This window comes from Aeromonas sp. QDB17, assembly GCF_027705305.1.
GTDB lineage: Bacteria > Pseudomonadota > Gammaproteobacteria > Enterobacterales > Aeromonadaceae > Aeromonas > Aeromonas caviae.
Genome location: NZ_JAPDBP010000004.1, coordinates 111,954 through 168,079 on the forward strand (window position 1 = coordinate 111,954; position 56,126 = coordinate 168,079).

Below are 56,126 nucleotides of genomic sequence, written 5' to 3' on the forward strand. Positions count from 1 at the left end.
TCTCTCTCTTTGGTCAGGGAATGGCGGCAATGTATCGCCAAAACCGGATAGATTCACGTTGGTATCTATCGCTAAAATAGATAGATGTGACGACACAACAGCACGGCGGAGCAGGCTCATGACCCCTTCACTGGAACACTTCAAGGCATTGCTGGCGACGGCCGAGACCGGGTCGTTCTCGGCGGCGGCGCGCAGGCTGGGCAAGGCTCAGTCGGTGGTGAGTGCCGCCATCGCCAACCTGGAGATCGATCTCGGCCTTGCGCTGTTCGATCGCAGCGGCCGCTATCCCGTGCTGACCGAGGCGGGGGCCCGCATCTGTCAGGAGGCGGGGGTGCTGCTGGCCCAGAGCGAGCGACTGCAGGCCATCGCCGGCGAGCTGGCCAACGGTGTCGAGTCGCGCCTCACCCTGGCCATCGACGATGACTCCCACCTGCCCTGGCTTGGTTCCCTGCTGGAGGAGTTCGCCAGCCGTTACCCGGCGGTGGAGCTGGAGCTGCTGTTTCCGCTGATGGAAGACGTGACCGAGCTGCTCAAGAGCGGCCGTGCCCAGCTCGGCATCAGCTACCAGAAGGCGCACCCCGAGCGGGAGCTGGTCTCCCGCTCCCTGGGGACGGTCACCATGCCCCTGGTGGTCTCTCCGGATCACCCCCTGGCCCACAAGACGCCGTTGAAGGAGAGCGACCTGCAAGGGGCTCGCCAGTTGATGGTGACCGGACGGCGGGAGGGGACGGAGCGCCATCGCTTCCGCCTCTCGGCGCAAGTGTGGTGGGTGGAGGGGGATCTCGGGATCCTGGAGCTGGTGAAACTGGGGCTGGGATGGGCGGCGGTGCCCGAGTTTCTGCTGCACCGGCCCCTGGCGCGGGGGGAGCTGGTGGTGCTCAAGCCGGACTTCATCGCCGAGGCAGAACTGGCGCTGGAGTTGCAGTGGTATCGCGCCCGCCCGCTCGGGCAGGCGGGGCGCTGGTTGCAGGAGGCACTGCTGGCGCGGGTGCCTCGCTAGGGGGGATTCAGTCGATCAACGCATAGGGCAGGGGTTGCAGACCGAGGCTGGAGCCCTCTTCCAGCTTGAGGCGGAAGCGGGCGTCGGCCTCGGTGTCCTTGGGCAGCACGGCGGTGAGCCACACCTGACCTTGCTGCTGCCAGGCGTTGAGCACCAGACCGCTGCGGCGCCAGTTGTCACCGAGCTGGATCTCCAGGGTGTCACCGCTGGCCACCTGCGTTGCGGCAGTGCCGCTCAGCACGAAGAGGGCGCGGTTGTTGGCGCCGCGATACTTGGCGCGCGCCACTGTCTCTTGCCCCATGTAGCAGCCCTTGTTGAAGCTGATGCCATCAAGGGCTTGCAGGTTCAGCATCTGGGGGATGTATTCCCCCTGATGGACCGCTTCCAGATGGGGGAGACCGGCTTTGATTTCCAGCCCCCACCAGAGTTCTTCGTCGCCCACCGGCAGGTTCAGGGCCTGCGGGGATGTGCTCGCCAGCAGCCAGCGGTCCGCCTCCACCCTGACTGCCATGCCGCCCTCCACCAGACCGGTGCCGGTCAGCGCGAAGTGCTGTGCCATCCAGTCGTCCGTCCCCTGACCGGCCAGTCCGGTCAGGCTGCCCTGAAACTCGCCGATCTCGACCTTGGCAAAGATCGCAAACTTCTTGAGCTCCGGCAGCTGGCGGGCCAGCACCGAGGGCTTGGTCAGCATCAGCAGGCTGTCTTCCAGGCAGAGCAGGCGAAAATCGCTCCACAGCTTGCCCTTGGGATCGCAGTGGCCGCCGAGGGTGCTCTGGCCCGGTTGAAGGGCGTTGACGTCGCAGGTGACCTGACCTTGCAGATACTTGGCGCGATCCGGGCCGCCGAGGCGGGTGATGGCCAGATTGGTCAGGGAAAACAGGGTCGGCTCGGCAGGAAGAAGAGGGGTCGGCAGGCTCACGATGGGATTCCAGAGACAGAAAGTATGTGACCTGCATGGTAAAGACGTAAGGAATGTTTGTCAGCCGGAAAATCCTGCTGCTACCATTCCCCGGTCTTTGTAAGGAGAGTTCCATGTTGAACCCAAGTGAGAAGTCCCGCCTGAAGTGGGCCTGCCGTCGCGGCATGCTCGAGCTGGATGTGATCTTTATGCCCTTCTTTGAGCACGAGTTCGATGGCCTCGGCGAGGCCGAACAGCGCACCTTCATCCGCCTGCTGGAGTGCGAGGATCCCGAGCTGTTCCGCTGGTGCATGGGTCACGGCGTGCCCGAGGATCCCGCTTTTGCCGCCATGATCCCCCTGATCCTCGAGCGCAACCAGGCCCGTCACGACAGCCTGCGCTGAGCCCGACTCGCGACCGCCACCCCTCATGGCCAGCCTCGCGTCTTCCCAGCGGGTAGTGATGCCCGTGATCGCCTCCCGCCAGCAGCGTCTGCTGCTGTGCATCCTGTTTCTGTTGCTGCTCTTGCCCGTCGCCAGCCTGATCCAGGGCTGGCAATGGGGGCTGTTCCTCCCTGTCTGGGGGCTGAGTCTGTGGCGCGCGTTGCGCCGCCATCCGGCGGCGAGCGGCGTGCTCGTCTGGGATGGGGAGTGGCTCGAGTGGCAAGGGGCGCGCCATCGGCTGGATCCTCGCAGCCGCATCCTGCCCGGGGTGCTCTGGTTGCGGCTGAAGACGGTGGAGGGCTCCGAGGGGCAGCTCTGGCTCTTCTCCGATGCCCTGGCCCCTGCACACTACCGCGCCCTGGCCCGCGCCATCCACCTCGCTGTCCGCTAGGGGCGTCTCTCTCTACCTGCTACATCTGCCGCTCATAGCAGATGACCCCGCCTGGGCGGGGTCATCTGGGGGAGGGCATACGCCCGAATCGAACGCAACGGCCTTATTCCCGATCCGGGGTCAGCACGGTCGGCTTGGAGTCCGGCTGCATGTCCGGATAATCCAGGTTGTAGTGCAGACCGCGAGACTCCTTGCGCTCCAGGGCGCAGTTGACGATGAGCTCGGCCACCTGCAACAGGTTGCGCAGCTCCAGCAGGTTGTTGGAGACCCGGAAGTTGGCGTAGTACTCCTGCACCTCCTGCTTGAGCAGATCGATGCGACGCTTGGCCCGGGCCAGGCGCTTGTTGGTGCGCACTATGCCCACGTAGTCCCACATCATCAGCCGCAGTTCGTGCCAGTTGTGCTGGATCACCACCTGCTCGTCCGAGTCATCCACCTGGCTCTCGTCCCAGGCCGGCAGGCTGGGGGGCGCCACGCTGGTGGGCAGCTTGGCCAGGATGTCGGCTCCCGCCTGGTGGGCATAGACCACGCATTCCAGCAGGGAGTTGGAGGCCATGCGATTGGCGCCGTGCAACCCGGTGTAGGTCACCTCGCCGATGGCGTAGAGGCCGGGGATGTCGGTCTGACCGTTGTTGTCGATCATCACGCCGCCACAGGTGTAGTGGGCCGCCGGGACGATGGGCATCGCCTCCTTGGTGATGTCGATACCGACCGCGAGGCAGCGCTCATAAATGGTCGGGAAGTGCTTGATGATGAAATCCGCCGGCTTGTGGCTGATGTCCAGATACATGCAATCCGCCCCGAGGCGCTTCATCTCGTGGTCGATGGCGCGGGCGACGATGTCCCGCGGGGCCAGCTCGGCCCGCTCGTCAAACTCCGGCATGAAGCGGCTGCCGTCGGGACGGCGCAGGTAGGCCCCTTCGCCGCGCAGGGCCTCGGTCAGCAGGAAGTTGGGGTCGTCCGGGTGGAACAGGCTGGTGGGGTGGAACTGGTTGAACTCCAGATTTGCCACCCGGCAGCCGGCCCGCCATGCCATGGCGATGCCGTCGCCAGAGCTCACGTCCGGGTTGGAGGTGTACTGGTACACCTTGGAGGCCCCGCCGGTGGCCAGCGCCACGAAGCGGGCGCGGATCACCTCGACCTGCTCGGCGTTGCGATTCCAGACATAGGCTCCCAGTACCTTGTTGCCCGGCAGACCCAACTTGCGGGTGGTGATGAGATCGACCGCGTTGAAGCGCTCCATCAGCTGGATGTTGGGGTGGGCGCGCACCTGGTCGATCAGGGTGAGCTGCACCGCCTTGCCGGTGGCGTCGGCCGCGTGGAAGATGCGGCGATGGCTGTGGCCCCCTTCCCGGGTCAGGTGATAGTGGGATTCCCCCTCGGCATCCTCTTCCTGATCGAAGGGGACCCCTTGCTGAATGAGCCACTGGATGGAGTCGCGGGCGTTGCGGGCGGTGAACTCCACCACCGCCGGGTCGCACAACCCGGCGCCGGCGTTGAGCGTGTCGCTCACGTGGGATTCGATGCTGTCGGTCTCGTCGAACACGGCAGCGATGCCTCCTTGCGCATAGAGAGTGGCCCCCTCACTGATGGGCCCCTTGCTCAGAACCAGGACTTTGGCCTGGTCTGCCAATCGCAACGCGAGGGACAGACCGGCGGCACCGCTGCCAATGATGAGTACGTCGCAAAGGTATTCAACACTTGCTTTCATAAGTATCATTGGCCTGGATTAAGAACTGGCCCCATGGTAGCCCAAGGGGGGTTGTGATGCAGCCCGCATCACATTTTTTTCAATGCAAGCGAACTTTCCCTGATTCCTCCTGTCTGAACTTGTGCGCTTAGAAGGGGCCGGAAAAGAAAAACGATAACCTGATGGGGGTTTTACGGCTCTGATGAGCGACCAGAATCTACTGGACGAACAGCTGGTTGAACGGGTCCAGCGTGGCGATAAAAATGCATTCAACCTGTTGGTACGCAAGTACCAGCACAAGGTGGTCAACCTGGTGGCCAGGTATGTCAACAATCCGGGCGATGTACCGGATGTGGCGCAGGAGGCATTCATCAAGGCCTACCGTGCGTTGCCGACATTCCGTGGCGAGAGCGCGTTTTATACCTGGTTGTACCGGATCGCCGTCAACACGGCCAAAAACTACCTGACGTCACAGGGGCGCAGACCGCCCAGCAGTGATGTCGAAGCGGACGAGGCTGAATATTATGGTGGTGGTGAAGCCCTGCAAGAGGTGGCCACCCCGGAAAACCTGGCGCTGACCGACGAGATCAAGCGCACCGTGTTTACCGCCATAGAAGCCTTGCCAGAAGATTTGAGAACGGCGATCACCCTTCGTGAAATGGAAGGGCTGAGCTACGAGGAGATTGCGGAGATCATGGATTGCCCGGTGGGTACGGTGAGATCCCGCATCTTCCGGGCGAGGGAAGCAATCGATAAAAAGCTGCAACCTCTGATCGAGCATTAACTGGGGAAAGACAGGCAAACTTATGGCAAATAAAGAGCAACTTTCAGCCCTGATGGATGGCGACCTCAGCGAAATCGAGGTACTGAACGAGCTGGGAACGGATCCCGCTCTGCAGGATACCTGGTCGCGTTACCATCTGATCGGTGATGCCATGCGGGGTGACCTGCCGGTCAATCTGCAACTGGATCTCAGCGACAGCATCATGCTGGCGCTGGAGGATGAACCCGCCATACTGGCGCCCAAGCCGGCACAGCCTGCTGCGCCCCAGGTGCAGCCCGCCGGCAAGGTGATCCCCTTCGTTCGCCGCTTTGGCCAGCAAGTGGGGCAGTATGCCATTGCCGCCTCCGTGGCTGCCGCCGTCATCTTCGGCGTGCAGCAGTACCAGGGCAAGGATGGTGTGCCGACCAGCCCGGTGCTCAATACCATACCCGTGGGTGGCAGTGCTGCACCGGTGAGCGTGCACTATCCCCAGGATGGCAGCCGGACCGGTGTGCGTCAGCAAGGTCTGAGCGAGCAGCAGATGCAGGAGCAGCGCGAGCGCATCAATGCCTTCCTGCGCGACCATCAACTGCAACAGCGTCTGCTGCAAGACAAGCAGATTCAGGAATAACGCATTTTTAGGGATCAGATCGTGCGCCAGTCCAGCCGTATCCTGCTGGCCTCTCTCCTGTTGATTTGTGCCAAGGCCTCGGCCGACGATCTGTCGGCCGAGGCCTTGTTGCAGCAGATGCAGAGTGCCGTTTCGCAACAAAACTTCGAATTGTCCATGGTCAAGGCCCGCCAGGGGCGCCTCGAGCCTATCCGTTTCAGCCACGGGATCATCGATGGCAAGGAGGTGGCTCACCTGAGCTATCTCGACGGCAAGGCGGTGGAGTTCCTGCAACGCCAGAACGAATACACCTTCTTCGAAAACACCCATGAACCCTACACCCTCAAGGGGGCGCGTTTCCCCGGGGTCTGGTCGAGCCTGGTGAGGATGCCGCTGCCCCGGGTGATGGAGAGTTATGACCCCGTGCTGGCGGGCCGCAGCCGGGTGGCCGGCCTGGTGGCACAAGTGGTACGGCTGGTGCCCAAGGAGGCGGACAAGTACGGCTTCGTGCTCTGGATTGACGAACAGAGCCATCTGCTGCTGCGGGTGGACATGGTGGATCGAGAAGGCAATCTGGTGGAGCAGGTGCTGGGGGTGGATCTGGACAGGCAATCTGCGCCGGCCCCCTGGCTGGTCACCCTGGCACGCAGCAAGCTGCCGGATGCGCTGGCGCTGGAAGATGCCTATCCCGCTCCCCAGCAGACCCTCAACTGGCACTTGACCTGGTTGCCCGATGGCTTCAAGGTGCTCTCTCAGGATCGGCATCAGCTGGTCAGCACCAGTCTGCCGGTGGATTACATGATGCTCTCCGACGGGCTGGTGGATCTCTCCGTCTACGTCTCCCGGGTCGATCCCAAGCAGGCGGTGCGCCAGCAGTTGATTCGCCAGGGGGCTACCTCGCTGGTGAGCTTCGTCAACGAGGTCGGGGTGGAGATCACCGTGGTGGGCGAGGTGCCCGCCGAAACCGCCAAGCGCATCGCCGAGGCAGTGCAGCCCCTGGCCCGCAACGAGGCGGTGCAGTGAGTCTTTGCCGTGAGACTTGCCCTGAGGGTGCCGCCGTGTTGAGATCCGGAGCATCCACCGCCCCCTGTGAGGAGTCATCAGGTGAGTAACATGAGTGAAGAGCTGGCCACAGTAGTGGCCATCGACGGCAATCACGCCTGGGTGGAGTGCGAGCGGCGATCCGCCTGCAGCGGTTGCCACCAACAATCCAGCTGCGGGACCGGCACCGTCGCCAAGGCCTTTCCCATGAAGGCGCAGCGGCTGCGGGTCGCCCTCACCGGCGATGTGGCGGTGGGCCAGCAGATCCGCCTGGGCATCCCTCAGGCCAGCATCCTGCGCGGTGCGGCTCTGGTGTACGTGCTGCCGCTCTTCTGTCTGCTGCTGGGCGCCCTGCTCGGCCAGCTCTGGCTGGTGCCGCTCTTGTCGGCGGGAGAGGGGGTGACCATCCTCTGCTGTCTGCTGGGCGGCGCCATCGGATTTTTACTGGTTCGTTACTTTTCTGACCGGCTCGAGCAGGGGGAATACGGTCCCCGCATGCTCGGGGTGGTGCTCAATACCCGTCATCTCTCTTGAGGAGCCGGGTCTGGCGGAGGGCATCCAGGTGCCCAACGCCCGCCAGACAAGGCGCTATTTGTGGGGCCCGCCGACTAAAGATTGGCCGTCGACCGGGTTATCCAGTAAAATCCTGCCCTCATATCCGACCCTAACTTAATTTTGAGTGATTCTTGCTCGATGAAACACATTCGTAACTTTTCGATTATTGCGCACATCGACCACGGTAAGTCGACCCTGTCGGACCGTTTGATCCAGACTTGCGGCGGCCTGTCCGATCGCGAGATGCAGGCCCAGGTGCTGGACTCCATGGATCTGGAGCGCGAGCGCGGCATTACCATCAAGGCACAGAGTGTGACCCTGAACTACCAGGCACAAGACGGTAACACCTATCAGCTGAACTTTATCGACACCCCGGGCCACGTGGATTTCTCCTACGAGGTTTCTCGCTCCCTGGCTGCCTGTGAAGGGGCACTGCTGGTGGTGGATGCCGGTCAGGGGGTTGAGGCACAGACTCTGGCCAACTGCTACACCGCCATGGAAATGGATCTGGAAGTGGTGCCGGTGCTGAACAAGATTGACCTGCCGGCCGCAGAGCCCGAGCGGGTTGCCGAGGAGATCGAGGATATCGTCGGCATCGATGCGGTGGACGCGGTGCGCTGCTCCGCCAAGACCGGCCTCGGTGTCGATCTGGTGCTGGAAGAGATCGTCGCCAAGATCCCGTCCCCGGAAGGGGATCCGGAGGCGCCGCTGCAGGCGCTGATCATCGACTCCTGGTTCGACTCCTACCTCGGGGTCGTGTCGCTCGTGCGGATCAAGAACGGTTCCCTGAAGAAGAACGACAAGATCAAGGTGATGAGCACCGGTCAGGTGTGGGGTGTGGATCGCATCGGTATCTTCACGCCGAAGCAGGTGGACACCGACGGCCTGGGTTGTGGCGAGGTAGGTTGGGTCGTTTGCGGCATCAAGGACATCCACGGTGCGCCGGTGGGGGATACCCTGACCCTGGCCAAGCACGGTGCCGAGAAGGCGCTGGCCGGCTTCAAGAAGGTGAAGCCCCAGGTCTATGCGGGCCTGTTCCCCATCTCCAGCGATGACTACGAGTCCTTCCGCGATGCGCTGGAGAAGCTCTCCCTCAACGACGCCTCCCTGTTCTACGAACCGGAGAGCTCCACGGCGCTGGGCTTCGGCTTCCGCTGCGGCTTCCTCGGGATGCTGCACATGGAGATCATCCAGGAGCGTCTGGAGCGTGAATACGATCTGGATCTCATCACCACCGCACCGACCGTGGTCTACGAGATCGAGCTGAACGATGGCTCCACCATCCACATCGACAGCCCGGCCCAGATGCCCGCCATCAACAACATCAAGGAGATGCGCGAGCCCATCGCCGAGTGTCACATCCTGCTGCCGCAGGAGTACATGGGCAACGTCATCACCCTCTGCATCGAGAAGCGCGGCGTACAGACCAACATGGTCTACCACGGCAAGCAGGTGGCGCTGACCTACGAGATCCCGATGGCGGAAGTGGTGCTCGACTTCTTCGACCGTCTGAAGTCCACCAGTCGCGGCTACGCCTCCCTGGACTACGGCTTCAAGCGTTTCGAAACCTCCGACATGGTCCGTCTGGACATCATGATCAACGGCGAGCGGGTCGACGCCCTGGCCATCATCACCCACAAGGAGAACGCCCAGTATCGCGGTCGCCAGGTGGTGGAGAAGATGCGCGAGCTGATCCCGCGCCAGATGTTCGACATCGCCATCCAGGCCGCCATCGGCAACCAGATCATCGCCCGCAGCACCGTCAAGGCATTGCGTAAAGACGTCACCGCCAAGTGCTACGGTGGTGACGTGAGCCGGAAGAAGAAGCTGTTGAACAAGCAGAAAGAAGGCAAGAAGCGGATGAAGTCTCTGGGCCGTGTGGACGTGCCGCAAGAGGCCTTCCTCGCCATTCTCCACGTCGGAAAGGATTAATCGATGGCAAGCACCTTTTCCCTGATCCTCGTCGTCGTCACCCTGCTGACCGGCATCATATGGACGCTCGACAAGCTGGTCTGGGCCAAGCAGCGGGCGGCCAAGATTGCCGCCGCCCGTGCCAATGCCGGTCCGGATGTGGACGAGAAGACACTGGCCAAGGTGGCCCCCATGCCGGTCTGGATCGAACAGACCGGCGGGGTTTTCCCGGTGATCGCGCTGGTGCTGATCCTGCGCTCCTTCATCTTCGAGCCGTTCCAGATCCCGTCCGGCTCCATGATGCCGACCCTGCTGGTGGGCGACTTCATCCTGGTGGAGAAGTTTGCCTACGGCCTCAAGGACCCGGTGACCAACACCAAGTTCCTCGAGACCGGTGAGCCGAAGCGCGGTGATGTGGTGGTCTTCAAGTATCCGCTGGATACCCGGGTGGACTACATCAAGCGGGTGGTCGGCATGCCCGGCGATCGGGTCATCTATCGCAACAAGGAGCTGATGATCCGGCCAAAGTGCGATGAGCTGGAAGGGAAAACGTGCCCCGGCTTCCAGAAGCTGGACGTCAAGTTCGAGCAGCGCGGCGAGTTCAGCCAGATGGGGATCCCGCTGGATCGCTACACCGAACAGCTGGGCGATGTCTCCCACGAGACCTTGCGCAACCCGCTGATGCCGGACCTGGTGGACCGCTACTATCGCCAGCCCGGCACCTACCCCGACGAGTGGGTGGTGCCGGAAGGCCACTATTTCGTGATGGGTGACAACCGCGACAACAGCACCGACAGCCGTTTCTGGGGCTTCGTGCCCGAGCAGAACCTGGTGGGCAAGGCGGTCGCCATCTGGATCAGTTTCGAATTCGAGCGCGAGGAAGGGTCCAGCTTGCCGAGCTGGGTGCCGACCGGTGTGCGCTTCAACCGCATTGGCGGAATCAAGTAAATGAATATCAAGATGAACAGACTGCAGTCCCGTCTCGGGCATGTCTTTCAGGATCCTGAGCTGCTGACCCGGGCACTGACCCATCGCAGCGCAGGGTCCCGTCACAACGAGCGCCTGGAATTTCTGGGGGACTCCATCCTGAGTCTGGTGATTGCCGATGACCTCTTCCACCGCTTCCCGCAGGCGGCGGAAGGGGATCTCAGCCGGATGCGCGCCACCCTGGTGCGCGAGAAGACGCTGGCCGAGCTGGGCCGGGAGTTCGACCTCGGGGATCACCTGATCCTGGGGCCGGGGGAGCTGAAAAGCGGCGGTTTTCGCCGCGAGTCCATCCTGGCCGACACCGTCGAGGCGGTGATCGGCGCCATCTATCTGGACACGGATCTGGAGCGGGTGCGCAGCCTCCTGCTCGGCTGGTATGCCAGCCGCCTTGGCGAGATCAAGCCCGGGATCGAACAGAAGGATCCCAAGACCCGTCTGCAAGAGATCCTGCAGGGCAGCCGCAAATCCCTGCCGACCTACACGGTGACCAACGTCAAGGGCGAGGCCCACAACCAGGAGTTCACCGTCCAGTGCGAAGTGGATGGGCTGGATGGCCCCCTGGTCGGGATCGGCTCCAGCCGCCGCAAGGCCGAACAGGCCGCGGCGCAGCAAGCACTGGAACGGCTGTCATGAGCACCATGACGGATCCGGCACAGTGCGCTCTTTTCACTCCATCAGCATTGGGAACGCGGTCATGACAGATACCACCTATTGCGGCTTTGTCGCCATCGTGGGCCGCCCCAACGTGGGCAAGTCCACCCTGCTCAACAAGTTGCTCGGCCAGAAGGTCAGCATCACCTCGAAGAAGCCCCAGACTACCCGTCACCGGATCCTGGGGATCGACACCGAGGAGAACCATCAGACCATCTATGTGGATACCCCGGGTCTGCACATCGAGGAGAAGCGGGCCATCAACCGCCTGATGAACCGCGCCGCCACCAGTTCCCTGGGGGACGTGGCCATGGTGGTGTTCGTGGTGGACGGCACCCACTGGACCAAGGATGACGAGATGGTGCTGGGCAAGCTGCGCCACCTCAAGTGCCCCGTGGTGCTGGCGGTCAACAAGATCGACAACGTCAAGGAGAAAGAGGATCTGCTGCCGCACCTCGAGTGGCTGGGTCAGCAGATGAACTTTGCCCACATCCTGCCCATCAGTGCCGAGAAGGGCACCAACGTGGAGAAGATCCGCGAGTGGGCCAAGGATCTGCTGCCGGAGAACGTCCATTTCTTCCCGGAAGATTACGTGACCGACCGCTCTTCCCGCTTCATGGCCTCCGAGATCATCCGCGAGAAGCTGATGCGCTTCACCGGCGAGGAGCTGCCCTATTCGGTGACAGTGGAGATCGAGCGCTTCAAGGTCGAGGAAAACGGTCTCTACCACATCCACGGGCTCATCCTGGTGGAGCGCGAAGGCCAGAAAAAGATGGTCATCGGTAACAAGGGCGAGAAGATCAAGACCATCGGCACAGAGGCGCGCATCGACATGGAACGGCTGTTCCAGAACAAGGTGCATCTCGAGCTGTGGGTCAAGGTCAAGTCCGGCTGGGCCGACGACGAGCGGGCCCTGCGCAGCCTCGGGTATGGCGACGACTGATTGCTGACCCCGGCTTTCGTCATCCACAGTCGGCCCTATCGGGAGACCAGCCAGCTGGTCGAGGTCTTCACCCAGGATAGCGGTCGATTCACCCTGGTGGCTCGCGGTTCCCGCGGGCCACGCTCCTCTCTGAAGGGGCTGCTTCAGCCCTTCACCCTGCTCACCATTGCCTGGCGCGGCAAGGGGGATCTCAAGAACCTCACCCAGGTGGAGTGCCCGGATCACTCGTTGCGCCTCGGCGGGGATCGTCTCTTCTACGGCCTCTATCTCAACGAGCTGGTCTACTACCTGCTGGAAGCGCACACCCCCTTCCCCGAGGTGTTCGACGCCTATGCCCGTGCCATCATGGCCCTGGCGGACGGCGAGACCCCGGAGCTGCCCCTGCGCCGCTTCGAGTTCCTGCTGCTGCAGGCCCTGGGCTACGCGGTGGACTTCGAATATGCCGCGGACGACGACTCCCCCATCGACCCTACCCTGCTCTACGGCTTCGAGCGGGAGCTCGGCTTTGTCGCTTGCGAGCGGGCGCCGGATCCCCGTACCCTGTTCCTCGGCGCCCACCTGCTGGCCTTCGCCGAAGGGCGTTTCGACACGCCTCCCTTGCTGCAGGCGGCCAAGCGTTTCAGCCGGCTGGCGCTGCAGCCCTATCTCGGCAAGCGTCAACTGAAGAGCAGGGAGCTCTTTTTGAAGCGAAAAGGCAGTGTTTCAAGCTGATTTTTATTATCTGGTGATGTTTTGTGTTTATGACATCGCCTTTCATGAACAATAATGCTGTCGCCGTGGCCAGAACCGGCCTGCGGCGGCACATGGACAGAGGAGTGGGCACCACCCGCTCCGGCATTCACAGATGACCTGTATCAAGGAGTAAGCAATGAGCGAGATCTACCTGGGTGTGAACATCGACCATATCGCCACCCTGCGCAACGCCCGCGGCACCCAGTATCCGGATCCGGTACAGGCCGCCTTCGTGGCCGAGCAGGCCGGTGCCGATGGCATCACGGTCCACCTGCGGGAAGATCGCCGCCACATCACCGACCGGGACGTGGAGATCCTGCGCCAGACCATCCAGACCAGGATGAACCTGGAGATGGCGGTGACCGAGGAGATGATCGGCATCGCCTGCCGCATCAAGCCCCACTTCGTCTGCCTGGTGCCGGAGAAGCGCACCGAGGTGACCACCGAGGGTGGCCTGGACGTGGCGGGCCAGCTGGACAAGGTGACCGATGCGGTGACCCGCCTGGCCGCCGTGGGCGCCCAGGTGTCGCTCTTCATCGATGCGGATCCGCTGCAGATCGATGCGGCCGCCGCGAGCGGTGCTCCCTTCATCGAGATCCACACCGGCCGCTACGCCGATGCCACCACGGATGCCGAGCGCAACGCCGAGTTCAAGCGCATCGCCGCCGGTGCTTCCTACGCCGCTGGCAAGGGCTTGAAGGTCAATGCGGGCCACGGCCTGCACTACCACAACGTCAAGGCCATCGCCGCCATCCCCGAGCTCTATGAGCTCAACATCGGTCACGCCATCATCGGTCGCGCTGCCTTCGACGGTCTGGCCAAGGCGGTCAGCGACATGCGTGCGCTGATGCAGGAAGCCCGTCAGGGGATCTGATGCCGCTTCGCTGGTATGAAAACCACAAGGGACGCTTCGGCGTCCCTTGTGGTTTTCAGGAGTGGAAGGCGGGGTGAACCCCGTGCTCATCTGGCATGGGGCCGGGCATCCGTGTGCAGAGGGGGAAAGGGAAGGGGCGTCTCAGTCTGGTTCCGGGAAGTAGCGCTCCAGCAGGGCGGTGAGGATGGCCTGGCACTCGGCATCCGGCTCGCCGGTGACCAGGGCGGGGCGAAAGTGAAGCTGGAAGGCGCGCAGGACGGCGCGGCTCTGCTCATCCCAGGTGCCGTGCTGGGGGAGGCCGTAGCCGTAACGGGCAAGCTGCTGCTGCCATTGCAGCGCATCCCAGGGGATGAGCTGCGTCTGGCGCAGCTCGGCCACCCGGGCCTCGTCGGGCCAGGCGCCGACACCGTAGCGCAGGGCGAGCTCGCGCCAGGGGAACCGGGGGCCGGGATCCTGCTTGCGCTCGGGGGCGACATCGCTGTGGGCCAGCACCTGGGTGGGGGGGATCTGGTAGCGTTCGACCAGATCCCGGGCGAGGGCGCCGAGGGCGGCGATCTGAGCAGGGGGATAGGGTTGCCAGTGTCTCAGATGGGCTGGCAGGGCCGCGTCTTTCTCTTCATACCCGAGATTCACTATCTCGATGCCGAGCGAACTGGCGTTGAGCCCGGCGTAGTGATGCCAGCGACTGCGTCCGGCGTGCCAGGCCCGCTGGCTGTCGGGCACCAGCTGGTAGACCGGAAACGGTTGCTCGTCGGTGTCGCGGGGGATCAGGTAGTGGGCGCTCACCTTGTGCTCCGGTTCGGTCAGCAGGCGCAGGGAGCGGGCATCCTCTTCATCCGTGTAGTGCAGGATGAGAAAGGCGATGCGTTCGTTCTGGCTGGCGCTCTGATGATCCTGGTTGAGACGATAGGGCGCAGGCTGGCAGGCGCCGAGCAGCAGGATGAGGGGCAGTGACCAGCGCCAGCGCGCCGCGAACCGGCACGCGCCGCCGCTCGCCGACGGGCGTGGAGTCAGCAGGCGGCGCCAGCCCATGGTCTAGCCTCGCACCTGGCCGGAGGTGGTCATCAGGGCCCGGGCCTGTATTTGGCGGTGAGGCCAATCAGGAAGTTGCGCAGGATCTGATCCCCGCAATCCTGATAGTGCTTGTGATCCCTGGCACGGAACAGGGCGCTCAGCTCGGACTTGGAGAGGTTGAAGTTCGCGAGCTTGAGGGTGCCCAGCATCTCCTCTTCCTTGTAGTTGAGGCCGATGCGCAGCTTGCGCAGGATCAGGTTGTTGTTGATCCGGTTCGGGATCACCTGGGGCGGGGCATCTTCCCGCACACCGCGGCGCAGGGCGATGAAGCCGTCGAGGAACTGGCTCAGTGCCGAGTCCGGGCAGGCGGCGAAGCCCGCTTCCTGTGCCTCGCCCTCTTCGGCCTCTTTCATCAGCCAGCCGTGCAACTGGGCATGGGTGATGGCCAGATTGCCCTTGGCAAAGATCTCGACCATCTGGTCGTTGCTGATGCTGAGGGCATAGCGCAGGCGGCGCAGAATATCGTTGTTGGTCATGTTGACTCCTGTGGAAACGGCGCAGATGTTACCACCTGCCGCCTGTCCAGTCAGAAAAAGCGCCTCAGTCGGTCAGGGCCAGGTAGCGGGGGGCCTCTTGCCTCACCTGCTCCAGGGCATCCTGCAGCTCCAGCAATTCGGGTTCCAGATCGCTCACGGCGACCCCGTCGCGCAGCTGCTGCTCGAGCTGGGAGAGCAGGCGTTGCAGACCCGGCACCCCGGAGTAGGCGCAGCCACCGTTGAGGCGGTGGAGCTGGGCCAGCACGTCTGCATCGTCGGCACTCCCTTCCAGCGCCGCCGCCAGAATGGGCTCCACCTCGTCGAAGCTGGCCAGCAACATGGTCAGCATCTCCCGGGCGAGGGCTGGCTTGCCGGCGGCCTGACGCACGGCGAGGGGCCAGTCTATCTGCTGATCCCCGTGATTCTGGTGCCGCCGGTGGGCGAAGTCGGTGATGAGCTGCGCCAGCATCCCCTCGTCGATGGGTTTGGCCAGGTAGTCGTCCATGCCCTGGCGAATGAGGCGCTCCCGCTCACCGGGAATGGCATGGGCGGTGACCGCGACGATGGGGGTCTCGGTATTGAGGGAGTGATGGCGGATCGCCTGGGTGGCGCTGATGCCGTCCATGACGGGCATCTGGATATCCATGAAGATGATGTCGAACGGCTGGCTCTGGGCCAGGTTGACCGCCTCCTTGCCGTTCTTGCACACCACCACCTCGGTCACCATCTCCTTGAGCATGGCGGCGATGAGCTTGAGGTTGGCGGCGTTGTCATCCACCGCCAGCACCTTGACCGCCTGCACGCTGCGCGGCGTCGGCGCGGGCAGGGGGGCACGGCGTACCGCCTCGGGGGAGAGCAGAGCGTGCAGCAACTTGCGATGGTTGATGGGCTTGGAGAGGCAGTGGACGGCGCCGTGGGCCAGCATGGCGTCATAGAGGGCCGGCTCGTGGCTGCTGAGCAGCACTATGGTGTTCTGCTGGCCGTCCAGTCCGTCGAGACGGGCAATCACCTGCTGCGGGCTGTGCAGGGTGCTGCTGCCGATGAGCACCATGTCCTGGCTGCTCATCGGGGGCCACTCCTCGTCCACCGTCAGGGAGTGCACATCCAGGTGCCACTCTCCCAGCAGGGCGAGCAGGGAGGCGTGAGTGAAGGGATCCGGCTCCAGCAGCCAGACCCGCTTGCCCTGGATGCGATCCAGCGGAAGCCGCTCGCTCTGGGGCAGGGGCGAGACATCCAGATCCAGGTGGAACGAGAAGACCGACCCCTTGCCGAGTTCGGATTCGAAGCGGATCTGGCCCCCCATCTGCTGCACCAGCTTCTGGGTGATGACGAGCCCGAGCCCGGTGCCCCCATAGCGGCGGGAGATGGAGGAGTCTGCCTGGTTGAAGGCCTGGAACAACTGGCGCTGCTGCTCTTCCGAGATGCCGATGCCGGTATCGCGAATCAGTACCCGCAGGCGCACCTTGTTGCCGCTGGATTCCCCGGTCTGCTCGACACGCACGTCCACGTTGCCTCGCTCGGTGAACTTGATGGCGTTGCCGGTGAGGTTGGTGAGCACCTGCTGCAGACGCATGGGGTCGCCGGTGAGGTAGTCCGGCACGGCGGCATCCACCTGGAGGGAGAGTTCGAGCTGCTTGTCGTGGGCGCTCGGCCCCAGCAGGTGCATGGTCTCGTTGAGGGTGTCCCGCAGGCTGAAGGGGATGTGCTCGAGCTGCAGCTTGCCCGCCTCCAGCTTGGAGAAGTCGAGGATGTCGTTGATGATCCCAAGGAGGTTGCGCGCCGACTTCTCGATGGTCTGCATGTAGTCGGTCTGGCTCGGGGTCAGACTGGTCTTGAGCAACTGGCGGGTGAAGCCGATGACCCCGTTGAGAGGGGTGCGCAGCTCGTGGGACATGTTGGCGAGGAACTCGGACTTGACCCTGGCCGCCTCCTGGGCGCGCTTCTTCGCCATGTCGAGCTCGACGTTCTGGATCTCGATCTGCTCGAGGGTCTCCCGCAGATCCGACGTCGCCTGATCGATGTTCTGCTGCATCTCCTCGTGATATTCGGAGAGCGCCTTGGCCATGGCGTTGATGCCGTTCTTGAGCATGTCCAGCTCGCCGGTGAGCTGGCCGCTGACCCGGGTATCGAGCCGCCCCTCCCTGATCCGGTGCACCGCCTGCACCATGTCGGTGATGGGCTGGGTCACGCTCTTGACCAGACGGAAGCCGAACAGGGCGCTGATGGCCAGCCCGATGAGCACGATGATGACCGCGAAGAAGGCGTCGCGGTACTGCAGGACGATGGCCCTGTCCGTGGCGAGCTGCATGGAGATGTAGCCGATGACCGGCGGCTCCAGATCGCTTGGCAGCGGGAAGCCGTCCAGGCTGGTCTCTGCCTGGATGGGGGTGCGCAGTATGATGTCATCGCCGTTGACGGAGACGCTGGTCAGGGCCGGGATGACGCTGCCGTCCGGCAGACGAAGCTGGCTGAAGTCCCTGTGGTAGTTGGACGTCACGAACAGCTGGTTCTCCTGGGTGAAGACGGCGATGGACTTGATGAAGGGCGAGTTCTTGCGATGGGTGAGCCCGATCAGCCGCTTGAGGGATTCGCGGCTGTGCTGTGTCATGCCGTATTCGCTGGCGATGGCCAGGGGCTCGATGATGTTGATGCCCTGATCGATGAGGTTGTTTTCCAGCTGCTGATAGCGGTGGAAGGTGAAATAGCCGGCGATGAGGCCGCCAATGATGAGGGTCGGCAAGATGGTGAAGGCCAGCACCCGGGCCCTGAGACCGTACTTGGTCATGCCGCCGACCCGCCTTTCGCAAGAGAAGCCATGACCCGGGGTGCATGCAGGCACCGGGGTCGGGCAGGCAATACAGTCATTGTCGCTGTACGGGGTCTCAGGCCGTATCCGGTCATATCAATGGGCCACTTTTGGTCAGAATGGACGATGGGGCGGATGCCGCGGCTGGGGCCCTCAGGCCGTATTTGGTCATACGATTATTCTTGTGGGACAATGGTCTGCCGCAGATTCCACAATCATGACATAGCCACCTATAGGCACCAAGTTTTATGGCCCAGTTTTTCAAGCCCCAAAAGAAATCCACCCAGCCCCAACGTATTGAATTTACGGTAGACAGTCTGGATCACCACTGTGTCGGCGTCGGCCGTCATCAGGGCAAGGCCATCTTCGTCGAAGGGGCGCTGCCCGGCGAGGCCATCAAGGCCCGCATCATCGACGACAAGAAGCACTATGCCCACGCCGCCCTGCAACAGGTGGTGACCCCGGCGGCCAACCGGGTCGCCCCCTTCTGCGACCACTATCGCGAGTGTGGCGGTTGCAGTGCCCAGCACCTGGGAGAGGGAGATCAACTGGCGGCCAAGGAGGCGGGGCTGGTCAGCCTGTTCGAGCGCCTTGGCAACATCCAGGCGCCAGCGTTGGCACCTGCGCTGACGGGGGAGTCTCGCGCCTACCGCCGGGTCTGCCGTCTGGCCATCAAGTTTGACAAGAACGGTCGCTGTACCCGGGTGGGCTTTCGTCGTCGCCAGTCGAACGATCTGGTAGAGATTGCCGGCTGTCCTGTGCTGGCCGAGCCCCTCTCCGCCCTTATCGCCCCTCTGCGCGAATGCCTCAACCGGCTGAAGAGCCAGCGCGAACTGGGCCATGCGGAACTCATTCAGGGGGAGCAGGGCATTCTGATGCTGCTGCGCCACACCGGTCGCCCCACCGAGGCGGACCGGGCGCACTTGACTGAGTTTGCCACCGCCCAGGGGATAGACCTCTATCTGCAGGCGGCGGACGAGCAGATCGAACCTCTGCGTCAACAGTCTCAACCAAGTTACACGCTGGATGGCCTGTCTCTTGCATTCGCTCCCGGCGACTTCATCCAGGTCAACGGGCCCGTCAACCAGCGCATGGTGGAGCAGGCATTGAGCTGGCTCGACGCAGGCAAGGATGACAAGGTGCTGGACCTCTTCTGCGGCATCGGCAACTTCACCCTGCCGCTGGCCCGTCAGGCCCGCGAAGTGGTGGGGGTGGAAGGGGAGTTCGCCATGGTGACGCGTGCACAGGAGAATGCCCGCCGCAACGGTATCGACAACGCCCGCTTCTACAAGGCGGACTTGAGCGGCGACATCGTGGGCATGTCCTGGGCCCGGGAAGGGTTCGATCTGGTACTGCTGGATCCAGCCAGACCCGGGGCGCTGGAGGTGATGAGCCACGTGGTGGCACTTTCCCCCAAACGGGTGGTCTATGTTTCCTGTAACCCGGTCACCCTGGCCCGTGACAGTCAGGTGCTGGTGCAGGGGGGCTACAAGCTGACCCGTCTGGGGATGCTGGACATGTTCCCCCACACCGGTCATCTGGAGTCCATGGCGCTGTTCGAACGGGGCTGAGTCGAGGCGACCGCATTATTCTGGGTGAATCAAGATGCGGTCGTGATGATTTTTCGACGTGCATGATGCTGCCAGAGTGAGGTAAAACAGGTGTTTTTCGCTGCCTTCAACGGGCAGGGCAGAATGCGGTTATCTTGGTTTTCCAGCGGCGGCAGCGCTGTTTGAGCGGGAGTGATTAGGGTAATCTAGGTCGTCGATAGTGGATCGGATGCGGGGAAGAGCCCTGTCACCTTGCGCGGTGACATGCCTTGAAAACTCTTTCATGCATCCCCATTTGAGGCAGTCATCAGTTGATGAGGGGATGAGGAGAGCATCGGCTTTCGACCCCACACTTTTAAGGATTGATACCATGGTTGCGGTGCGCGATATTCATTTGAAAGACAATTTCACTCTGGATGAGTGGGTCAGTTCCCTTACCCTGAGTGAAAGTGACAAGAATCAGTTGCGAACCGTCTACCAGTATTGCCTGACCCTGGGTGACGAAGCGCTCACCAACCGCCTGCTGGTGCGCGGGGTCGAGATGGTGGGCATACTGCTGATGCTCAGCATGGATCTCGCCACCCTCAAGGCCGCCATTCTCTATCCCTTCGTCGAAGCCGGTCTCATCAGCCAGGAAAAGGTGAACGAGGACTTCGGCCCCAAGATCGCCAAGCTGGTGGAAGGGGTGCTGGAGATGGAGGCCATCCGCTCCCTGCAAACCCTTCACCGCAGCGAAACCTCACCGGAGCAGGTGGACAACGTGCGCCGCATGCTGCTCGCCATGGTCGAGGACGTGCGCGCCGTGGTCATCAAGCTGGCGGAGCGCATCGCCTGCCTGCGTGAGGCGAAGAAGGCGGATGAGGAGACCCGGGTGCTGATGGCCCAGGAGATCACCAACATCTATGCCCCCCTTGCGAACCGCCTCGGTATCGGTCAGCTCAAGTGGGAGCTCGAGGATCTCGCCTTCCGCTACCTGCACCCGGACACCTACAAGCAGATCGCCAAGCAGCTCGACGAGAAACGGCTCGACCGCGAGCGCTACATCCGCGAATTCGTGCAGTCTCTGCGCGATGCCCTGGCCGAGGCCGGCGTCGAGGCCGAGGTCTATGGCCGACCGAAACACATCTACAGCATCTGGCGCAAGATGCAGAAGAAGCACCTCGAATTCAACGAGCTGTTCGATGTGCGCGCGGTGCGGGTGATCACCAAGCGGCTGCAGGATTGCTACGCGGCGCTCGGTATCGTTCACACCCACTTCCACCATATTCCCCGCGAATTTGACGACTATGTCGCCAACCCCAAGCCCAATGGCTACCAGTCCATCCACACCGTGGTGGTGGGGGAGGAGGGCAAGACGGTGGAGATCCAGATCCGTACCGAGCAGATGCATCAGGATGCGGAGCTCGGTGTCGCTGCGCACTGGCGCTACAAGGAAGGGGCCCAGGCCGCTGCCAAGACCAGCACCTTCGAAGACAAGATCGAATGGCTGCGCAAACTCCTCGCCTGGCAGGAGGATCTCTCGGAGAGCGGCTCCTTGCTGGACGATCTGCGCAGTCAGGTGTTCGAGGACAGGGTTTATGTCTTCACTCCCAAGGGCGATGTCATCGACCTGCCGGCAGGGGCGACGCCGCTCGACTTCGCCTATCACGTGCACAGCATGATCGGTCACCGCTGCATCGGCACCAAGATCGACGGTCGTATCGTCCCCTTCACCTATACGCTACAGACCGGCGACCAGGTGGAGGTGATCACCCAGAAGGAGCCGAACCCGAGCCGCGACTGGATGAACCCGAACGCTGGCTTCCTGCGCTCCAGCCGGGCGCGGGCCAAGGTGGCTACCTGGTTCAGAAAGCTGGACCGGGACAAGAACATCGCCGCTGGCAAGGAGCTGCTGGAGAAAGAGCTGGACAGACACAACCTCACCCTATCCAAGGTGGACAAGGTGGTGCTGGAGCGCTTCCATGCGGAGGAGCTGGAAGATTTGCTGGCCGGTATCGGCAGCGGCGACATCCGCATCAACCAGCTGCTCAATTATCTGGACACCCGCTACAACAAGCCGACGGCGGAAGAAGAAGATCGCCGTCTGCTGGAGAAGCTGGAGCAGAAGGCCAATGTGCCCTTCCGCCCCAAACCCAAGGATCACATCGTGGTGGAAGGGGTGGGCAACCTGATGACTCACATCGCCCGCTGCTGCCAGCCCATCCCGGGGGACGCCATCCAGGGCTTCATCACCATGGGACGGGGGGTTTCCATCCACCGGGAGGATTGCGAGCAGCTCAAGGAGCTGTCGCGTCGCAACCCGGAGCGCCTGATCGATGCGGTCTGGGGGGAGAACTACTCCGGCGGTTACGGTCTCACCATCCGCATTCTCTCCAACGACAGGTCCGGCCTGCTGCGCGACATCACCACCGTGCTCGCCAACGAGAAGATCAACGTGATGGGAGTGCGTTCGCGCTCCAACGTGCGCGAGCAGACCGCCGAAATAGACATGGAGCTGGAGATTTACAACATCAACGCCTTCAACCGGGCGTTGGCCAAGCTCAGTCAGCTCAACGACGTGATCAGCGCCAAGCGGCTGTAATGCTCAACCGACCGGCCCCAGTGGCCGGTCTGCATTTTCTCCCTCCTTGCAGAGCATTGAAGACGGATATCATGCGCCCCATCTCCGTCCGCCATGGCTCCATATCATCTGGAACAGTGGCGTGAGCGGATATTCATGAACCCCATTTACCGAATCGAAAGTGAGTTGCCCATGTCCCAACGCTACGACCTTCCCCAACTGCTCGACATCATGGCCAGATTGCGTGACCCGAACGGGGGCTGCCCCTGGGATCTCAAGCAGAGCTTCCAGACCATAGTGCCGCACACCCTGGAGGAGGCCTACGAGGTGGCGGATGCCATCGAGAGCGAAGATTGGCAAGGGCTGAAGGGGGAACTCGGTGATCTGCTGTTCCAGGTCGTGTTCTATGCCCAGCTCGGCAAGGAGCAGGGGTTGTTCGACTTTGCCGACATCGTCGATACCGTGAGCGAGAAGCTCATTCGCCGCCACCCCCATGTTTTCTCCGATGCCGATCTCGGTGACGAGAAGGCGGTCAAAGCGAACTGGGAGGCGGAAAAGGCGAAAGAGCGTGCGGCGCTCGACAAGGAGAGCGTGCTGGACGATATCCCCCTCTCCCTGCCTGCCCTGACCCGGGCAGCCAAGATCCAGAAGCGCTGCGCCACCGTCGGTTTTGACTGGAAGACCCTGGGGCCCGTGGTGGACAAGATCCACGAGGAGATCGAGGAGGTGATGGAAGAGGCGCTGATGGTAGACGTGGACGAGACTCGGGTGAGCGACGAGCTCGGCGATCTCTTGTTTGCCACCGTCAACCTGGTGCGCCATCTGGGTAAGGATCCCGAGCAGGTGCTGCGGGCTGCCAACACCAAGTTTGAGCGTCGTTTTCGTCAAGTTGAACACTTTATTGCCGCAGAAGGTCTGAAAATGACGGATTGCTCCCTGGAGAAGCTGGACGAGGCCTGGAACAAGGCCAAGGAAACCGAGCAAAGTTGATTTGGCGCAAGACGGGGCGGCGGGGAGCCTGATAGATTTTTGTTCATTGTTTGGGAATGGGGGTTTTGGTATACTGTTTCCCCGTCCTGCTTCATCCCCGAAGCACCCCTTAAAATTCCCTAAACTTCTTTCAGGTTCAGCATGACGACCAAATATATTTTTGTGACTGGTGGCGTTGTTTCATCCCTCGGCAAAGGCATTGCCGCAGCTTCTCTGGCAGCCATTCTGGAAGCCCGTGGTCTGGATGTGACCATCATGAAACTGGACCCGTACATCAACGTGGATCCGGGCACCATGAGCCCGACCCAGCATGGTGAAGTGTTCGTAACCGAGGACGGGGCCGAAACCGATCTGGATTTGGGCCACTACGAGCGTTTCATCCGCACCAAGATGACCCGCCGCAACAACTTCACCACCGGCCGCATCTATGCAGACGTGCTGCGCAAGGAGCGTCGTGGTGACTATCTGGGCGCCACCATCCAGGTGATCCCGCACATCACCAACGCCATCAAGGAGCGGGTGATTGCCGGTGCCGAAGGCCATCAGGTTGCCATCGTCGAAGTGGGCGGTACCGTGGGCGACATCGAGTCCCTGCCGTTCCTTGAAGCCATTCGTCAGCTGGCGGCCATCGTGGGTCGCAACAATGCCATGTTCATGCACCTGACCCTGGTTCCTTACCTGGCCGCCGCCGGCGAGGTGAAGACCAAGCCGACCCAGCACTCCGTGAAGGAGCTGCTCTCCATCGGTATCCAGCCGGATGTGCTGATCTGCCGCTCCGACCGCGCCATTCCGGCCAACGAGCGTGCCAAGATCGCCCTGTTCTGCAACGTGCCCGAGCGCGCCGTCATCTCCATGAAGGATGTCGACTCCATCTACAAGATCCCGGCGCTGCTGAAATCCCAGGGTCTGGACGGTTACATCACCGAGCGCTTCGGCATCGAGTGCAAAGAAGCCGACCTGGCCGAGTGGGAACAGGTCATCTATGAAGAGGCCAACCCGACTGCCGAAGTCACCATCGGCATGGTGGGCAAGTATGTCTCCCTGCCGGACGCCTACAAGTCCGTCAACGAAGCGCTCAAGCACGGTGGCCTGAAGACCCGTCTCTCCGTCAACATCAAGTACATTGACTCCCAGGACATCGAGACCCGTGGCGCCGAGCTGCTGGAAGGTCTGGATGCGATCCTGGTACCGGGTGGCTTCGGCGAACGCGGCGTGGAAGGCAAGATCCTGGCCGCCAAATATGCCCGCGAGAACAAGATCCCGTACCTCGGTATCTGCCTGGGCATGCAGGTTGCCTTGATCGAATACGCCCGCAACGTGGCGGGCATGGAAGGGGCTCACTCCTCCGAGTTCAAGAAAGACAGCCCGTTCCCCGTGGTCGGTCTCATCACCGAGTGGGTGGATGATGAAGGCAACGTCGAGACCCGGACCGAGAAGTCCGATCTGGGCGGTACCATGCGTCTGGGCTCCCAGCTCTGCCACCTGGTGGAAGATTCCAAGGTCCGTCAGATGTACGGCAGCCCGACCATTTACGAGCGCCACCGTCACCGTTATGAAGTGAACAACAAGCTGCTGCCGCAGATTGAAGCGGCAGGCCTGAAGGTGACCGGTCTCTCCGCCGACAAGAAGCTGGTGGAAATCATCGAGATCCCGGATCACCCCTGGTTCGTGGCCGCGCAGTTCCACCCGGAGTTCACCTCGACTCCCCGTGATGGCCACGCCCTGTTCGCCGGTTTTGTGAAGGCGGCGGGCGAGTATCAGAAGCGTAATTTGAAGTAATTGAAAATAAATGCGGTTGGGGCTCTGTGCCACAGCCGCTTTTTTTGGCATATTTTTGTTGTTTTTTTACGAAACCTGAGGAAATACACATGTCCAAGATCGTTAAAGTGATCGGTCGTGAAATCATCGACTCCCGTGGTAACCCGACCGTTGAGGCCGAAGTTCACCTGGAAGGTGGTTTTGTTGGTATGGCAGCCGCTCCGTCTGGCGCGTCCACCGGTTCCCGCGAAGCGCTGGAACTGCGTGACGGCGACAAGAGCCGTTTCCTGGGTAAAGGCGTGCTGAAAGCCATCGAAGCTGTCAACGGCCCGATCGCTCAGGCTCTGCTGGGTAAAGATGCCAAGGACCAGGCCACTGTCGACCAGATCATGATCGACCTCGACGGTACCGAGAACAAATCCAAGTTCGGCGCCAACGCCATCCTGGCTGTTTCCCTGGCCAACGCCAAAGCTGCCGCTGCTGCCAAAGGCATGCCGCTGTACGCCCACATCGCCGAGCTGAACGGCACCCCGGGTGTTTACTCCATGCCGCTGCCGATGATGAACATCATCAACGGTGGTGAGCACGCCGACAACAACGTCGACATCCAGGAGTTCATGATCCAGCCGGTTGGCGCCAAGACCCTGAAAGAAGCCGTTCGCATGGGCGCAGAAGTGTTCCACAACCTGGCCAAAGTGCTGAAGTCCAAGGGCTACAACACTGCCGTCGGTGACGAAGGTGGTTTCGCTCCGAACCTGAAATCCAACGCCGAAGCGCTGGAAGTGATCGCTGAAGCCGTTGCCGCTGCCGGTTACAAACTGGGCACCGACATCACCCTGGCTATGGACTGCGCTGCTTCCGAGTTCTACGACGCAGAGAAGAAAGAGTACAACCTGAAAGGCGAAGGTCGTGTCTTCACCTCCAACGGTTTCTCCGACTTCCTGGCTGACCTGACCACCAAGTTCCCGATCGTCTCCATCGAAGATGGCCTGGACGAATCTGACTGGGAAGGTTTCGCCTACCAGACTGCTGAACTGGGCAAGAAAATCCAGATCGTTGGTGACGACCTGTTCGTAACCAACACCAAGATCCTGAAGCGCGGTATCGACAATGGCATCGCCAACTCCATCCTGATCAAGTTCAACCAGATCGGTTCCCTGACCGAAACTCTGGCTGCCATCAAGATGGCCAAAGACGCTGGCTACACTGCCGTCATCTCCCACCGCTCCGGTGAGACCGAAGACGCGACCATCGCCGACCTGGCTGTGGGTACCGCTGCTGGCCAGATCAAGACCGGTTCCATGAGCCGTTCTGACCGTGTTGCCAAGTACAACCAGCTGATCCGTATCGAAGAAGCCCTGGGTGCCAAGGCTCCGTTCCGTGGTCTGAAAGAAGTGAAGAACCAGGCTTAATTTTCGCCTGCGTTCATGCTTCACAAAGCCCCGCCATCTGGCGGGGCTTTTTCGTTCTGCGCTTATGGGCGTGTGCGACCTGCATTTTTTATTCCGACCAACCCATCCGGCACACAGGCTTTCTTTTGTCTTGCCTGCGAATATGGGAAACTAGGCCGCTTGAAGGAGACTCAGTGCATGCGGCTACTCACTCTTATCCTGCTCCTCCTGTTGGGAGGGCTGCAATATGACCTCTGGCTGGGGAAAAACGGCCTCTCCGACTATCGGGAACTCTCCACCGCCATCGAGCGGCAGCAACAGGACAACCTGGTACTCAAGGACCGCAACAGCCTGATTTACCGGGAAATCGACGATCTTACCTCTGGCCTTGAGGCCATCGAGGAGTTGTCGCGCAACGATCTTGGCTACATCAAGCAGGGCGAGACCTTCTACCGAATCATTCCCAAAGAAAAGGATCAGGTGACGGAGCCTGATGGTGCCCCCTACGATGACTGATAGCCTGAGCGGCCTGACCGCCATCGTCCCGGCTGCCGGTATTGGTAGTCGCATGGGGGCCAGTTGCCCCAAGCAGTACCTTTCCCTGGCAGGGAAATGCATTCTGGAGCACACCCTGGAGCGTCTGCTCTCCCATCCCGCCATCGCCCGTGTGATCGTGGCGCTGGCGCCCCACGATCGCTGGTTTGAGACCTTGACCGTGGCAACCGATCCGCGGGTGCTGCGAGTGCAAGGGGGAAGCGAGCGCGCCTTCTCCGTGCTCAATGCGTTGCACGTGGCAGAAGGGGAGTGGGCACTGGTGCATGACGCCGCCCGGCCCTGTCTGACCCACGAGGATCTCGATGCGCTCATTGCTGCCGCCATGGCCTCTGGCGGTGCCATCCTCGGCAGCCGGGTGCGCGATACCATGAAGCGCACCGATGCGGCCGGCAATATCCTCGCCACCGTGGATCGCGAGCAGCTCTGGCATGCCCTGACGCCCCAGATGTTTTTGGTCCGCCCCCTCAAGCGGGCGCTGGAGGAGGGGCTGGCGCTCGGCGCCGCCATCACCGATGAAGCCTCCGCCATGGAGCGGGCCGGTTTCCCCGTGCGCATGGTGGAAGGGCGGGCCGATAACATCAAGGTGACCCGGCCGGAAGATCTCTCCCTGGCCGGGCTCTATTTACAGCAACAACGTGCGTGCCGGTCGGCACGACCCGATTCATCCCCAGAGGAGCAGGCATGATCCGCACCGGACATGGTTTTGATGAGACAGATTTCCGTGTATTGAGGAGGGCACAGGCATGATGCGGATCGGACATGGTTTTGATGTTCACAAGTTTGGCGGGGTCGGTCCCTGCATGCTGGGCGGGGTGGCAGTGCCCTATGAACAGGGCCTGCTGGCCCACTCCGATGGCGACGTGGTGCTGCATGCGGTGAGCGATGCCCTGCTGGGCGCCATCGGCGCCGGTGACATCGGCCGCCACTTTCCCGATACCTCAGCCGAATTCAAGGGCATCGACAGCCGCATCCTGCTGCGGGATGTCTTTGCCCGCGTGCAGCTCGCAGGTTATGCCATCGGCAACCTGGATGTGACCATCATCGCCCAGGCCCCCAAGATGGCCCCCCATATCGACGCCATGTGCGCTGTGCTGGCCGCGGATCTGCAATGTGATTTGAACCGGGTGAACGTCAAGGCGACCACCACCGAACAACTCGGATTCACGGGGCGCAAGGAAGGGATCGCCACCGAAGCCGTCGTCTTGCTGGTGAAACAATGATGCTTGAACAACTTGCCTATCTGCACGGGACGCCCACTGCTCGCGGCATCCTCAAGGCCGAGGCCGCCGACTTCGTGGTCAATGAAGATCTCGGGTTTGCACCTTGCGGCGAGGGGGAACACATCTTCGTCCGGGTACGCAAAACCGGCGAGAATACCGCCTGGGTGGCTGGCCTGCTGGCCGATGCGGCCGGGGTTGCCCGCAATGCGGTGACCTGGGCTGGTCTGAAAGATCGCCATGCGGTGACCGAACAGTGGTTCGGCATCCATCTGCCGGGCAAGGGCGAGCCGGATCTCTCGGTCATCGAGAACGACAACATCCGGATCCTTGAGGTGAAGCGCCACAACAAGAAGCTGCGGGTCGGCTATCTCAAGGGCAACCACTTCACCCTGCGCCTCACCGGGCTGGAGCAGGCCGACGGGCTGGAATCCCGTCTGCAGGCGATTGCAACCCAGGGGGTGCCCAACTACTACGGCGAGCAGCGTTTCGGCCGCGGTGGCAACAACCTGGAGGCCGCCAAGGCGATGTTCGCCGGCAAACGGATCAAGGATCGCAACAAGCGCTCCCTCTATCTGTCCGCCGCCCGCAGCATGCTGTTCAATGCCATCGTCAGCGCCCGCATCGAGCAGGGACTGGCCCATCAGCTGCTGGCCGGCGACTGCGTGATGCTCAAGGGCAGCCACTCCATCTTCAGCGAAGAGAGCGTGACCCCCGAGCTCGAGGCGCGCCTTGCCTCCGGAGACGTGCAGCTGACCGCTCCCCAGTGGGGCCGTGGCCGTCTGGCGAGCCAGGGCGCTGCTGCCGAGTTCGAGCAAGGAGTGCTGGCTCCTTATGGTGACTGGTGCGAAGGACTGGAGAAAGCCGGGCTGGATCAGGACAGGCGCCCGCTGCTGCTCAAGCCGGAGCAGATGAGCTGGCAACGGGAGGACGAGGTGCTGACCCTGTCGTTCTTCCTGCCGGCCGGCGCCTTTGCCACCAGCGTGGTACGCGAGTTAATGCAGGCCGAAGAGGCCGATCACGGTTTCAGGAACCCAACCGATGCGAATTCTGGTCAGTAATGACGATGGGGTACACGCCGAGGGCATTCGCGCCCTCTGCGAGGCGTTGCGTGCCTGTGGCGAGGTCGTGGTGGTGGCGCCGGATCGCAACCGCAGCGGTGCCAGTCACTCCCTGACGCTGGAAGTGCCGCTGCGGGTCACCCGCCTCGATGCGTCCAGTTTTCACGGCATCAAGAGTTATGCGGTCAAGGGGACGCCGACCGACTGCGTTCATCTGGCGGTCAACGAACTGCTGCGCCCTGAGCCCGACATGGTGGTGGCCGGTATCAATCACGGGGCCAACCTGGGGGATGACGTCATCTACTCGGGGACGGTGGCGGCTGCAACGGAAGGGCGTCATCTTGGTTTCCCCTCCATCGCCGTTTCGCTGGTGGGCAAGACCCATTTCGCCAGTGCAGCCCACTACGCCGCCCAGCTGGTACGGGGGCTGATGGTGCATCCGTTGCCTGCGGATCAGATCCTCAACGTGAATGTACCGGATCTGCCGCTCGAGCAGATCAAGGGGATCAGGGTGACTCGCCTTGGCAATCGCCACCGGGCGGAGTCGGTGATCCGCACCGAGGATCCCCGTGGTCAGCCGGTCTACTGGATTGGTCCCCCCGGCAACCAGCAGGATGCGGGAGAGGGAACGGACTTTGCCGCCATCGAGCAGGGTTATGTCTCCATCACTCCCCTGACCATCGACATGACGGCCTACGGCAGTCTGTCGACCCTGGGCGCGTGGCTGGATCTGCAGGGATGACGTTGTGATAGTACAGCGCCTGTTGAATCAACTGATTGCCCAGGATGTCCGCGATTTCCGCGTATTGGCGGCGATTGCGAAGGTGCCGCGCCAGCTGTTCGTGGATGAGGCCATGGCCCACAAGGCCTGGGACAATACGGCCCTGCCTATCGGCCATGGGCAGACCATCTCCCAGCCTTACATCGTGGCGCGCATGACCGAGCTGCTGATCCAGAACGATCCAGCCCATGTGTTGGAGATCGGGACGGGATCGGGATACCAGACGGCGGTACTGGCCCATCTGGTGGAGCATGTCTACACCATGGAGCGGATCAAGTCGCTGCAGTTTCAGGCCCGGCGCAGATTGCGCCAGCTCGATCTGCACAATGTGTCGGCCAAGCATGGTAATGGGTGGCTAGGTTGGCCCAACAAGGGCCCTTTCGACGCCATTCTGGTGACTGCGGCGGCCAGTGAGGTCCCCAAGGCCCTGACCGATCAGCTGGCTGACGGTGGTCGTCTGGTGTTGCCGGTGGGTGATGGCCAGCAGACCCTGCAGCTCATCGAGCGATCGGGCTCCCAGCTCACCAGCCGGATCCTGGAGCCGGTACGTTTCGTTCCCCTGATTGACGGAGATGTCGAGTGAAGTTGTTTTCCCGCCTTTATGTTCTGGTGATGCAGTGGGCACGCCACAAGTATGCCCCCTGGTATCTGGCCATCACCGCCTTTATTGAATCCATCTTCTGGCCCATTCCGGTGGATGTGATGCTGGCGCCCATGGCGCTCGGCAAACCTCATCGCGCCTGGCACTATGCCGCGCTGGCCACCCTCTTTTCGGTGTTGGGCGCCCTGTTTGGTTATCTGCTCGGCTATGCCCTGTGGGAGCCTGTGGTGCAGCCGCTGGTGACCTCGGTTGGCTATGAGGACAAGATTGCCCTGGCCGAGCAGTGGTTCGCGCAGTGGGGCATCTGGGTTATTTTTATTGCCAGCTTCACGCCGATCCCCTACAAGGTGTTTACCGTCACGGCTGGCTTGCTCCACATGGCACTGTTGCCTTTCATCCTGACCTCGCTGATCGGTCGTGGCATGCGCTTCTTCCTGGTTGCAGGTCTGATGCGCTGGGGCGGCGAGAAGATGGAGCGCAAGCTGATGCACTATGTGGATGTGCTGGGCTGGCTCTGTATTGGTTTGGCCGTTGCGGCCTATTTCTGGTTTAGTCGTTAAGGATCCACTATGTGTTCGCGTGTTTGGCAAGGTAGCGGTGTCGTCGTGTTGTCATGGCTGCTGCTTGCCTGTTCCTCCAGCAAGACTGCGGCTCCGGTGCACAGCCTGGGCAATGATCAGGTCGCTTCGACCATCCCCGTGCGTCAAGGTATGACCAAGCCCGGCATTGCAGGCAACGGGTACACCGTGGTCAAAGGAGACACTCTCTACTCCATTGCATTTCGTTCTGGCATGGATGTGGCTTCGCTTATCAGCATCAATGGCATCACTCCCCCCTATAACATTTATCCCGGCCAGCAGCTCAGGCTCGATGGCGCTTCCGCCCCCATGGCGGTGGCAACCGTCGGCAGCCCTGTCAGTCGTGGCAGCGTGACGGGGTCTGGCAGTTACGAAGTGCGCCGTGGCGATACCTTGAGCAGCATCGGTCGCCAGTTCGGTCTCTCCAACCAGGCCTTGGCCCAGCGCAACAACCTCCAGGCTCCTTATGCATTGCACGTGGGCCAGGTGCTCAATGTGGGGGGAGCGGGTTCCTCGGGTGGTCAGATGGTGGCAGCAACCACACCGGTGGTGACCAGCACGGGGCCCAAACCCCTGGCCACGGCTCCGGCAGGTACGACCACACCATTTATTGCTCAGAAAACGATTGCTCCTGCCTCGTCAACAGCATACGCTCAGGCGAAAGAACAAAAAACCGTCAGTTCCTCGTCAACACTCTCCTGGCATTGGCCGACCAAAGGGCGGATCGTTGAAGGCTTCTCCGTTGCGGAACAAGGCAACAAGGGCATCGACATTTCCGGCCAGAAGGGCCAACCCATTTACGCTGCGAGCAGCGGCAAAGTGGTCTATGCGGGCAGTGCACTGCGAGGTTATGGCAAGCTGATAATTCTCAAGCACAACGATGACTACCTCTCCGCCTACGCTCACAACGATGAGTTGAGGGTCAAGGAGGGAGACACCGTGAAGGGCGGAGCGGTTATCGCCAATATGGGTAGCACGGATGCGCCGGATGTGCGCTTGCACTTTGAAATCCGGTACAAAGGCAAGTCGATCAACCCGATGGGCTATTTGCCAAAGCGTTAACTCAGAGAGCTGAGTCTTACTCTGGTGTAGGTCAGGGAGAGATATCATGAGCCAAGAACAACTGGTAATGCAGGATGCAGAGTTAGAGTTCGACGAGGAGCTGGAGGTTCAGGAGGAAGAAGAGGTTCAGGAAGTGGCGGCCGAAGCCGAAGAGACCATTTCCGATGAACTGATGGCGCCAGAGCTGAACAAGGTAATGGACGCCACCCAGCTCTATCTGGGGGAGATAGGCTTCTCCCCCTTGCTCACGGCCGAAGAGGAAGTCTACTACGCCCGCCGTGCCCTGCGTGGCGACAAAGCGGCGCGCAAGCGCATGATTGAATCCAACCTGCGCCTGGTGGTCAAGATTGCCCGGCGCTACAACAACCGCGGCCTGGTGCTGCTGGATCTCATCGAAGAGGGCAACCTCGGTCTTATTCGCGCGGTCGAGAAGTTTGACCCCGAGCGAGGCTTCCGTTTCTCTACCTATGCCACCTGGTGGATCCGCCAGACCATAGAGCGGGCCATCATGAACCAGACCCGTACCATTCGTCTGCCCATTCATGTGGTCAAGGAGCTGAACGTCTATCTGCGCACTGCGCGCGAGCTTTCCCATCGTCTCGACCATGAGCCGACCGCCGAGGATATCGCCTCTGCACTGGATCGCTCTGTGGACGATGTGAATCGCATGCTCAAGCTCAACGAGAAGATCACCTCGGTGGATACTCCCATTGGTGGCGATCGCGACAAGGCGCTGCTGGATGTACTTTCCGACGAGCGCGGAATGGGGCCCGAGCTGGAGTCCCAGGAAGATGACATGCGCAGCAGCATAGTGCACTGGCTGGAGGAGCTGAATCCCAAGCAGCGCGAAGTGCTGGCCCGCCGTTTCGGTCTGCTCGGCTATGAACCGGCCACCCTGGAAGACGTGGGCGCCGAGATTGGTTTGACCCGCGAGCGGGTGCGCCAGATCCAGGTGGAAGGGTTGCGCCGTCTGCGGGAAATTCTGCTGGGGCAGGGGCTGTCCATTGAGGCGCTGTTCCGCACCAACTAAACGGGTATGAATACCGTCATCAAGATGAAAAAGGGGCCGCAGGCCCCTTTCTTTTTGTCGTGGATCGTCAGGATCACACCGGATCCAGGGTATCCAGCGGCCAGCGCGGCACGGCCTTGACGACGAGGGGTTCGAAGACTCCCGCTTTCAGGCGTTGCATGCCGGCATAGGCGATCATGGCGCCGTTGTCGGTGCAGTATTCGGTGCGCGGGTAGAAGACTTCACCTTTGAGGCTCTCCATCAGCTCGGCCAGCTGGGCGCGCAGATGACGGTTGGCGCTGACGCCGCCTGCCACGACCAGACGATTGAGACCGGTCTCTTTCAGGGCACGACGGCACTTGATGGCCAGGGTGTCGACCACCGCATCCTCAAACGCCCGGGCGATGTCGGCACGGGTCTGCTCGTCGTCGCCATTGGCTGCTATGGTATTGGCGGCAAAGGTCTTGAGGCCGGAGAAGCTCATATCGAGCCCAGGGCGATCGGTCATGGGACGGGGGAAGGTGAAGCGCCCAGTGGTGCCCTTTTCTGCCAGCCGGGAGAGCAGCGGGCCACCGGGATAATCCAGACCCATCAGCTTGGCGGTCTTGTCGAACGCCTCACCGGCGGCATCGTCGATCGATTCGCCCAGCAGCTGATAGCTGCCGATACCATCGACCCGAACCAGCATGGAGTGGCCGCCGGAAACCAAGAGCGCCACGAAGGGGAACTCGGGTGCCTTTTCTTCCAGCATGGGGGCCAGCAGGTGACCTTCCATGTGGTGAACGGCGATGGCCGGCTTGTCCCAGGCCATGGCCAGCGAGCGGCCTATGGTAGCCCCGACCAGGATGGCGCCAACCAGACCAGGCCCTGCGGTATAGGCGATGCCATCGATGTCATCCTTGCCAAGTCCGGCCTCTTTCAAGGCGGCCTGGATCAAGGGGATCGTCTTGCGTACATGGTCCCGGCTGGCGAGCTCGGGAACGACGCCGCCGTAGTCCGCATGCAGCTTGACCTGGCTGTACAACTGGTGGGAAAGGATCCCTTTTTGATCATCGAAGATCGCGATCCCGGTTTCGTCACAGGATGTCTCTATGCCCAATACACGCATTGCTAAAAAATTTCACTGCTAAAATGAGACGGCTATGGTAACCTTCGCGGGTTTTTTAAACCAGAGCGATCTCTGCGGGTTTACTTTCATTCCCTGTCCAGAGTATAATTTCGCACCATTTTAAGACATGCTGATCGATTGAAGGTCAGCTAACAATTTATCACTGAGGTGAAAGGCACATGCCAGTAATCAAAGTCCGTGAAAATGAGCCGTTTGACGTTGCTCTGCGTCGCTTCAAGCGTTCTTGCGAAAAGGCCGGTATCCTGTCCGAAGTTCGTAGCCGTGAGTTCTACGAGAAGCCGACTACCATTCGCAAGCGCGCCAAAGCGTCCGCTGTCAAGCGTCACGCCAAGAAGCTGTCCCGCGAAAACGCACGTCGTATCCGCCTGTACTAATCAAGGGATCATGCCGTGTCTCTGAAGGATCAACTCAAGGATCAGCAAAAGCTCGCCATGCTTGCCAAAGACAAGCCTCGGTTGGGTGCTATCCGCTTGTTGATGGCAGAAATCAAGCAGCGTGAAGTCGATACCCGTGTCGAGCTCAATGATGAAGAGATCCTCGCCGTCGTGACCAAAATGGTCAAACAGCGTCGCGATTCCATCAGCCAGTTTGAAGCTGCCGGTCGCCAGGATCTCGCCGACAAAGAGTCCGCCGAGATCGTTGTGCTGCAGGAGTTCCTGCCACAACAGCTGACCGCAGACGAAATTGCCGCCCTGATCGAGCAAGCCATCACTGAAAGTGGTGCTGCCGTCATGGCTGACATGGGTAAAGTCATGGCTGTCTTGAAGCCAAAAATTCAGGGGCGTGCCGATGTCGGCGCCGTCAGTGCTCAGGTGAAAACCCGCTTGGCGTAACAGGCAACTCTCTTGTTTGGTCGAAGAAGCCGTGCTTCCCATTGGAATGCGCGGCTTTTTTATTTCCTATGCAATGAAACAGGACGGTTATGGCTGGCAGGATCCCGCAATCCTTTATCGATGATCTGCTCGTACGCACGGACATAGTCGAGTTGATCGACTCCCGTGTGCGGTTGAAGAAAGCCGGTAAGAACTACCAGGCTTGCTGCCCTTTTCATAACGAAAAAAGCCCCTCCTTTACCGTCAGCCAGGAGAAGCAGTTCTATCACTGTTTCGGTTGTGGTGCCCACGGCAATGCCATCGGCTTTGTCATGGAGTACGACGGCCTGGAATTCCCCGATGCCATCGAAGAGCTGGCAAGCCTGCACGGTATGCAGGTTCCCCGTGAGCAAACGGCGGGTGGATCAAGCCATAGCCAACCAGCCGTCAGCAAGGATCTGTTCGAGCTGATGAACCAGATTGCGCGCTTCTACGAGAGCAATCTCAAGAACGCGCCTCAGGCGGTGGAGTATCTGAAAGGCCGGGGCCTGACTGGCGAGGTGGTCAAGCGCTTCAACATCGGTTATGCCCCTGGGGACTGGGATCAGGTGCGTCGCCGCTTTGGCGCCAGTAGGGATCACGAACAACTGCTGATTTCGGGCGGTATGCTGATCCCCCGTGACAGCGGCCCGGGCAGCTACGATCGTTTCCGCGATCGCATCATGTTTCCGATCCGGGACAAACGCGGCCGGGTCATCGGCTTCGGTGGCCGAGTGCTGGGGGATGGCACGCCCAAGTACCTGAACTCCCCCGAAACCCCCATCTTCCACAAGGGGCGAGAGCTGTTCGGCCTTTATGAGGTTAAGCAGGCACACAAGGATCCGCGCCGGATCCTGGTGGTGGAAGGCTACATGGATGTGGTGGCGCTCGGCCAGTACGACATCGACTATGCGGTGGCGGCACTGGGGACTGCGACCACCAGCGATCACATCCACACCCTGTTCCGTACCACGGCAGAGGTGGTCTGTTGCTACGACGGCGACAACGCCGGTCGGGAAGCGGCCTGGCGGGCGCTGGATAACGCGCTCTCCCATCTGCAGGATGGCCGTGAACTCAAGTTCGTCTTTTTGCCGGATGGCGAGGATCCCGACTCGCTGGTACGCCAGATCGGCAAGGAGGGGTTCGAAGCGCTGCTCGACAAGGCCCAGTCGTTTGCGGATTTCATGTTCGAACGCCTCGGGCGCGATGCGGCTCTTTCCGGTGAGGCAGGCAAGTTTGAAGTGGCCAACAAGGCCGCCGAGCTGATTCGTCGGGTACCGGAAGGTTTCACTCGTGAGGGGTTGATTACCCGACTCTCCAGCATGATGCGTTGGGGAGAAAACAAGCAGCGGATTACCGAGCTGTTTGCCCGCAACAGCCAGCCCAAGGTGGAAGTCAACAAACCCAAGGCGACCAAGCTGACGCCGATCCGCAGGGCTCTGGCCCTGATGGTGCAGTATCCGGCGATCACCGCCGAGCTGCCGGCCATGCCCGAGTTGGCCGGGCTGCGCCTGCAGGGGATCCCTTTCCTGCTGCAACTGCACCAGCAGATCCTGATCCAGCCGAGAGTGACAACGGGTATCCTGCTGGAGCATTGGCGTGGCACAAAAGAGGGAGAAATACTTGCCCAACTGGCGATGCATGACCTGTTTGAAGAGGTAAAGCTCGACCAGGAGCCCGATATTCTGGGAGAATTGCAGGATACCTTTGTCGGTTTCATCAACCTTTTCCTGAAGCAACGGATCGAAGAATTGCAGGCCAAGGTGGCGCAGGAAGGGCTAAGCTCTGAGGAAACTCAGGAGCTGATGATGCTGATCAGAGAGGTGCAGATTGAGAAAAGAAATGAGAGTGGGGCTTGATATTTGAGTGAGCAGTCCCAATATGAATAGCGTTGCCCGAATAGACGGGATTGAAAGCAAACACTTTATAACCACCTGGCCCCGACAACACTGCGGGCAGGGGTTTCTCATGACCAACGCCGCAACCAGACATAGCATGTCTGGCGGTTTTCTATTAGAATTGGCTATTTGCGCAGCAGCGCACTGTACGCGCAACCTAGCAACACCAACCGGATGAGTTCTATGGAGCAAACCCCGCAGTCTCAGCTTAAACTCCTCGTTGCCAAAGGTAAAGAACAGGGCTACCTGACCTATGCCGAGGTGAACGATCACCTCCCGCAAGACATTGTCGATTCAGACCAGATCGAAGACATCATTCAGATGATCAACGATATGGGCATTCAAGTGGTTGAAAACGCTCCGGATGCCGATGACCTTATCATGGCTGAAGGTGGTACCGCCGATGAGGACGCTGCCGAAGCAGCGGCCCAGGCTCTGGCATCTGTTGAATCTGAGATTGGTCGCACGACCGATCCCGTCCGCATGTACATGCGGGAAATGGGTACCGTCGAACTGCTGACCCGCGAAGGCGAGATCGACATCGCCAAGCGGATTGAAGACGGTATCAACCAGGTACAAAGCTCCGTCGCCGAGTACCCTGAAGCCATCACTTACCTGCTCGAACAGTACGACAAGTACGAAGCCGAGCAGCTTCGCCTGTCCGACATCATCTCCGGCTTCATCGATCCGAACGAAGTGGATGACGTGGCGCCGACCGCCACTCATATCGGCTCCGAGCTCAGCGAGGACGACCTCGCCGACGAAGACGAAGACGAAGATGAGGACGAAGACGAAGACGGTGACAACTCCGACGATGACGGCGACGGTGGCCCGGATCCGGAAGTCGCTCGCGAGAAATTCGGTGAACTGCGTGCCCAGTACGAGGTGACTCGTCTCTCCATTCAGCAGAATGGCCGTGCCCACGACGACACCCAGAATGCCATCGCCCAGCTGGCCGATGTCTTCCGTCAATTCCGCCTGATGCCCAAGCAGTTCGATCGCCTGGTGAACAACATGCGGGAGATGATGGAGCGTGTCCGCGTGCAGGAACGCATCATCATGAAGCTCTGCGTTGAGCAGGCCAAGATGCCGAAGAAGACCTTCGTCGCGGCCTTCACCAACAACGAGTGCGAAACTGCCTGGTTCGAATACCAGAAGCAGGCCGGCAAGGCGTGGTCTCCCCGCCTGCTCGAGATGGACGAAGAAGTACTGCGTTCCATCGGCAAGCTGCAGCAGATCGAAGAAGAGACCGGTCTGTCGATTGCCCAGATCAAGGATATCAACCGCCGCATGAGCATTGGTGAGGCCAAGGCCCGCCGTGCGAAGAAAGAGATGGTCGAGGCTAACTTGCGTCTGGTTATCTCCATCGCCAAGAAGTATACCAACCGCGGTCTGCAGTTCCTGGATCTTATCCAGGAGGGTAACATCGGTCTGATGAAGGCGGTCGACAAGTTCGAATATCGTCGCGGCTACAAGTTCTCGACCTATGCCACCTGGTGGATCCGTCAGGCCATTACCCGCTCCATCGCGGATCAGGCCCGTACCATCCGTATCCCGGTGCACATGATCGAGACCATCAACAAGCTCAACCGTATCTCCCGCCAGATGCTGCAGGAGATGGGTCGTGAACCGAACCCGGAAGAGCTGGCCATGCGCATGGGCATGCCGGAAGACAAGATCCGCAAGGTACTGAAAATCGCCAAGGAGCCCATCTCCATGGAGACGCCCATCGGTGATGATGAAGACTCCCACTTGGGCGACTTCATCGAAGATACCACCCTTGCTCTGCCAGCGGATGCGGCCACCAGCGAGAGCCTGCGCAACGCGACCCGCGAAGTGCTGGCCGGGCTGACCGCACGGGAAGCCAAGGTACTGCGCATGCGCTTCGGTATCGACATGAACACCGACCACACCCTCGAGGAAGTGGGCAAGCAGTTCGACGTCACCCGTGAGCGTATCCGTCAGATCGAAGCCAAGGCCCTGCGCAAACTGCGCCATCCGAGCCGCTCGGAAGTGCTGCGCAGCTTCCTGGACGAGTAGTCCCGGGTTTTGTCAGCCTGACATAGCAACAAAAAGCCCCGCCATGCGGGGCTTTGTTTTATCCGTGGTGGCATGGGCGTGAAGAGGGGTCATGGAACCGCTTGAATATGGATGAAATCTCGCCAAGTGGTTGATCTGACTATGGACGGGGTATCCGCCATCCCCTATAATCCACGCCGCTAACCAGCATCAATGGCCCCTTAGCTCAGTTGGTCAGAGCAGTCGACTCATAATCGATTGGTCGTGGGTTCAAGTCCCCCAGGGGCCACCATTTTCAGACAAAGCCGCTCTTTTGAGCGGCTTTGTCGTTTCTGGCGCTCACCAGCGCCTGTCCAGATCCTCGGCATAGAGTGCCATGGCGCGCCGGTAGGGGAACAGGGCGGGATCCGTGGTGGTGGTCGCGAGGATCCCCAGCAGCGTCTCCATTCCCTCCTTGCTGCGCCCCAGGTTGTAGCAGGTCATGGCACGAAACACCTTGAACTCCACGGCATCGGGGAAGCGGGACAGGGCCTCGTCAAAGGTGGCCAGCGCCTCGGCATGACGGCCCGTGGTGCGATAGGAGCTGCCTAGTCCAAGCAGGGCTCCGCGCAGCGACGACTCGCCAAGCCCCAGCGACACGGCCTTCTGATAGAGGGGAATGGCCTGTGCCTCTCGCCCCAGCATGTCGTGCAGTCCGGCCACTTCGTAATGCAGCTCGGCGTGGGCCGGGTGCGCGATGAGTTGCAGCAGACCGTGCTGACGGGCTTCCTCGATCCGTCCCTCGGCCTTGAGGGTGTTCAACTGTTTCATATGTGCTCCTGCATGGGGATGAAGGAGCAGTATGCCTGCCGACAGGCTGGCGGGGAACGGGTCATGGGGCCATGAAAAAGGCCTCCCGCCGATGGCGGGAGGCCTGGTTCGGCGCCGGGGCGAAATGGCCCTGGCGTGTGTCCAGCCTTACTGGGCGCTCAGGCTGTAGGCCAGGGTCTGGTCGTTGAAGCGCACCACATAGGCACCGACCACTGCCGTGGTGATGTCTGCCCCGGCCAGCTCGGCCACGCCATCCTTGTTGGTGTCGCCGTAGTTCTGGGTCCAGTCCCCCTTGACGTCGAACTTGAAGCGCTGGCTGCCGTTGCCATCACCGCTGCCGGTGAAGGTGACGCTGGCCTGCCAGAGGTGATCCCCGACCAGGGACATGGGGGTGGTGCCCCAGTTGTTGGTGGTGCCGCGAATGTTGAGGCTGGCGACATTCTTGGCATAGGTGACGCTCACCGGAGTCAGGCTGTATTGCAGGGTCTGATCGTTGAAACGTACCCGGTACTGGCCGATGACCGGGGTGAGGATGTCACTGCCGGTCAGTTCGGCCACGCCGTCCTTGTTGGTGTCGCCGTAGTTCTGGGTCCAGTCCCCCTTGACGTCGAACTTGAAGCGCTGGTTGGTCTGACCGTCGAAGGTGACCAGGGCTTCCCACTGATTGTCGGCGACCAGCGTCATGGCAAGGGAGCCCCAGGCATTGGGGGTGCCGCGGAAGTTCAGGGTGGGCAGTACGCTGGCGTAGGTGCCGTTGTCATCGGTGACGGTCACGGTGGCGCTGGCACTGGCGGTCAACCCTTCCGCATCGGTCACGGTGACCGTCACGGTATGGGTACCCGGGGTATCGAACCGGACTGTCTCGGTGGCGGCGGTGCCCCCGCTGGACCAGCTGTAGCTCACCACGCCGCCGTCATCGCTGGAAGCGGAGGCGTCGAACACCACGCTCTCCCCCGCCTTGACGCTGAGGGTCTTGGGGGAGAGGGCGGCGACCGGTGCCTGGTTGCTGGTGAGGGGGGTGACCGTGTAGCGCAGATCGCTCTCGCTCAGGGTGATGCGGTAGGTGCCCGCCCCGCTGACCAGGATATCCTTGCTGCTGCCCTTGTCGGCGATGCCATCCCCTTCGTTGTCGCCGTAGTTCTCGGCCCAGTTGCCGAAGACGTCGAACTTGAAGCGCTGGGCACCGGTGGCGTCACCGTTGCCGGTCAGGGTGAGGGTGGCGGACCAGACACGGTTGGCATCGACGGTCATGGGGGTGTTGCCCCAGGCGTTGTGGGTGCCGCGCAGGTTCATGCTGCTGAACTTGTTGCCCGGCAGGACGGAACCGCCGCAGGGGCTGGCCTTGGTGCAACCGGCGATGATGGCGGCCGCCTTCATGCCGGGGACGTTCAGGCTGGCCTTGCCGCTGCCGTCGACGGTGACATAGCCGCCGCTGCAGTAGTCATTGCCCCCCAGGAGGTTGCAGTACTCGCCGGCCGGCAGGCCGGTCTGCACCGAGGCCACCAGGCTGCCGCTCTCGTTGTTGATGGCGACGAAGCCCTTGTCACCGCGGCTGAAGGCTATCTGGTTGTTGCCGTTGTCCCACCAGTTGCTGACGGGCTGGCCTTCGGTCCGGTTGTGGAACAGGGCCATGTTCATGATGGTCGGTCGGCGCTGTTCGCAGTTCCACTGGCTGTCCGTGCAAGGCGTGCTGCCCGGCGCCCCCTTGTCGGTTTCATAGGTGCCCATGTTTTCAAAGCGATAGCCCGACATTACCTGCTTCCAGCCATAGGGCCAGGCCATCATGAAGGTGTTGGCCAGATCGTAGCGGGCACCGCTCATGAAGGTGAGCATGCCGCCACCGCCGTGGCCGCGTTCGCGGTCGTGGTTGACCACGAAGACGAAGGCCTTGTTGGAGGGGAGCAGGCCCCAGCTCTCGCCCAGGGTCTTGAGGTTCTTGATCTGGCCGTTGAAGTTGGCGGCGAGATCGGTGCCGTATTTGAAGTCGGTGACGGTGTCGATATAGGTGTAGCGGCCCGGCTGGATGTCGGGGGACTCCCCGCCTGCGCCGATCACCTCCAGGTAGGCCCTGGGGCTGCCCGCCTTGTCGAGGATGGCCTTCACATCGGCCGGCGCCATGTGCTTGGCCGCATCGATGCGAAAGCCCGCCACGCCCCAGCCGAGCAGGGTCTTCATGTAGGTGGCGATCTGATCCTGGACGTAGGATGAGCCGGTATTGAGGTCCGGCATACCGTAGAGGGCGCCGTTCCAGACGTTGTTGCTGTCACCGTAGTTGGTGATGTCGCCGCTGTGATGGAAGTCGTTGTAGCCGAACTGGGGATATTGGTATTGCCCCGAGTTGTAGCTGCCGCCGCCGGTGGCGGTGCCCGAACCCGATGCCAGCTGGTTGAAGACGGCGTCGGCATAGACCTTGACCCCGGCCGCGTTGCAGCGTGCGATCATGCTTCTGAGCTCTGCCTCGCTACCGCCGAAGCTGTTGAAATTCTTGAAGCTGACCGGTTGATAGACGGTCCACCAGACCTGGCTGCCCTGCTTGTGCTCGGCGGGCGGGGTGATCTGGACGCCACCGAACCCCTTGGGCCCGAGCACGGTCTCGCACTCGTTGGCGATGTCGTTGAACTTCCATTGGAACAGGTGAACCATGACTCCTTCGGCGCTGGCAGTGTGGCTGAAAGAGCCGAGTGCCGCCGCCAGCAGGGCGGTTCGAAACAGTGTGTTGTGCATGACGATTTTCCCTTCGATCTTGTTATTGACGTATCACTGTCGTGTAGTCGAACGGACAACAAACAACCTCGTTCAGCTCCGTAGCATTCATGAAATCGACGTGGTTGAAAATCGAACAGGCTGAATTAATTAAGAAATGTGAATGAAAATGCTTTCATGCCATTCGGTGGCAGCAGGAGGGGGCAGAGGGGGGCAGATCGGTGCGAGATCCCGTCAAGCAGGTAGCGAAGGGGATGAACAGGGGCCCCGCAGGGCCCCGTGAACGTTCAGACGTTGGGTTCCTGCTGCCCGCCACTGGCCCGGGCACGACGCCCTGGCAGCATGCGGGTGACCAGGTTGCTGCGCTGGCGCCAGGAGGTGTAGGCGATGGCGCACAGGTGCAGGGCGATCATGCCCTGGAGTGCCCAGGTGCACCACTCGTGCCAGTCGTCCGCCCCCAGATCGAAGCCGGTCTCGGTGTTCTGGAACCAGCCGGTCCCTGCGGTGGCGAGTACCAGCAGCCAGAGTGCCCAGACTGCCAGCTTGCCGCTGCCGTGATGGCCCGGGGTGGGCGGGGTCCGTTCGCGCAGGGCGTCGGCCTGATGGCGAAAATCCTCCCGGCTCGGGATGAGGGCACGCAGGCGGGCGTGGCCGCGAGCAAAGGTGAGCCCCCACAGCAGGCGTATGCCGATGAGCACCATGACGGCGTATCCCATCCGCTCGTGCCACTCCTCGCCCGCCTCGTTGAGCCAGAGGTTGCCGATACAGATGGCCGCCACACCCCAGTGGGTGAGGCGCACCAGAGCATCCCAGTGGAAGGGATCAGCCTTTTTGCTTGGCATATTTGTGGTACTCCTTCTTCAGGTCGTTGACCTTGGCCAGGTGCTCGCGCGCCTTGGCTTCGTCACCGGCCTGGAGGGCTGCCAGGCTGGCATCCAGCTCGGTCTGCACTTCGGTCATGCCTTCCAGGAACTTCTCCTTCTTGGCGGCGGGCATGTTCTTGCCCTTGGCGACGTCCAGCTGGGCCTTCATCTCCTTGATGTATTTCTCCATGGTGGCCGCGTCGTCAGCCTTGACGGCCTGCTTGTAGTTGAAGCCGATCTTCTTCATCGGCTGCTCCAGATCGCCAGCCATGGCAGGCAGGGCCATCAGGCCGAACATCAGGGGCAGCAGCAGGGGACGCACAGTTTTCAGCATGGGATTTCCTTATGAGACGACGAGATTGCAGGTTGTTATAGCACTCATTTGAGTGCGGTTTCACGCATCATGATGCCATGAAAGGGCGATCATTGTATGAAGAAAGTGCGACCAATTGTGACGAATTGTGCAGGGGATTGCTGTGGGAATGTAGCCGAAAGAGAACGGCCACCGGATCTCGCCTCCTGCAGGGGATACAAGGGCGCGCATCTGGCCCGGGAAGGGGGCCGCAGGCAGTGAATCATGCTGCCATTATTTATCACGCATCGGTTTTTTAACGTTATGTGAGCTTTTACGGTGTTTTTGTTTATTAAAGTCATTATGCATGGACGATTCCACTGCCCGCACAGACGCCGTGCAACAAAAAAAGGGCCCGCAGGCCCTTTGAGTGATCGGGATCCGGCCCTTATTCGGCCTGCTCGCGCTCGATGGCACGCCAGCCGATGTCCTTGCGATAGAAGATGCCGTCCCACTGGATGCGACCAGCCAGGGCATAGGCCCGCTGCTGGGCTTCCTGCACCGTGTGGCCGAGGGCGGTAGCGCACAGCACGCGGCCACCCTGGGTCAGGCTGGTGTGTCCTTCCAGGCGGGTGCCTGCATGAAACACCTTCTCCCCTGCCACTTCGTCCACCGGCAGGCCGCTGATGGGGTGGTTGCTGGCGTAGTCGCCGGGATAGCCACCCGCTGCCAGCACCACGCCGATGGCGGCGCGAGGGTCATAGACGGCTTCCTTCTGATCCAGCTGGCCGGCGCAGGCGGCGAGGCAGAGATCCACCAAATCGGACTGCATCCGCAGCATGATGGGCTGGGTTTCTGGGTCGCCGAAGCGGCAGTTGAACTCGATCACCTTGGGGTTGCCCTCGGCATCGATCATCAGGCCGGCGTAGAGGAAGCCGGTGTAGACGTTGCCCTCGGCCGCCATGCCGCGCACGGTCGGCATGATCACCCGCTCCATCACGCGCTGGTGCACTTCGTCGGTCACCACGGGCGCCGGGGAGTAAGCCCCCATGCCGCCGGTGTTGGGGCCGGTGTCGCCGTCGAAGGCGCGCTTGTGATCCTGGCTGGTGGCCATGGGCAGCACGTGCTCGCCGTCCACCATCACGATGAAGCTCGCCTCTTCCCCGTCCAGGAACTCCTCGATCACCACCCGGGCGCCGGCATCGCCGAAGGCATTGCCGGAGAGCATGTCACGCACCGCCGCTTCCGCCTCGTCGAGGGTCATGGCGACGATCACCCCTTTGCCGGCGGCCAGACCGTCGGCCTTGATGACGATGGGGGCGCCCTTCTCGCGCAGATAGGCCAGCGCCGGCTCCACCTCGGTGAAGTTCTGGTAATCGGCGGTCGGGATGGCGTGGCGGGCCAGGAAGTCCTTGGTGAAGGCCTTGGAGCCTTCCAGCTGGGCAGCGGCGGCGGTCGGGCCGAAGATGGTCTGATCGGCGGCGCGGAAGGCATCGACCACCCCTTTCACCAGGGGGGCTTCCGGTCCGACGATGGTGAGGCCGATCTGGTTCGCCTTGGCGAAGGCCAGCAGGCCCTCGATGTCGGTGGCCTGGATGGCGACGTTCTCGATGCCCGGCTCAAGCTGGGTGCCCGCATTGCCCGGTGCCACGAAGACCTGGGTCACCAGGGGGGAGTGTTTGGCCTTCCAGGCCAGGGCGTGTTCACGGCCGCCGTTGCCAATGATCAGTACTTTCATCGTCTCGCTCGCTTCTGTCTGAGTTCACTGGCGCTGCGGTGGCACTGCCAGTGGAAAGGATCCGGTGCTAAAGAGGCAGGGCCGCCATCGGCGGCCCTGGGCTGTCAGTGACGGAAATGACGCATGTTGGTGAACACCATGCACATGCCGTGTTCGTTGGCGGCGTCGATCACCTCCTGGTCGCGCATCGAGCCACCTGGCTGGATGACGCAGGAGATGCCCGCGGCAGCGGCGGCATCGATGCCGTCGCGGAACGGGAAGAAGGCGTCGGAGGCCATGACGGAGCCCGCCACGGTCAGCCCTTCATCCTCGGCCTTGATGCCGGCGATCTTGGCAGAGTAGACGCGGCTCATCTGGCCGGCGCCGACGCCGATGGTCTGGCCGTTCTTGGCGTAGACGATGGCGTTGGATTTGACGAACTTGGCGACCTTCCAGCAGAACAGCAGATCCTGCAACTCGGCCTCGGTGGGCTGACGCTGGCTGACCACGGTCAGATCCCCGAGCGTCACCATGCCCAGATCGCGCTCCTGCACCAGCAGGCCGCCGTTGACGCGCTTGAAGTCAAAGCCTTGCGCCGGGGCAGTCCACTGGCCGCACTCCAGCAGGCGCACGTTCTGCTTGGCGGCGACCGCCTCGCGGGCTGCCTGGCTGATGCTGGGGGCGATGATCACTTCCACGAACTGGCGGGCGACGATGGCCGCGGCGGTCTCGCCGTCCAGTTCACGGTTGAAGGCGATGATGCCGCCAAAGGCCGAGGTGGGGTCGGTCTGGTAGGCGCGATCGTAGGCTGCCAGCAGGTCGTCACCGATGGCGACGCCGCAGGGGTTGGCATGCTTGACGATGACGCAGGCCGGTTCGCTGAACTCCTTCACGCACTCCAGCGCCGCATCAGTGTCGGCAATGTTGTTGTAGGAGAGGGCCTTGCCCTGCAGCTGGATGGCGCTTGCCACCGAGCCCGGCGCGGCCTGCTCTTCGGCGTAGAAGGCGGCAGCCTGGTGGCTGTTCTCGCCGTAGCGCATGTCCTGCTTCTTGATGAACTGGCTGTTGAAGGTGCGGGGGAAGCGGGACTCTTCGTCGCCTTCCTTGTTTTCGCCGTAGGAGGGCACCAGGGTGCCGAAGTAGTTGGCGATCATGCCGTCGTAGGCGGCGGTGTGCTCGAAGGCGGCGATGGCCAGATCGAAGCGGGTGGAGAGGGTCAGGCTGTTGCCGTTGCCATCCATCTCGGCGATGACGCGGTCATAGTCGGAGGCCTTGACGACGATGGTGACGTCCTTGTGGTTCTTGGCAGCGGAGCGGACCATGGTCGGGCCGCCAATGTCGATGTTCTCGACGGCGTCTTCCAGGGTGCAACCGGCTTTGGCCACGGTGGCGGCGAAGGGATAGAGGTTGACGACGACCATGTCGATGGGGGAGATAGCGTGCTCGGCCATGATGGCGTCATCCCGGTCGCGACGGCCGAGAATACCGCCGTGTACCTTGGGATGCAGGGTCTTGACCCGGCCGTCCATCATCTCGGGGAATCCGGTGTAGTCGGACACCTCGGTCACCGGCAGGCCCGCATCGGCCAGCAGCTTGGCGGTTCCACCGGTGGAGAGCAGGGCCACACCACGCGCGTCGAGTGCCTTGGCAAATTCCAGGATGCCAGTCTTGTCAGACACACTCAGCAGTGCACGGCGAATGGGTCGAGCTTGTTCCATCACACTATCGTCCTCAGCATAACGGGGACCGTTCCATGGGAGGCGAGGCTCAACACACAGAGAGTCCCCAAATAAATGGAAGTGGGGGATTTCGCAAACCACTCTCGCCCGGGGCGCCGTTGGCAAAAGCGTTTTAGGAAATGCCCGCTTGACGCGACGCTCTCTTGTGGGCGCGTATTCTACACAAAAAATGTGACCTGTGGTGGATTTTTTAAAGAGACAAACCCTTGTGGGATGCGGCGTTAAACGTTTTCTGGTGAATTTTTGTGAAACGTTTGTCTTTTCAGTGTTTTGGGGATAAATGGCCGGCAAGTGAGGGGTTAGCTGCTGCTTTCCTGCCTTTGACTGGCAATCGCCGGGCAAAGAGGTGATAGTGGAGGCCGGTTTATATTGAGTACCATGTCGGGAATGTCATGCGGGGGGAGAGGACCATGTATCGGATCGGTGAACTGGCCAAGGCGTGCGGGGTGAAGGCCGACACCCTGCGCTTTTACGAGAAGAACGGCCTCATCTCGCCGGGCATTCGCAACGAATCCGGTTATCGCCTCTACGGCGAGCAGGACAAGCGGCGGCTGGAGTTCATCATCCGCGCCAAGTCGGTGGGCTTTTCCCTCGCGGACATCGGCGAGCTGCTCGCCCTGGACACCAACAAGGCCAAGGTCACCTGCCAGGAAGTGAAGGCGGTGGCTGACACCAAGCTCGAACAGGTGGAGCAGAAGCTCCTGGAGCTGACCCGTTTTCGCGAGAACCTGAAGGCCCTCTCCGACATCTGCTGCGGCGGCCCGCGCTCGGCGGAGCACTGCGCCATCCTCGAGACCCTGGAGTCCGGTGCCCCCTCCCGTCATGAGCACCACGACCATGAGCACTGAGCTGCGCCGGCCCCGGGTCTCCGCCTTTCTCGCCCTCTCCCTCGACGGTTTCATCGCCGGGGAGGGGGGCGATCTGGCATGGCTGGCCCCCTATGGTGGCGACGGGCCGGAGGAGACCGGCTACAGTGCCCTGATGGCGAGCGCGGACACCCTGCTGATGGGGCGCAACACCTACGATATCGTGAGCGCCTTTCCCGAGTGGCCCTACGGGGACAAGCCGCTGGTGGTACTGACCCACAGGCCCGCCGACCCCCGTCCTCGGGTCTCCTTTCGGCAGGGGGCGCTGGCGCAGGTGCTGGAAGAGTTGTGGCAGGGGGGAAGCCGTCACCTCTATCTGGATGGCGGGGAGCTGGTGAGGCAGGGTCTGCAGGGGGCCCTGGTGGACGAGCTGACCCTGTTCTGGGTACCGGTCACCCTGGGGGGCGGGATCCCGCTCTTTGCAGGATCCCTGCCCGGCGCGCTGAGAACGGTGTCAAGCGCCGTGCTGCCAAGCGGCCTGGTGCGGGTTATCTATCACCCCGCCTGACAGCTTGCACGGGGGAGGCAAGAGGTGCACAATCGGCGCGTTTTTCGCCACCGGCCCTTCCAGACAGGGGCGATAGGCAAACATGACAACCCCATCAAGGAGCCCATATGGCCAAGAAGAAGGTGACCTGTGTCACCGCCGAACCCGCCTGCGAACATCAGCGCGGCATCATTCAGGACAACCACCTCAAGGCACTGGTGACCTCCCCCCTGTTCCAGGCCCGGGTCGAACCGAGCAAGAAGGGCAAGGGCAGCTATCAGCGCAAGGCCAAGCACGGCAAGCGGTGGGAGCCCGGCCAGCAGCAGATGGTAAGCGTCTGCTGCTGAGCGGGTTCCTGCCGCAAGGCATCAGTTAACACAATCAGGGCGCCAATGGCGCCCTGATTGTTATGTAGAAACACGGTTTTACAAAACTGGCTCACGACCTGTCGCGAGAAGCTGTCAGAAAGGTGAAGAGCAGCGCAGGAACCGGAGCGTTAGACATACGTGAGGATTCCGAGCAGTGCATGAACCTTGATCACGGCTTCGCAGCAAGATCGTGAACAAGTTTTCACTCATCCATAAAGAGTTCGAGCAGCACGTTGAGGTAGCGATGGCCGAGGGGGGTGAGCTGCCAGTTGTCGCCGAGATCCTCGATCAGCTCCTTGGTCCGGGCGATGGCGAGCATGGTCTCTACCCGCTCCAGCGGTAGCCCCGTGAAGGCCTCGAACTCCGCCTTGGGGGCCGGTTCAAACAGTCTGAACCGGTTCATGAAGTATTCCAGGGGCAGATCGTCCGCGCTCACCTGCCATTGGCTGTCCAGATAGGGGCGGTTCGGATCCAGATAACCTTTCGGATGCTTCACCTTGGCGGTGCGCAGGATCTGCTGGTTGGCAAGATCCGTCACCTTGCCGTGGGCGCCGCAGCCGATCCCCAGATAGTCGCCAAAGCGCCAGTAGTTGAGGTTATGGCGGCACTGATACCCCTCTTTGGCATAGGCCGAGATCTCGTACTGCTGATAGCCCTGGGCGGTCAGCATGGCGTGGCCCTGCTCGTAGATGTCCCACAGGGTGTCATCTTCCGGCAACGTGGGGGGCTTGGAGGCGAATGCCGTGTTCGGCTCTATGGTGAGCTGATACCAGGAGAGGTGCGGCGGCGCGCAGTCGATGGCCTGTTGCAGGTCGTAGAGCGCATCGTCCAGGCTCTGATCCGGCAGGCCGTGCATCAGATCCAGGTTGAAGGTGGGAAGCGCGATGGCGTGGGCCAGTTCGGCGGCCTTGCGCGCCTCCTCGGGGCCGTGGATGCGGCCGAGGCGGGTCAATTTCTCCTGCTGGAAGCTCTGTACCCCGATGGAGATGCGGTTGATACCGGCCCGCTGGAAGCCGGCGAACTTGTCCGCCTCCACCGTGCCCGGGTTGGCCTCCATGGTGATCTCGCAGTCCGGGGTCAGTGCGATGCGTGCGCGCACCCCGTCCAGCAGCGCTTGCATGGCGTCGACGGAGAGCAGGCTCGGCGTGCCGCCACCGATAAAGATGGAGGAGAGGGGGCGCCCCTGGGCCCAGTGCAGATCCTGCTCCAGATCCTCCAGCAGGGCCGCCACGTACTCGAGGTGGGGCAGCTCCCCCTTCTGGGCGTGGGAGTTGAAGTCGCAGTAGGGGCACTTCTGGACGCACCAGGGCACGTGGATATAGAGGGAGAGGGGCGGCAGTTGCAGCATGGGATTTCCAGTATTCAACAATCAAAAGGGGTCGGGTGGCCCTGGTTGCCGGTGACAACGGGCGGGGCGCCGCGAATGAAACGGGGGCCGACGGCCCCCATTGTAGATGACAACGCGGCGGGAGACAGCGCTTTAGTTGACCGCTGCCAGGGCCGCTTTGAGCTTGGCCAGCGCCTGGCCACGGTGGCTGAGCTGGTTTTTTAGCTCCGCCGGCATTTGGGCCGAGGTGCAGTCGTGGTCGGGCACGAAGAACACGGGGTCGTAGCCGAAGCCGTGCTGGCCGCGGGGCTCGTCGATGATCATCCCCTCCCAGCTCGCTTGGCAGATAATGGGGGTGGGATCGTCGGCGTGGCGCATGTAGACCAGCACGCACCAGAAGCGGGCGCTTTTCAGGTAATCCGGCGCGCCCTTGAGCTCGGCCAGCAGCTTGTCGATGTTCTCCTTGTCGCTGGCACCGGCACCGGCAAAACGGGCGGAGTAGACGCCGGGGCGGCCGTGCAGCAGATCCACTTCGAGGCCGGAGTCGTCGGCCACGGCGGGCAGGCCGGTGACGCGGGCGGCGTGGCGGGCCTTGATGATGGCATTCTCGACGAAGGTGGTGCCGGTCTCGTCGGCATCGGAGACTGCAAACTCGCTCTGCGGGATCACCTGGATCTTCATATCGGCCAGCATGGCGGCCAATTCCTTCACCTTTTTCTGGTTCCCTGTTGCCAGGACAAGCTTGTTCATCACACACCTCCGCAAAAATAATCTGCGCATTCTATGCGGGGGAGGGGTTTAGTAAAAGCGCCAATTGCCCGGGATCCGGTGCCAACGGGGGATCCGGGTTCCACCCCCTGAGAGGTAGAAGAGATACATGTTTCCAGCAGGGAATAACCGAAGTGATTAAATACCATTTCAATTCATTACTCTGAGTCAGTAGACTCGCGGCCCAATCGATATTCCTAGGGCTTGAGGTGACTGATGCCATTGATTCTTTTGCTTGTACTCCTGGTGTTGTTCAGCCCGCTGGCCATCGACATCTATCTGCCTGCCATTCCCCAGATGGCCGAGCAGCTGGGGGCCGAAGTGACCCTGATGCAGGGCACCATTACCTGGTTCCTGTTCAGCATGGGGCTGGGGCAACTGCTGGTGGGGCCGCTCGCCGATCGCTACGGGCGTAAACCCATCGCCCTGGGGGGCGTGCTGCTCTATGGCCTGAGCGCCCTGGCAGCCGGCTTTGCTGCCAGCCTGGGCGAGCTGATGCTGGCGCGGGTGCTGCAAGGCTTCGGGGCCTGCGCCACCTCGGTGGCCGCCTTCTCGGTGGTCCGTGACAGCTATGGCCCCAAGAAGAGCGGTCAGATGATCTCCTATCTGAACGGTGCCATCTGCTTTATCCCCGCACTGGCGCCCCTGCTGGGTGGCTGGCTCACCGCCAAGGCGGGCTGGTCGGCGAACTTCTGGTTCATGGCCGGTTACGCCGTCGTGGTCGGCAGCTGGCTGCTGTGGCGGATGCCGGAAACCCGCCCTGAGGAGACCAGCAGTGCTGGCCCGCTCATCAGCTGGTCCCGCTACAGCCCGGTGCTGCGCTCCCCGAGCTTCCTGTTCAATGCGGCGCTGTGCATGCTCGCGATGGCGGTGATCCTCGCCTACGTGACGGCGGCGCCGGTACAACTGATGGTGACCCTGGGGCTGGACATGAGTGGCTTCAGTCACTGGTTCACCGCCAATGCGGCCCTCAACATCCTGGCCTGCTTCCTGGCCCCGCGCTTCATCGCCCGGGTAGGGCCAAGACGGACCCTGCGCATTGGCCTGCTGGTGCTGCTGCTCTCCGCCATCACCCTGACCCTGGCCATGCACATCCCGCACCCGCTGGCCATGATGGGCCCGGTGTTCCTCTCCAGCATCGGCTTTGCGATGATCCTGGGCGCCGCCGCGGGTATGGCGCTGGCCCCCTTCGGCCACTGCGCCGGCACTGCGGCCGCGCTGCTCGGCCTGTTCCAGATGAGCGGCTCCGGCGCCCTGGTGGGGATCACCGGTTGGCTGATGCCGGATCCCCTGAGCCAGCTGGCCCTGCACATGTGGCTGCTGCTGCCCCCGCTGGTGATGCTGATGACCCGCCAGGGCCGGCGCTTGTGTTTGCAATAAATCCTGTGCTCTGATGAGCACACTCAGGGGGCCTTGAGCCCCCTTCTCTTTTTCAGGCGACCCGCCTGCCTCGCATGATCACAGACCCGTGGAGAAAACCGGATGAGCCACACAATCAACGCCGCCCTGGTGGGATACGGCTTCGCAGGACAGACCTTTCACGCCCCCTTCCTGGCCACGACCCCGGGCCTGACCCTGCGCTGGGTGGTGAGCCGGGATGCCGCCAAGGTACAGGCCGCGTTGCCCGGCACCCGGGTCGGCACCCTGGAGCAGGTGCTGGCCGATGACAGCCTCGATCTGGTGGTGATCGCCACCCCCAACGACACCCATGCCCCCATCGCTCGCGAGGCCCTGCTGGCGGGCAAGCACGTGGTGATCGACAAGCCGTTTGCCCTGGATCTGGCCGAAGCGAAGGCGCTGGTCGAGTTGGCGGAGAAGCAGCAGCGGCTGCTCAGCATCTTCCACAACCGACGCTGGGACGGGGATTTCCTCACGGTGCGCCGTCTGCTGGCGGAGGGGGCGCTGGGGCAAGTTGCCCAGTTCGAATCCCACTTCGACCGTTATCGCCCCGAGGTGCGCCAGCGCTGGCGCGAGGCGGGCGGCCCGGGCTCCGGTCTCTGGTTCGATCTCGGCCCTCATATCCTGGATCAGTCGCTCCAGCTGTTCGGCCAGCCGGACTGGTTGCAGGCGGATCTGGGCAAGCAGCGCCCCGGGGCCCTGGCGGACGACTACTTCCATGTGGTGCTGGGTTACGGCGAGATGCGGGTCATTCTGCACGGCAGTTGTCTGGTGTCGGCCGTGATGCCCCGCTTCGTGGTGCACGGCAGTCAGGGCTCCTTCATCAAGTTCGGCATGGACGTGCAGGAGGAGCAGCTCAAGGAGGGCAAGCGGCCTCCAGCGGCGGACTGGGGTGTGGATCCCGCCCCCGGCCAGCTCAGCCAGATCCGGGACGGTCAGCTCGTGCAGCAGACCGTGGCTGGCGAGGCGGGGGACTACGGCGCCTACTATCGCGGTGTCTGCGCCGCCATCCGGGGAGAAGGGGAGAACCCGGTGCCGGCCGACGAGGCCCTGGCGGTGATGGCCTTGCTGGACCTGGCCCGGGAGAGCGACCAGCAGGGGCGGCGCCTGCCTTGTCAGAAGCTGTCTGACTGACGGCGTTATCCGACAGCGCCGAGAGCCTGACAGAAAGACAATGGCTGACTGGCAATCGTCAGGTAATTGGCGATTTGTTGTGCGAATTTGGTGATGAATGGGTGTTTTATATTAATATTTGTCGTTGCAGCAGTGTTTCTTATCATGCCAACGAGAAAATATCATTGTGATACGCGTTTTCATCGGCCGCATATGGGGATATATTTCGCGCGCCTTCGGGCTCCAGCGGCCGGTGTGCCGACAGGAGCCGGGGCGTACAGTGATGGTCCCTGCACCATCTCTCCATCTTTTTTTGAGGGTATGCACATGAACAAAGTACTGGTAGCCGGTATCCTGGGTCTGATGTTGACCGCCTGTGGTCAGAAAGAAGAAGCTGCCGCTCCGGCTGCGACCCCGGCCGCAGACGTTGCTGCCACTGTCGAGAAAGCCGCTAGCGAAGCGTCTGCTACCGTCGAGAAGGCTGCTTCCGAAGCTTCCGCTACTGTCGAGAAGGCTGCCGCTGACGTGGCCACCAAGGCTGAAGCTGCCGTGAGCGATGCCAAGGCCAACTAAGCCAGCACCTCATTGAAAAACGGGCCAGGCGCACTCGCGCCGGGCCCGTTTTTTTATGGCCATGGCGGGGCGTTGCCCGGTCAGCCGAGGGGTTCCACCAGCAGGATGTGGGAGTCGGCCCCCACCACCTTGACCCGGCTGCCGGCCGGCAGCGGCGCGTTGCAGCGCACCGTCCAGACGGTGTCGTCCAGATGCACCCGGCTCATCCCCTGGCTGACCTCGTCCAGCAGGGTCAGCTCGCGGCCCATGTAGCTTTGCATCCGCTCGTTGATGGGAGCGGCGGCATCCAGCCCGGAGCGATCCCGGCGATGCTGCCAGCGCCACCAGGCCCAGGTGGTGAGCAGGGATTGCAGGGCGAAGAGCAGCAACTGCGCCTGCCAGCCGAAGGGCCAGACCAGCAGCAAGAGCCCCACCTCCAGGGCGGCGATGCCGGTCCAGAGCAGAAAGCCCACCGACCCCATCACCTCGATGGCCAGCAGCACGAAGCCGAGCCCCAGCCAGTGCCAGTGGGTCAGCCCCTCGAACAGGGCTGTCATGATTTGCCCGCCTTGCCGTCTTTGTTGAACAGCTCGGCCATGCCCGCCACCGAGCCTATCAGGCTGCCCGCTTCCAGGGGCATCATGATGATCTTGCTGTTGGGGCCTTCACCGATGCGGGCCAGGGCCTCGGTGTATTTCTGGGCCACGAAGTAGTTGATGGCCTGCATGTCGCCCTCGGCGATCGCCTGGGAGACCATGTGGGTCGCCTTGGCTTCCGCCTCGGCGGCCCGCTCCCGCGCTTCAGCGGCGAGGAAGGCGGCCTGACGCTCACCCTCGGCTTTCAGGATCTGGGACTGCTTCTCCCCCTCGGCCTTCAAGATCTTGGACTGGCGCACCCCTTCGGCCTCCAGCACCTCGGCCCGCTTCTGGCGCTCGGCCTTCATCTGGGCGTTCATGGCTTCTACCAGGGCGAGCGGCGGGCGCACATCCTTGATCTCGATCCGGGTCACCTTGATGCCCCAGGGGGCGGTGGCCGCATCCATGGTGCGCAGCAGCTTCTCGTTGATGGTGTCGCGCTGGGAGAGCATCTCGTCCAGCTCCATGGCGCCGAGCACGGTCCGCATGTTGGTCATGGTGAGATTGCGGATGGCACTGGTGAGATCATTGACCTCGTAGCCCGCCTTGCGGGCATCCACTACCTGCACGAAGCTGATGGCGTCGATGGTGACGTTGGCGTTGTCCCGGGAGATCACCTCCTGGGCCGGAATGTCCAGCACCTGCTCCATCATGATGATCTTGTGACCGATGCGGTCGATGTAGGGGATCAGCAGGTTGAGGCCCGGGGAGAGGGTGCGGGTGTAGCGGCCGAAGCGCTCCACGGTCCAGTTGTAACCCTGGGGCACTATCTTGATGCCGGCACTCAGGGTGGCGAGTACTAGGAATATGAAGATCCCCAATACAATCAATGACTCATTCATGATTAAGCTCCTTATGAAACACTTTCACTAGCCTAGGGTCTGGTGCCATCCACCACAAGCAGATTCGCTTCTCTATTGCCGCCACACGGCTTTACTAATTACCAAAACGCATTAAAGAGCATTTTTTATTATTTTGAGGGATAAGCGCTCCTGCCTATAGTCGCCCCAGATGTCGCGATGCCGAGGAGCGGGCCCTGATGGATTATTTACCTATGTTTGCCAGGTTGGAAGGCCGCCCGGTACTGCTGGTGGGCGGGGGCGAGGTTGCCCTGCGCAAGGCGCGCCTGCTGCTGGCGGCAGGTGCCCGGATCACCCTGGTCTCTCCCGTACTCGAGCCCGAGTTCCATGAATTTGCCGGTCGCTTCACCCATGTGGCGGCGCGTTTCGACCCGGCCCACCTGGCAGGGCAGATCCTGGTGGTGGCCGCGACCGACGATCTCGAGGTCAACGCCCTGGTCTACCAGAGCGCCACCGAGCGCGGTCTGTTCGTCAATCTGGTGGATGACCCCGAGCGCTCCAGCTTTATCTTCCCCTCCATCATCGATCGCAGCCCCATCGTGGTGGCCGTCTCCAGCGGCGGCAAGGCCCCCGTGCTGGTGCGCCTGTTGCGCGAGCGGCTCGAGAGCCTGCTGCCCCGCCATCTTGGCGGTCTGGCGGAGCTCTCCGGCCGGGTGCGCAGCCGGGCCAAGCAGGTGCTGGCCTCCCTCTCCGATCGCCGCCGCTTCTGGGAGCGCGCCTTTGCCTCCAACACCCTGGCCGGTCTGATTGAGAAAGCCGATTGGCAGGGTGCC

At 61.9% G+C, this 56,126-nt stretch carries 54 protein-coding genes and 1 tRNA gene (1 of these 55 only partly in view); 39 read left to right on the forward strand and 16 right to left on the reverse strand.

Annotated elements, in window-relative coordinates; translation table 11 throughout:
• Nucleotides 1-118 precede the first annotated feature (118 nt).
• A complete protein-coding gene (locus OKC41_RS05325) occupies nt 119-1,000 on the forward strand; it encodes a LysR family transcriptional regulator (RefSeq protein WP_010675650.1) in 882 nt (293 codons plus the stop codon).
• Between the two features lie 7 nt (nt 1,001-1,007).
• On the opposite strand, the gene ygfZ is transcribed toward OKC41_RS05325, so the two are convergent.
• Nucleotides 1,008-1,919 (reverse strand): tRNA-modifying protein YgfZ, encoded by a 912-nt coding sequence (gene ygfZ / locus OKC41_RS05330; protein WP_162726549.1) that lies wholly within the window; start codon nt 1,917-1,919, stop codon nt 1,008-1,010.
• 113 nt (nt 1,920-2,032) lie between these two features.
• On the opposite strand from ygfZ, the gene OKC41_RS05335 reads away from it, so the two are divergent.
• Both OKC41_RS05335 and OKC41_RS05340 read left to right on the forward strand, forming a co-directional pair.
• On the forward strand, nt 2,033-2,302 hold the full coding sequence (locus tag OKC41_RS05335; RefSeq protein ID WP_010675648.1) for a succinate dehydrogenase assembly factor 2: 270 nt from the start codon (nt 2,033-2,035) through the stop codon (nt 2,300-2,302).
• A gap of 58 nt (nt 2,303-2,360) precedes the next feature.
• Nucleotides 2,361-2,732: a protein YgfX gene (locus OKC41_RS05340; RefSeq protein ID WP_043154867.1), complete on the forward strand. Its 372-nt coding sequence runs from the start codon at nt 2,361-2,363 to the stop codon at nt 2,730-2,732.
• A gap of 103 nt (nt 2,733-2,835) precedes the next feature.
• On the opposite strand, the gene nadB is transcribed toward OKC41_RS05340, so the two are convergent.
• A complete protein-coding gene (nadB, locus tag OKC41_RS05345; RefSeq protein WP_048208412.1) occupies nt 2,836-4,443 on the reverse strand; it encodes an L-aspartate oxidase in 1,608 nt (535 codons plus the stop codon).
• 181 nt (nt 4,444-4,624) lie between these two features.
• Here nadB and rpoE point away from each other — a divergent pair, with 181 nt between their 5' ends.
• The 10 genes from rpoE to pdxJ all read left to right on the forward strand — a co-directional run bounded on the left by rpoE (nt 4,625) and on the right by pdxJ (nt 13,489).
• The gene (gene rpoE, locus OKC41_RS05350) at nt 4,625-5,206 is read left to right on the forward strand and encodes an RNA polymerase sigma factor RpoE (protein WP_010675645.1); all 582 of its coding nucleotides are present in this window, start codon (nt 4,625-4,627) and stop codon (nt 5,204-5,206) included.
• A 22-nt stretch (nt 5,207-5,228) separates the two neighbouring features.
• Entirely contained in the window at nt 5,229-5,816 is a 588-nt protein-coding gene (locus OKC41_RS05355; protein WP_041211670.1) for a sigma-E factor negative regulatory protein, read from the forward strand.
• A 21-nt stretch (nt 5,817-5,837) separates the two neighbouring features.
• Nucleotides 5,838-6,818 carry a MucB/RseB C-terminal domain-containing protein gene (locus tag OKC41_RS05360; RefSeq protein WP_010675643.1) on the forward strand — a complete coding sequence of 327 codons (981 nt, stop codon included), beginning with the start codon at nt 5,838-5,840 and terminating at the stop codon, nt 6,816-6,818.
• Between the two features lie 90 nt (nt 6,819-6,908).
• Nucleotides 6,909-7,370, forward strand: coding sequence for a SoxR reducing system RseC family protein (locus OKC41_RS05365; protein ID WP_039040538.1), 462 nt, complete (start codon nt 6,909-6,911; stop codon nt 7,368-7,370).
• A 159-nt stretch (nt 7,371-7,529) separates the two neighbouring features.
• Nucleotides 7,530-9,323, forward strand: a complete 1,794-nt coding sequence (gene lepA / locus OKC41_RS05370) for a translation elongation factor 4 (RefSeq protein WP_010675641.1) — start codon at nt 7,530-7,532, stop codon at nt 9,321-9,323.
• A gap of 3 nt (nt 9,324-9,326) precedes the next feature.
• Nucleotides 9,327-10,250 (forward strand): signal peptidase I, encoded by a 924-nt coding sequence (gene lepB, locus OKC41_RS05375; protein ID WP_201894650.1) that lies wholly within the window; start codon nt 9,327-9,329, stop codon nt 10,248-10,250.
• Complete coding sequence (rnc, locus tag OKC41_RS05380) at nt 10,251-10,922, forward strand: ribonuclease III (RefSeq protein WP_010675639.1); 672 nt, start codon at nt 10,251-10,253, stop codon at nt 10,920-10,922. It abuts the gene before it with no gap.
• A 61-nt stretch (nt 10,923-10,983) separates the two neighbouring features.
• Nucleotides 10,984-11,883, forward strand: coding sequence for a GTPase Era (gene era / locus OKC41_RS05385; RefSeq protein ID WP_010675638.1), 900 nt, complete (start codon nt 10,984-10,986; stop codon nt 11,881-11,883).
• A complete protein-coding gene (gene recO / locus OKC41_RS05390; RefSeq protein ID WP_039040537.1) occupies nt 11,884-12,594 on the forward strand; it encodes a DNA repair protein RecO in 711 nt (236 codons plus the stop codon).
• 157 nt (nt 12,595-12,751) lie between these two features.
• The gene (gene pdxJ / locus OKC41_RS05395; RefSeq protein WP_010675636.1) at nt 12,752-13,489 is read left to right on the forward strand and encodes a pyridoxine 5'-phosphate synthase; all 738 of its coding nucleotides are present in this window, start codon (nt 12,752-12,754) and stop codon (nt 13,487-13,489) included.
• A 141-nt stretch (nt 13,490-13,630) separates the two neighbouring features.
• On the opposite strand, the gene OKC41_RS05400 is transcribed toward pdxJ, so the two are convergent.
• The 3 genes from OKC41_RS05400 to barA form a co-directional block, all read right to left on the reverse strand.
• A complete protein-coding gene (locus OKC41_RS05400) occupies nt 13,631-14,521 on the reverse strand; it encodes an N-acetylmuramoyl-L-alanine amidase (protein ID WP_270671772.1) in 891 nt (296 codons plus the stop codon).
• Nucleotides 14,522-14,553: 32 nt separating this feature from the next.
• Nucleotides 14,554-15,039, reverse strand: a complete 486-nt coding sequence (locus OKC41_RS05405) for a DUF1456 family protein (RefSeq protein WP_010675634.1) — start codon at nt 15,037-15,039, stop codon at nt 14,554-14,556.
• Nucleotides 15,040-15,103: 64 nt separating this feature from the next.
• The gene (gene barA / locus OKC41_RS05410) at nt 15,104-17,824 is read right to left on the reverse strand and encodes a two-component sensor histidine kinase BarA (RefSeq protein ID WP_182976337.1); all 2,721 of its coding nucleotides are present in this window, start codon (nt 17,822-17,824) and stop codon (nt 15,104-15,106) included.
• A 269-nt stretch (nt 17,825-18,093) separates the two neighbouring features.
• Between barA and rlmD the strand changes: the two genes are divergently transcribed.
• The 14 genes from rlmD (at nt 18,094) to rpoS (ending at nt 32,979) form a co-directional block, all read left to right on the forward strand.
• Complete coding sequence (rlmD, locus tag OKC41_RS05415; protein ID WP_201894653.1) at nt 18,094-19,416, forward strand: 23S rRNA (uracil(1939)-C(5))-methyltransferase RlmD; 1,323 nt, start codon at nt 18,094-18,096, stop codon at nt 19,414-19,416.
• Between the two features lie 349 nt (nt 19,417-19,765).
• Nucleotides 19,766-21,976 (forward strand): GTP diphosphokinase, encoded by a 2,211-nt coding sequence (gene relA / locus OKC41_RS05420; protein WP_010675631.1) that lies wholly within the window; start codon nt 19,766-19,768, stop codon nt 21,974-21,976.
• 171 nt (nt 21,977-22,147) lie between these two features.
• Nucleotides 22,148-22,945, forward strand: a complete 798-nt coding sequence (mazG, locus tag OKC41_RS05425) for a nucleoside triphosphate pyrophosphohydrolase (RefSeq protein WP_043154806.1) — start codon at nt 22,148-22,150, stop codon at nt 22,943-22,945.
• Between the two features lie 141 nt (nt 22,946-23,086).
• Nucleotides 23,087-24,724 carry a glutamine hydrolyzing CTP synthase gene (gene pyrG, locus OKC41_RS05430; RefSeq protein WP_010675629.1) on the forward strand — a complete coding sequence of 546 codons (1,638 nt, stop codon included), beginning with the start codon at nt 23,087-23,089 and terminating at the stop codon, nt 24,722-24,724.
• A gap of 89 nt (nt 24,725-24,813) precedes the next feature.
• Nucleotides 24,814-26,115 (forward strand): phosphopyruvate hydratase, encoded by a 1,302-nt coding sequence (gene eno / locus OKC41_RS05435; RefSeq protein ID WP_005335583.1) that lies wholly within the window; start codon nt 24,814-24,816, stop codon nt 26,113-26,115.
• A 177-nt stretch (nt 26,116-26,292) separates the two neighbouring features.
• Nucleotides 26,293-26,610, forward strand: coding sequence for a cell division protein FtsB (gene ftsB, locus OKC41_RS05440; protein ID WP_010675628.1), 318 nt, complete (start codon nt 26,293-26,295; stop codon nt 26,608-26,610).
• The gene (ispD, locus tag OKC41_RS05445; protein WP_128342489.1) at nt 26,603-27,334 is read left to right on the forward strand and encodes a 2-C-methyl-D-erythritol 4-phosphate cytidylyltransferase; all 732 of its coding nucleotides are present in this window, start codon (nt 26,603-26,605) and stop codon (nt 27,332-27,334) included. Before ftsB ends, ispD begins: the two co-directional genes overlap by 8 nt.
• Nucleotides 27,335-27,392: 58 nt before the next feature.
• Nucleotides 27,393-27,869, forward strand: a complete 477-nt coding sequence (ispF, locus tag OKC41_RS05450; protein ID WP_042881525.1) for a 2-C-methyl-D-erythritol 2,4-cyclodiphosphate synthase — start codon at nt 27,393-27,395, stop codon at nt 27,867-27,869.
• Nucleotides 27,869-28,927: a tRNA pseudouridine(13) synthase TruD gene (truD, locus tag OKC41_RS05455; RefSeq protein ID WP_201894654.1), complete on the forward strand. Its 1,059-nt coding sequence runs from the start codon at nt 27,869-27,871 to the stop codon at nt 28,925-28,927. Before ispF ends, truD begins: the two co-directional genes overlap by 1 nt.
• Nucleotides 28,908-29,669 carry a 5'/3'-nucleotidase SurE gene (surE, locus tag OKC41_RS05460; RefSeq protein ID WP_010675624.1) on the forward strand — a complete coding sequence of 254 codons (762 nt, stop codon included), beginning with the start codon at nt 28,908-28,910 and terminating at the stop codon, nt 29,667-29,669. Before truD ends, surE begins: the two co-directional genes overlap by 20 nt.
• Before the next feature lie 4 nt (nt 29,670-29,673).
• Nucleotides 29,674-30,291 (forward strand): protein-L-isoaspartate(D-aspartate) O-methyltransferase, encoded by a 618-nt coding sequence (locus OKC41_RS05465; protein ID WP_010675623.1) that lies wholly within the window; start codon nt 29,674-29,676, stop codon nt 30,289-30,291.
• Entirely contained in the window at nt 30,288-30,869 is a 582-nt protein-coding gene (locus OKC41_RS05470) for a YqaA family protein (RefSeq protein ID WP_010675622.1), read from the forward strand. Before OKC41_RS05465 ends, OKC41_RS05470 begins: the two co-directional genes overlap by 4 nt.
• Before the next feature lie 9 nt (nt 30,870-30,878).
• On the forward strand, nt 30,879-31,949 hold the full coding sequence (locus OKC41_RS05475) for a LysM peptidoglycan-binding domain-containing protein (protein ID WP_010675621.1): 1,071 nt from the start codon (nt 30,879-30,881) through the stop codon (nt 31,947-31,949).
• Between the two features lie 46 nt (nt 31,950-31,995).
• Nucleotides 31,996-32,979 carry an RNA polymerase sigma factor RpoS gene (gene rpoS / locus OKC41_RS05480; protein WP_010675620.1) on the forward strand — a complete coding sequence of 328 codons (984 nt, stop codon included), beginning with the start codon at nt 31,996-31,998 and terminating at the stop codon, nt 32,977-32,979.
• A 73-nt stretch (nt 32,980-33,052) separates the two neighbouring features.
• Here rpoS and tsaD read toward each other — a convergent pair whose 3' ends face one another.
• Nucleotides 33,053-34,066: a tRNA (adenosine(37)-N6)-threonylcarbamoyltransferase complex transferase subunit TsaD gene (gene tsaD / locus OKC41_RS05485; protein ID WP_041213897.1), complete on the reverse strand. Its 1,014-nt coding sequence runs from the start codon at nt 34,064-34,066 to the stop codon at nt 33,053-33,055.
• A 179-nt stretch (nt 34,067-34,245) separates the two neighbouring features.
• On the opposite strand from tsaD, the gene rpsU reads away from it, so the two are divergent.
• From rpsU to OKC41_RS05510, 5 genes are all read left to right on the forward strand, one after another.
• Nucleotides 34,246-34,461: a 30S ribosomal protein S21 gene (rpsU, locus tag OKC41_RS05490; protein WP_005309452.1), complete on the forward strand. Its 216-nt coding sequence runs from the start codon at nt 34,246-34,248 to the stop codon at nt 34,459-34,461.
• 15 nt (nt 34,462-34,476) lie between these two features.
• Nucleotides 34,477-34,920, forward strand: coding sequence for a GatB/YqeY domain-containing protein (locus OKC41_RS05495; RefSeq protein ID WP_010675618.1), 444 nt, complete (start codon nt 34,477-34,479; stop codon nt 34,918-34,920).
• 89 nt (nt 34,921-35,009) lie between these two features.
• Nucleotides 35,010-36,797, forward strand: coding sequence for a DNA primase (dnaG, locus tag OKC41_RS05500; RefSeq protein ID WP_201894655.1), 1,788 nt, complete (start codon nt 35,010-35,012; stop codon nt 36,795-36,797).
• A 183-nt stretch (nt 36,798-36,980) separates the two neighbouring features.
• Nucleotides 36,981-38,876: an RNA polymerase sigma factor RpoD gene (rpoD, locus tag OKC41_RS05505; protein ID WP_263639565.1), complete on the forward strand. Its 1,896-nt coding sequence runs from the start codon at nt 36,981-36,983 to the stop codon at nt 38,874-38,876.
• Nucleotides 38,877-39,070: 194 nt separating this feature from the next.
• Nucleotides 39,071-39,147 (forward strand) — tRNA-Ile (locus tag OKC41_RS05510).
• Nucleotides 39,148-39,194: 47 nt separating this feature from the next.
• On the opposite strand, the gene OKC41_RS05515 is transcribed toward OKC41_RS05510, so the two are convergent.
• From OKC41_RS05515 to purH, 6 genes are all read right to left on the reverse strand, one after another.
• Nucleotides 39,195-39,665, reverse strand: coding sequence for a tetratricopeptide repeat protein (locus tag OKC41_RS05515; protein WP_039041048.1), 471 nt, complete (start codon nt 39,663-39,665; stop codon nt 39,195-39,197).
• Nucleotides 39,666-39,812: 147 nt separating this feature from the next.
• Nucleotides 39,813-42,389, reverse strand: coding sequence for an alpha amylase C-terminal domain-containing protein (locus OKC41_RS05520; protein WP_201894656.1), 2,577 nt, complete (start codon nt 42,387-42,389; stop codon nt 39,813-39,815).
• Between the two features lie 266 nt (nt 42,390-42,655).
• Nucleotides 42,656-43,210, reverse strand: a complete 555-nt coding sequence (locus OKC41_RS05525; protein ID WP_270671773.1) for a cytochrome b/b6 domain-containing protein — start codon at nt 43,208-43,210, stop codon at nt 42,656-42,658.
• The gene (locus tag OKC41_RS05530) at nt 43,191-43,565 is read right to left on the reverse strand and encodes a cytochrome b562 (protein ID WP_039040825.1); all 375 of its coding nucleotides are present in this window, start codon (nt 43,563-43,565) and stop codon (nt 43,191-43,193) included. Before OKC41_RS05530 ends, OKC41_RS05525 begins: the two co-directional genes overlap by 20 nt.
• Before the next feature lie 406 nt (nt 43,566-43,971).
• Nucleotides 43,972-45,261: a phosphoribosylamine--glycine ligase gene (gene purD / locus OKC41_RS05535; protein WP_042864962.1), complete on the reverse strand. Its 1,290-nt coding sequence runs from the start codon at nt 45,259-45,261 to the stop codon at nt 43,972-43,974.
• Between the two features lie 104 nt (nt 45,262-45,365).
• Nucleotides 45,366-46,958, reverse strand: a complete 1,593-nt coding sequence (purH, locus tag OKC41_RS05540; RefSeq protein WP_010675610.1) for a bifunctional phosphoribosylaminoimidazolecarboxamide formyltransferase/IMP cyclohydrolase — start codon at nt 46,956-46,958, stop codon at nt 45,366-45,368.
• Between the two features lie 431 nt (nt 46,959-47,389).
• On the opposite strand from purH, the gene zntR reads away from it, so the two are divergent.
• The 3 genes from zntR (at nt 47,390) to OKC41_RS05555 (ending at nt 48,679) form a co-directional block, all read left to right on the forward strand.
• Nucleotides 47,390-47,827 carry a Zn(2+)-responsive transcriptional regulator gene (gene zntR / locus OKC41_RS05545; RefSeq protein WP_010675609.1) on the forward strand — a complete coding sequence of 146 codons (438 nt, stop codon included), beginning with the start codon at nt 47,390-47,392 and terminating at the stop codon, nt 47,825-47,827.
• Nucleotides 47,817-48,353 carry a dihydrofolate reductase family protein gene (locus OKC41_RS05550; protein ID WP_270671774.1) on the forward strand — a complete coding sequence of 179 codons (537 nt, stop codon included), beginning with the start codon at nt 47,817-47,819 and terminating at the stop codon, nt 48,351-48,353. Before zntR ends, OKC41_RS05550 begins: the two co-directional genes overlap by 11 nt.
• 107 nt (nt 48,354-48,460) lie before the next feature.
• Entirely contained in the window at nt 48,461-48,679 is a 219-nt protein-coding gene (locus tag OKC41_RS05555; RefSeq protein ID WP_042016330.1) for an alternative ribosome-rescue factor A, read from the forward strand.
• Nucleotides 48,680-48,902: 223 nt separating this feature from the next.
• Here the strand turns inward: OKC41_RS05555 and hemW are convergent, their stop codons facing one another.
• Together hemW and rdgB are read right to left on the reverse strand one after the other, a co-directional pair.
• Nucleotides 48,903-50,048, reverse strand: a complete 1,146-nt coding sequence (hemW, locus tag OKC41_RS05560) for a radical SAM family heme chaperone HemW (protein ID WP_270671775.1) — start codon at nt 50,046-50,048, stop codon at nt 48,903-48,905.
• A gap of 132 nt (nt 50,049-50,180) precedes the next feature.
• On the reverse strand, nt 50,181-50,777 hold the full coding sequence (rdgB, locus tag OKC41_RS05565; RefSeq protein WP_010675605.1) for an RdgB/HAM1 family non-canonical purine NTP pyrophosphatase: 597 nt from the start codon (nt 50,775-50,777) through the stop codon (nt 50,181-50,183).
• A gap of 234 nt (nt 50,778-51,011) precedes the next feature.
• Here rdgB and OKC41_RS05570 point away from each other — a divergent pair, with 234 nt between their 5' ends.
• From OKC41_RS05570 to OKC41_RS05580, 3 genes are all read left to right on the forward strand, one after another.
• A complete protein-coding gene (locus tag OKC41_RS05570; protein WP_039040832.1) occupies nt 51,012-52,175 on the forward strand; it encodes a multidrug effflux MFS transporter in 1,164 nt (387 codons plus the stop codon).
• 102 nt (nt 52,176-52,277) lie between these two features.
• Entirely contained in the window at nt 52,278-53,327 is a 1,050-nt protein-coding gene (locus OKC41_RS05575; protein ID WP_041213888.1) for an oxidoreductase, read from the forward strand.
• Between the two features lie 306 nt (nt 53,328-53,633).
• Nucleotides 53,634-53,879, forward strand: coding sequence for a hypothetical protein (locus OKC41_RS05580; protein WP_010675602.1), 246 nt, complete (start codon nt 53,634-53,636; stop codon nt 53,877-53,879).
• Between the two features lie 80 nt (nt 53,880-53,959).
• On the opposite strand, the gene OKC41_RS05585 is transcribed toward OKC41_RS05580, so the two are convergent.
• Together OKC41_RS05585 and OKC41_RS05590 are read right to left on the reverse strand one after the other, a co-directional pair.
• Nucleotides 53,960-54,415: an NfeD family protein gene (locus tag OKC41_RS05585; protein WP_010675601.1), complete on the reverse strand. Its 456-nt coding sequence runs from the start codon at nt 54,413-54,415 to the stop codon at nt 53,960-53,962.
• Nucleotides 54,412-55,335, reverse strand: coding sequence for an SPFH domain-containing protein (locus OKC41_RS05590; protein WP_029314806.1), 924 nt, complete (start codon nt 55,333-55,335; stop codon nt 54,412-54,414). The genes OKC41_RS05585 and OKC41_RS05590 overlap by 4 nt, the downstream gene beginning before the upstream one ends.
• 197 nt (nt 55,336-55,532) lie before the next feature.
• Between OKC41_RS05590 and cysG the strand changes: the two genes are divergently transcribed.
• Nucleotides 55,533-56,126: the 5' end (the start) of a siroheme synthase CysG gene (cysG, locus tag OKC41_RS05595; RefSeq protein ID WP_029314805.1), read on the forward strand. The gene runs 831 nt beyond the window's last position; 594 of the gene's 1,425 nt are visible here — the first part of the coding sequence; it begins with the start codon at nt 55,533-55,535; the stop codon falls past the right edge of the window.

What these genes read in the sequence shown, in the direction of transcription:
- OKC41_RS05325 (WP_010675650.1), top strand. Translation starts at nt 119, where the DNA reads ATGACCCCTTCACTGGAACACTTCAAGGCATTGCTGGCGACGGCCGAG.
- OKC41_RS05335 (WP_010675648.1), top strand. Translation starts at nt 2,033, where the DNA reads ATGTTGAACCCAAGTGAGAAGTCCCGCCTGAAGTGGGCCTGCCGTCGC.
- OKC41_RS05340 (WP_043154867.1), top strand. Translation starts at nt 2,361, where the DNA reads ATGCCCGTGATCGCCTCCCGCCAGCAGCGTCTGCTGCTGTGCATCCTG.
- nadB (WP_048208412.1), bottom strand. Translation starts at nt 4,443, where the DNA reads ATGAAAGCAAGTGTTGAATACCTTTGCGACGTACTCATCATTGGCAGC.
- rpoE (WP_010675645.1), top strand. Translation starts at nt 4,625, where the DNA reads ATGAGCGACCAGAATCTACTGGACGAACAGCTGGTTGAACGGGTCCAG.
- OKC41_RS05355 (WP_041211670.1), top strand. Translation starts at nt 5,229, where the DNA reads ATGGCAAATAAAGAGCAACTTTCAGCCCTGATGGATGGCGACCTCAGC.
- OKC41_RS05365 (WP_039040538.1), top strand. Translation starts at nt 6,909, where the DNA reads ATGAGTGAAGAGCTGGCCACAGTAGTGGCCATCGACGGCAATCACGCC.
- lepA (WP_010675641.1), top strand. Translation starts at nt 7,530, where the DNA reads ATGAAACACATTCGTAACTTTTCGATTATTGCGCACATCGACCACGGT.
- lepB (WP_201894650.1), top strand. Translation starts at nt 9,327, where the DNA reads ATGGCAAGCACCTTTTCCCTGATCCTCGTCGTCGTCACCCTGCTGACC.
- rnc (WP_010675639.1), top strand. Translation starts at nt 10,251, where the DNA reads ATGAATATCAAGATGAACAGACTGCAGTCCCGTCTCGGGCATGTCTTT.
- era (WP_010675638.1), top strand. Translation starts at nt 10,984, where the DNA reads ATGACAGATACCACCTATTGCGGCTTTGTCGCCATCGTGGGCCGCCCC.
- pdxJ (WP_010675636.1), top strand. Translation starts at nt 12,752, where the DNA reads ATGAGCGAGATCTACCTGGGTGTGAACATCGACCATATCGCCACCCTG.
- OKC41_RS05400 (WP_270671772.1), bottom strand. Translation starts at nt 14,521, where the DNA reads ATGGGCTGGCGCCGCCTGCTGACTCCACGCCCGTCGGCGAGCGGCGGC.
- OKC41_RS05405 (WP_010675634.1), bottom strand. Translation starts at nt 15,039, where the DNA reads ATGACCAACAACGATATTCTGCGCCGCCTGCGCTATGCCCTCAGCATC.
- barA (WP_182976337.1), bottom strand. Translation starts at nt 17,824, where the DNA reads ATGACCAAGTACGGTCTCAGGGCCCGGGTGCTGGCCTTCACCATCTTG.
- rlmD (WP_201894653.1), top strand. Translation starts at nt 18,094, where the DNA reads ATGGCCCAGTTTTTCAAGCCCCAAAAGAAATCCACCCAGCCCCAACGT.
- relA (WP_010675631.1), top strand. Translation starts at nt 19,766, where the DNA reads ATGGTTGCGGTGCGCGATATTCATTTGAAAGACAATTTCACTCTGGAT.
- mazG (WP_043154806.1), top strand. Translation starts at nt 22,148, where the DNA reads ATGTCCCAACGCTACGACCTTCCCCAACTGCTCGACATCATGGCCAGA.
- pyrG (WP_010675629.1), top strand. Translation starts at nt 23,087, where the DNA reads ATGACGACCAAATATATTTTTGTGACTGGTGGCGTTGTTTCATCCCTC.
- eno (WP_005335583.1), top strand. Translation starts at nt 24,814, where the DNA reads ATGTCCAAGATCGTTAAAGTGATCGGTCGTGAAATCATCGACTCCCGT.
- ftsB (WP_010675628.1), top strand. Translation starts at nt 26,293, where the DNA reads ATGCGGCTACTCACTCTTATCCTGCTCCTCCTGTTGGGAGGGCTGCAA.
- ispD (WP_128342489.1), top strand. Translation starts at nt 26,603, where the DNA reads ATGACTGATAGCCTGAGCGGCCTGACCGCCATCGTCCCGGCTGCCGGT.
- ispF (WP_042881525.1), top strand. Translation starts at nt 27,393, where the DNA reads ATGATGCGGATCGGACATGGTTTTGATGTTCACAAGTTTGGCGGGGTC.
- truD (WP_201894654.1), top strand. Translation starts at nt 27,869, where the DNA reads ATGCTTGAACAACTTGCCTATCTGCACGGGACGCCCACTGCTCGCGGC.
- surE (WP_010675624.1), top strand. Translation starts at nt 28,908, where the DNA reads ATGCGAATTCTGGTCAGTAATGACGATGGGGTACACGCCGAGGGCATT.
- OKC41_RS05475 (WP_010675621.1), top strand. Translation starts at nt 30,879, where the DNA reads ATGTGTTCGCGTGTTTGGCAAGGTAGCGGTGTCGTCGTGTTGTCATGG.
- rpoS (WP_010675620.1), top strand. Translation starts at nt 31,996, where the DNA reads ATGAGCCAAGAACAACTGGTAATGCAGGATGCAGAGTTAGAGTTCGAC.
- tsaD (WP_041213897.1), bottom strand. Translation starts at nt 34,066, where the DNA reads ATGCGTGTATTGGGCATAGAGACATCCTGTGACGAAACCGGGATCGCG.
- rpsU (WP_005309452.1), top strand. Translation starts at nt 34,246, where the DNA reads ATGCCAGTAATCAAAGTCCGTGAAAATGAGCCGTTTGACGTTGCTCTG.
- dnaG (WP_201894655.1), top strand. Translation starts at nt 35,010, where the DNA reads ATGGCTGGCAGGATCCCGCAATCCTTTATCGATGATCTGCTCGTACGC.
- OKC41_RS05515 (WP_039041048.1), bottom strand. Translation starts at nt 39,665, where the DNA reads ATGAAACAGTTGAACACCCTCAAGGCCGAGGGACGGATCGAGGAAGCC.
- OKC41_RS05520 (WP_201894656.1), bottom strand. Translation starts at nt 42,389, where the DNA reads ATGCACAACACACTGTTTCGAACCGCCCTGCTGGCGGCGGCACTCGGC.
- OKC41_RS05525 (WP_270671773.1), bottom strand. Translation starts at nt 43,210, where the DNA reads ATGCCAAGCAAAAAGGCTGATCCCTTCCACTGGGATGCTCTGGTGCGC.
- OKC41_RS05530 (WP_039040825.1), bottom strand. Translation starts at nt 43,565, where the DNA reads ATGCTGAAAACTGTGCGTCCCCTGCTGCTGCCCCTGATGTTCGGCCTG.
- purD (WP_042864962.1), bottom strand. Translation starts at nt 45,261, where the DNA reads ATGAAAGTACTGATCATTGGCAACGGCGGCCGTGAACACGCCCTGGCC.
- purH (WP_010675610.1), bottom strand. Translation starts at nt 46,958, where the DNA reads ATGGAACAAGCTCGACCCATTCGCCGTGCACTGCTGAGTGTGTCTGAC.
- zntR (WP_010675609.1), top strand. Translation starts at nt 47,390, where the DNA reads ATGTATCGGATCGGTGAACTGGCCAAGGCGTGCGGGGTGAAGGCCGAC.
- OKC41_RS05550 (WP_270671774.1), top strand. Translation starts at nt 47,817, where the DNA reads ATGAGCACTGAGCTGCGCCGGCCCCGGGTCTCCGCCTTTCTCGCCCTC.
- OKC41_RS05555 (WP_042016330.1), top strand. Translation starts at nt 48,461, where the DNA reads ATGGCCAAGAAGAAGGTGACCTGTGTCACCGCCGAACCCGCCTGCGAA.
- hemW (WP_270671775.1), bottom strand. Translation starts at nt 50,048, where the DNA reads ATGCTGCAACTGCCGCCCCTCTCCCTCTATATCCACGTGCCCTGGTGC.
- rdgB (WP_010675605.1), bottom strand. Translation starts at nt 50,777, where the DNA reads ATGAACAAGCTTGTCCTGGCAACAGGGAACCAGAAAAAGGTGAAGGAA.
- OKC41_RS05570 (WP_039040832.1), top strand. Translation starts at nt 51,012, where the DNA reads ATGCCATTGATTCTTTTGCTTGTACTCCTGGTGTTGTTCAGCCCGCTG.
- OKC41_RS05575 (WP_041213888.1), top strand. Translation starts at nt 52,278, where the DNA reads ATGAGCCACACAATCAACGCCGCCCTGGTGGGATACGGCTTCGCAGGA.
- OKC41_RS05580 (WP_010675602.1), top strand. Translation starts at nt 53,634, where the DNA reads ATGAACAAAGTACTGGTAGCCGGTATCCTGGGTCTGATGTTGACCGCC.
- OKC41_RS05585 (WP_010675601.1), bottom strand. Translation starts at nt 54,415, where the DNA reads ATGACAGCCCTGTTCGAGGGGCTGACCCACTGGCACTGGCTGGGGCTC.
- OKC41_RS05590 (WP_029314806.1), bottom strand. Translation starts at nt 55,335, where the DNA reads ATGAATGAGTCATTGATTGTATTGGGGATCTTCATATTCCTAGTACTC.